The sequence below is a fragment of the Streptomyces sp. NPDC090032 genome (assembly GCF_044748025.1).
In the GTDB taxonomy this organism is placed as follows: domain Bacteria; phylum Actinomycetota; class Actinomycetes; order Streptomycetales; family Streptomycetaceae; genus Streptomyces.
This window is the reverse complement of the sequence record NZ_JBIVFF010000018.1, coordinates 1-56,367: the sequence shown is the minus strand read 5'-3', so window position 1 is coordinate 56,367 and position 56,367 is coordinate 1. Positions and strand designations below refer to the sequence as shown.

At 71.0% G+C, this 56,367-nt stretch carries 51 protein-coding genes; 24 read left to right on the top strand and 27 right to left on the bottom strand.

What is annotated here, in order from left to right:
* Positions 1-26 precede the first annotated feature (26 nt).
* The 3 genes from ACIPWY_RS35065 to mce all read right to left on the bottom strand — a co-directional run bounded on the left by ACIPWY_RS35065 (position 27) and on the right by mce (position 5,961).
* On the bottom strand, positions 27-962 hold the full coding sequence (locus ACIPWY_RS35065; RefSeq protein WP_100595833.1) for a cellulose-binding protein: 936 nt from the start codon (positions 960-962) through the stop codon (positions 27-29).
* Positions 963-1,145: 183 nt separating this feature from the next.
* Positions 1,146-5,234 carry a polarized growth protein Scy gene (scy, locus tag ACIPWY_RS35060; RefSeq protein WP_393704938.1) on the bottom strand — a complete coding sequence of 1,363 codons (4,089 nt, stop codon included), beginning with the start codon at positions 5,232-5,234 and terminating at the stop codon, positions 1,146-1,148.
* Between the two features lie 286 nt (positions 5,235-5,520).
* The gene (mce, locus tag ACIPWY_RS35055; protein WP_362908197.1) at positions 5,521-5,961 is read right to left on the bottom strand and encodes a methylmalonyl-CoA epimerase; all 441 of its coding nucleotides are present in this window, start codon (positions 5,959-5,961) and stop codon (positions 5,521-5,523) included.
* Between the two features lie 137 nt (positions 5,962-6,098).
* On the opposite strand from mce, the gene ACIPWY_RS35050 reads away from it, so the two are divergent.
* From ACIPWY_RS35050 to ACIPWY_RS35040, 3 genes are all read left to right on the top strand, one after another.
* A complete protein-coding gene (locus ACIPWY_RS35050; RefSeq protein WP_362908196.1) occupies positions 6,099-7,301 on the top strand; it encodes an acetyl-CoA C-acetyltransferase in 1,203 nt (400 codons plus the stop codon).
* A gap of 63 nt (positions 7,302-7,364) precedes the next feature.
* The gene (meaB, locus tag ACIPWY_RS35045) at positions 7,365-8,321 is read left to right on the top strand and encodes a methylmalonyl Co-A mutase-associated GTPase MeaB (protein ID WP_116509816.1); all 957 of its coding nucleotides are present in this window, start codon (positions 7,365-7,367) and stop codon (positions 8,319-8,321) included.
* A gap of 181 nt (positions 8,322-8,502) precedes the next feature.
* On the top strand, positions 8,503-9,756 hold the full coding sequence (locus tag ACIPWY_RS35040) for an MFS transporter (RefSeq protein WP_401536499.1): 1,254 nt from the start codon (positions 8,503-8,505) through the stop codon (positions 9,754-9,756).
* A 37-nt stretch (positions 9,757-9,793) separates the two neighbouring features.
* On the opposite strand, the gene ACIPWY_RS35035 is transcribed toward ACIPWY_RS35040, so the two are convergent.
* Positions 9,794-10,648 (bottom strand): PepSY domain-containing protein, encoded by an 855-nt coding sequence (locus ACIPWY_RS35035; RefSeq protein ID WP_401536496.1) that lies wholly within the window; start codon positions 10,646-10,648, stop codon positions 9,794-9,796.
* Positions 10,649-10,787: 139 nt separating this feature from the next.
* Here ACIPWY_RS35035 and ACIPWY_RS35030 point away from each other — a divergent pair, with 139 nt between their 5' ends.
* Entirely contained in the window at positions 10,788-11,507 is a 720-nt protein-coding gene (locus ACIPWY_RS35030) for a response regulator transcription factor (RefSeq protein ID WP_393704945.1), read from the top strand.
* Positions 11,504-12,961, top strand: coding sequence for a sensor histidine kinase (locus ACIPWY_RS35025; protein WP_401536493.1), 1,458 nt, complete (start codon positions 11,504-11,506; stop codon positions 12,959-12,961). The genes ACIPWY_RS35030 and ACIPWY_RS35025 overlap by 4 nt, the downstream gene beginning before the upstream one ends.
* 42 nt (positions 12,962-13,003) lie before the next feature.
* On the opposite strand, the gene ACIPWY_RS35020 is transcribed toward ACIPWY_RS35025, so the two are convergent.
* The 4 genes from ACIPWY_RS35020 to ACIPWY_RS35005 all read right to left on the bottom strand — a co-directional run bounded on the left by ACIPWY_RS35020 (position 13,004) and on the right by ACIPWY_RS35005 (position 15,657).
* Complete coding sequence (locus ACIPWY_RS35020) at positions 13,004-13,480, bottom strand: MarR family transcriptional regulator (RefSeq protein ID WP_362908191.1); 477 nt, start codon at positions 13,478-13,480, stop codon at positions 13,004-13,006.
* A 116-nt stretch (positions 13,481-13,596) separates the two neighbouring features.
* Positions 13,597-14,370: an AIM24 family protein gene (locus ACIPWY_RS35015; protein WP_393704949.1), complete on the bottom strand. Its 774-nt coding sequence runs from the start codon at positions 14,368-14,370 to the stop codon at positions 13,597-13,599.
* Entirely contained in the window at positions 14,367-15,017 is a 651-nt protein-coding gene (locus tag ACIPWY_RS35010; RefSeq protein WP_401536489.1) for an AIM24 family protein, read from the bottom strand. The genes ACIPWY_RS35015 and ACIPWY_RS35010 overlap by 4 nt, the downstream gene beginning before the upstream one ends.
* Position 15,018: 1 nt before the next feature.
* Positions 15,019-15,657, bottom strand: a complete 639-nt coding sequence (locus ACIPWY_RS35005) for an AIM24 family protein (protein WP_362908188.1) — start codon at positions 15,655-15,657, stop codon at positions 15,019-15,021.
* A gap of 165 nt (positions 15,658-15,822) precedes the next feature.
* On the opposite strand from ACIPWY_RS35005, the gene ACIPWY_RS35000 reads away from it, so the two are divergent.
* The 6 genes from ACIPWY_RS35000 to ACIPWY_RS34975 all read left to right on the top strand — a co-directional run bounded on the left by ACIPWY_RS35000 (position 15,823) and on the right by ACIPWY_RS34975 (position 20,464).
* Positions 15,823-16,167: a DUF3817 domain-containing protein gene (locus ACIPWY_RS35000; protein WP_351986573.1), complete on the top strand. Its 345-nt coding sequence runs from the start codon at positions 15,823-15,825 to the stop codon at positions 16,165-16,167.
* Complete coding sequence (locus ACIPWY_RS34995; protein ID WP_351986574.1) at positions 16,164-16,463, top strand: MTH1187 family thiamine-binding protein; 300 nt, start codon at positions 16,164-16,166, stop codon at positions 16,461-16,463. The genes ACIPWY_RS35000 and ACIPWY_RS34995 overlap by 4 nt, the downstream gene beginning before the upstream one ends.
* Before the next feature lie 124 nt (positions 16,464-16,587).
* Entirely contained in the window at positions 16,588-17,097 is a 510-nt protein-coding gene (locus ACIPWY_RS34990) for a MarR family transcriptional regulator (protein WP_362908187.1), read from the top strand.
* A 43-nt stretch (positions 17,098-17,140) separates the two neighbouring features.
* A complete protein-coding gene (locus ACIPWY_RS34985) occupies positions 17,141-17,479 on the top strand; it encodes a DUF3817 domain-containing protein (protein ID WP_362908186.1) in 339 nt (112 codons plus the stop codon).
* A 94-nt stretch (positions 17,480-17,573) separates the two neighbouring features.
* Positions 17,574-19,274, top strand: a complete 1,701-nt coding sequence (locus tag ACIPWY_RS34980; RefSeq protein ID WP_362908280.1) for a methylmalonyl-CoA mutase family protein — start codon at positions 17,574-17,576, stop codon at positions 19,272-19,274.
* A 101-nt stretch (positions 19,275-19,375) separates the two neighbouring features.
* Positions 19,376-20,464 (top strand): alpha/beta hydrolase, encoded by a 1,089-nt coding sequence (locus tag ACIPWY_RS34975; RefSeq protein ID WP_362908185.1) that lies wholly within the window; start codon positions 19,376-19,378, stop codon positions 20,462-20,464.
* A 15-nt stretch (positions 20,465-20,479) separates the two neighbouring features.
* Here ACIPWY_RS34975 and ACIPWY_RS34970 read toward each other — a convergent pair whose 3' ends face one another.
* On the bottom strand, positions 20,480-21,106 hold the full coding sequence (locus ACIPWY_RS34970; RefSeq protein WP_362908184.1) for a TetR/AcrR family transcriptional regulator: 627 nt from the start codon (positions 21,104-21,106) through the stop codon (positions 20,480-20,482).
* A 316-nt stretch (positions 21,107-21,422) separates the two neighbouring features.
* Between ACIPWY_RS34970 and ACIPWY_RS34965 the strand changes: the two genes are divergently transcribed.
* From ACIPWY_RS34965 to ACIPWY_RS34950, 4 genes are all read left to right on the top strand, one after another.
* The gene (locus tag ACIPWY_RS34965; RefSeq protein WP_401536482.1) at positions 21,423-22,391 is read left to right on the top strand and encodes a tetratricopeptide repeat protein; all 969 of its coding nucleotides are present in this window, start codon (positions 21,423-21,425) and stop codon (positions 22,389-22,391) included.
* A 631-nt stretch (positions 22,392-23,022) separates the two neighbouring features.
* Complete coding sequence (locus tag ACIPWY_RS34960; RefSeq protein ID WP_116509787.1) at positions 23,023-23,640, top strand: DUF6230 family protein; 618 nt, start codon at positions 23,023-23,025, stop codon at positions 23,638-23,640.
* Positions 23,641-23,775: 135 nt separating this feature from the next.
* On the top strand, positions 23,776-24,333 hold the full coding sequence (locus tag ACIPWY_RS34955) for a DUF6114 domain-containing protein (protein WP_362908182.1): 558 nt from the start codon (positions 23,776-23,778) through the stop codon (positions 24,331-24,333).
* Positions 24,323-25,597 (top strand): hypothetical protein, encoded by a 1,275-nt coding sequence (locus ACIPWY_RS34950; RefSeq protein ID WP_401536478.1) that lies wholly within the window; start codon positions 24,323-24,325, stop codon positions 25,595-25,597. The genes ACIPWY_RS34955 and ACIPWY_RS34950 overlap by 11 nt, the downstream gene beginning before the upstream one ends.
* A 73-nt stretch (positions 25,598-25,670) precedes the next feature.
* Here ACIPWY_RS34950 and pyk read toward each other — a convergent pair whose 3' ends face one another.
* The 3 genes from pyk to pta form a co-directional block, all read right to left on the bottom strand.
* The gene (gene pyk, locus ACIPWY_RS34945; protein WP_393704958.1) at positions 25,671-27,101 is read right to left on the bottom strand and encodes a pyruvate kinase; all 1,431 of its coding nucleotides are present in this window, start codon (positions 27,099-27,101) and stop codon (positions 25,671-25,673) included.
* A gap of 74 nt (positions 27,102-27,175) precedes the next feature.
* Positions 27,176-28,399: an acetate kinase gene (locus ACIPWY_RS34940; protein ID WP_401536548.1), complete on the bottom strand. Its 1,224-nt coding sequence runs from the start codon at positions 28,397-28,399 to the stop codon at positions 27,176-27,178.
* Between the two features lie 80 nt (positions 28,400-28,479).
* Positions 28,480-30,555: a phosphate acetyltransferase gene (pta, locus tag ACIPWY_RS34935; RefSeq protein ID WP_362908179.1), complete on the bottom strand. Its 2,076-nt coding sequence runs from the start codon at positions 30,553-30,555 to the stop codon at positions 28,480-28,482.
* Between the two features lie 286 nt (positions 30,556-30,841).
* Here pta and ACIPWY_RS34930 point away from each other — a divergent pair, with 286 nt between their 5' ends.
* Positions 30,842-31,867 carry an ATP-dependent 6-phosphofructokinase gene (locus tag ACIPWY_RS34930; protein ID WP_362908178.1) on the top strand — a complete coding sequence of 342 codons (1,026 nt, stop codon included), beginning with the start codon at positions 30,842-30,844 and terminating at the stop codon, positions 31,865-31,867.
* 15 nt (positions 31,868-31,882) lie between these two features.
* Here the strand turns inward: ACIPWY_RS34930 and ACIPWY_RS34925 are convergent, their stop codons facing one another.
* Entirely contained in the window at positions 31,883-32,572 is a 690-nt protein-coding gene (locus ACIPWY_RS34925; protein ID WP_393704962.1) for a helix-turn-helix domain-containing protein, read from the bottom strand.
* Between the two features lie 135 nt (positions 32,573-32,707).
* On the opposite strand from ACIPWY_RS34925, the gene ACIPWY_RS34920 reads away from it, so the two are divergent.
* Positions 32,708-33,334 carry a GntR family transcriptional regulator gene (locus tag ACIPWY_RS34920; protein ID WP_362908176.1) on the top strand — a complete coding sequence of 209 codons (627 nt, stop codon included), beginning with the start codon at positions 32,708-32,710 and terminating at the stop codon, positions 33,332-33,334.
* A 27-nt stretch (positions 33,335-33,361) separates the two neighbouring features.
* Here the strand turns inward: ACIPWY_RS34920 and ACIPWY_RS34915 are convergent, their stop codons facing one another.
* Together ACIPWY_RS34915 and ACIPWY_RS34910 are read right to left on the bottom strand one after the other, a co-directional pair.
* Positions 33,362-34,156, bottom strand: a complete 795-nt coding sequence (locus tag ACIPWY_RS34915) for a carbon-nitrogen hydrolase family protein (protein WP_401536472.1) — start codon at positions 34,154-34,156, stop codon at positions 33,362-33,364.
* A gap of 47 nt (positions 34,157-34,203) precedes the next feature.
* Positions 34,204-35,559 carry an MFS transporter gene (locus ACIPWY_RS34910; RefSeq protein ID WP_401536469.1) on the bottom strand — a complete coding sequence of 452 codons (1,356 nt, stop codon included), beginning with the start codon at positions 35,557-35,559 and terminating at the stop codon, positions 34,204-34,206.
* 135 nt (positions 35,560-35,694) lie between these two features.
* On the opposite strand from ACIPWY_RS34910, the gene ACIPWY_RS34905 reads away from it, so the two are divergent.
* Entirely contained in the window at positions 35,695-36,381 is a 687-nt protein-coding gene (locus tag ACIPWY_RS34905) for a DUF2848 domain-containing protein (RefSeq protein ID WP_362908173.1), read from the top strand.
* 67 nt (positions 36,382-36,448) lie between these two features.
* Here the strand turns inward: ACIPWY_RS34905 and ACIPWY_RS34900 are convergent, their stop codons facing one another.
* The 5 genes from ACIPWY_RS34900 to ACIPWY_RS34880 form a co-directional block, all read right to left on the bottom strand.
* Positions 36,449-37,279, bottom strand: coding sequence for a carbohydrate ABC transporter permease (locus tag ACIPWY_RS34900; protein ID WP_362908172.1), 831 nt, complete (start codon positions 37,277-37,279; stop codon positions 36,449-36,451).
* On the bottom strand, positions 37,280-38,185 hold the full coding sequence (locus ACIPWY_RS34895) for a carbohydrate ABC transporter permease (protein ID WP_393704997.1): 906 nt from the start codon (positions 38,183-38,185) through the stop codon (positions 37,280-37,282). It abuts the gene before it with no gap.
* A gap of 47 nt (positions 38,186-38,232) precedes the next feature.
* Complete coding sequence (locus ACIPWY_RS34890) at positions 38,233-39,606, bottom strand: extracellular solute-binding protein (protein WP_362908171.1); 1,374 nt, start codon at positions 39,604-39,606, stop codon at positions 38,233-38,235.
* Between the two features lie 131 nt (positions 39,607-39,737).
* Positions 39,738-40,436 (bottom strand): response regulator, encoded by a 699-nt coding sequence (locus tag ACIPWY_RS34885; protein ID WP_362908170.1) that lies wholly within the window; start codon positions 40,434-40,436, stop codon positions 39,738-39,740.
* The gene (locus tag ACIPWY_RS34880; RefSeq protein ID WP_362908169.1) at positions 40,433-42,064 is read right to left on the bottom strand and encodes a sensor histidine kinase; all 1,632 of its coding nucleotides are present in this window, start codon (positions 42,062-42,064) and stop codon (positions 40,433-40,435) included. The genes ACIPWY_RS34885 and ACIPWY_RS34880 overlap by 4 nt, the downstream gene beginning before the upstream one ends.
* A 208-nt stretch (positions 42,065-42,272) precedes the next feature.
* Here ACIPWY_RS34880 and ACIPWY_RS34875 point away from each other — a divergent pair, with 208 nt between their 5' ends.
* Positions 42,273-43,646, top strand: a complete 1,374-nt coding sequence (locus ACIPWY_RS34875) for a cation:dicarboxylate symporter family transporter (RefSeq protein WP_362908168.1) — start codon at positions 42,273-42,275, stop codon at positions 43,644-43,646.
* 97 nt (positions 43,647-43,743) lie between these two features.
* Here the strand turns inward: ACIPWY_RS34875 and ACIPWY_RS34870 are convergent, their stop codons facing one another.
* Complete coding sequence (locus tag ACIPWY_RS34870) at positions 43,744-44,340, bottom strand: TetR/AcrR family transcriptional regulator (protein ID WP_362908167.1); 597 nt, start codon at positions 44,338-44,340, stop codon at positions 43,744-43,746.
* Positions 44,341-44,514: 174 nt separating this feature from the next.
* Here ACIPWY_RS34870 and ACIPWY_RS34865 point away from each other — a divergent pair, with 174 nt between their 5' ends.
* Entirely contained in the window at positions 44,515-46,212 is a 1,698-nt protein-coding gene (locus ACIPWY_RS34865) for an MFS transporter (RefSeq protein WP_401536462.1), read from the top strand.
* A 137-nt stretch (positions 46,213-46,349) separates the two neighbouring features.
* On the opposite strand, the gene ACIPWY_RS34860 is transcribed toward ACIPWY_RS34865, so the two are convergent.
* The 3 genes from ACIPWY_RS34860 to ACIPWY_RS34850 all read right to left on the bottom strand — a co-directional run bounded on the left by ACIPWY_RS34860 (position 46,350) and on the right by ACIPWY_RS34850 (position 48,176).
* Positions 46,350-46,808: a MarR family transcriptional regulator gene (locus ACIPWY_RS34860; protein WP_362908165.1), complete on the bottom strand. Its 459-nt coding sequence runs from the start codon at positions 46,806-46,808 to the stop codon at positions 46,350-46,352.
* Positions 46,805-47,299 (bottom strand): MarR family transcriptional regulator, encoded by a 495-nt coding sequence (locus ACIPWY_RS34855; RefSeq protein WP_362908164.1) that lies wholly within the window; start codon positions 47,297-47,299, stop codon positions 46,805-46,807. Before ACIPWY_RS34855 ends, ACIPWY_RS34860 begins: the two co-directional genes overlap by 4 nt.
* Positions 47,300-47,381: 82 nt before the next feature.
* On the bottom strand, positions 47,382-48,176 hold the full coding sequence (locus ACIPWY_RS34850; protein WP_401536458.1) for an MBL fold metallo-hydrolase: 795 nt from the start codon (positions 48,174-48,176) through the stop codon (positions 47,382-47,384).
* An 85-nt stretch (positions 48,177-48,261) separates the two neighbouring features.
* Between ACIPWY_RS34850 and ACIPWY_RS34845 the strand changes: the two genes are divergently transcribed.
* The 4 genes from ACIPWY_RS34845 (at position 48,262) to ACIPWY_RS34830 (ending at position 52,089) form a co-directional block, all read left to right on the top strand.
* Positions 48,262-48,861, top strand: a complete 600-nt coding sequence (locus tag ACIPWY_RS34845) for an ABATE domain-containing protein (RefSeq protein WP_362908162.1) — start codon at positions 48,262-48,264, stop codon at positions 48,859-48,861.
* A gap of 52 nt (positions 48,862-48,913) precedes the next feature.
* Positions 48,914-49,318 (top strand): MerR family transcriptional regulator, encoded by a 405-nt coding sequence (locus ACIPWY_RS34840; RefSeq protein ID WP_401536455.1) that lies wholly within the window; start codon positions 48,914-48,916, stop codon positions 49,316-49,318.
* 1 nt (position 49,319) lies between these two features.
* A complete protein-coding gene (gene trxA / locus ACIPWY_RS34835) occupies positions 49,320-49,646 on the top strand; it encodes a thioredoxin (RefSeq protein ID WP_362908160.1) in 327 nt (108 codons plus the stop codon).
* Positions 49,647-49,845: 199 nt separating this feature from the next.
* Positions 49,846-52,089 carry a HelD family protein gene (locus ACIPWY_RS34830; RefSeq protein WP_401536450.1) on the top strand — a complete coding sequence of 748 codons (2,244 nt, stop codon included), beginning with the start codon at positions 49,846-49,848 and terminating at the stop codon, positions 52,087-52,089.
* Here ACIPWY_RS34830 and glgB read toward each other — a convergent pair.
* The 3 genes from glgB to ACIPWY_RS34815 all read right to left on the bottom strand — a co-directional run.
* Positions 52,076-54,316 (bottom strand): 1,4-alpha-glucan branching enzyme, encoded by a 2,241-nt coding sequence (glgB, locus tag ACIPWY_RS34825; protein ID WP_393704985.1) that lies wholly within the window; start codon positions 54,314-54,316, stop codon positions 52,076-52,078. The genes ACIPWY_RS34830 and glgB overlap by 14 nt on opposite strands.
* Entirely contained in the window at positions 54,313-55,740 is a 1,428-nt protein-coding gene (locus ACIPWY_RS34820) for a maltokinase (RefSeq protein ID WP_401536447.1), read from the bottom strand. The genes glgB and ACIPWY_RS34820 overlap by 4 nt, the downstream gene beginning before the upstream one ends.
* 152 nt (positions 55,741-55,892) lie before the next feature.
* On the bottom strand, positions 55,893-56,367 hold a 475-nt coding region (locus ACIPWY_RS34815; protein ID WP_362908156.1), incomplete at its 5' end, for an alpha-glucosidase C-terminal domain-containing protein.

The window sequence follows — 56,367 nt, the reverse complement described above, 5'->3', positions numbered from 1 at the left end:
GGGCTTCGGTGTCCGACTTCGGGTGCTCAGCGGGTCTGCTGAGCCGGCACCCCACGCGAGATCGGCTCATCCTCGGCCGGGGCCCCAGCGGCAGCGACCGCCGCACCGGTGAGCGTCGCCAGCATCTCGCGCACGTTGGTGAGCTGCGCGTTGATGGAGTCGCGGCGGTTCGTCAGCGCGGCGAGCTCGCGCTCCGATTCCGAGCGGATCCGGTCGGCCTTGGCGTTCGCGTCGGCCACGATGTCCTCGGCCTGGCGCTGCGCGGTCTCCACCGTCTGGCGGGCGCGGCGCTCGGCGTCGGTGCGCAGCTTCTCGGCCTCCAGGCGGAGCTGCTCCGCGCGGTGCTCGATCTCCGCGAGACGCTTCTCGGCCTTCGCCTGACGCGAGGCCAGGTCGCGCTCGGACTGCTCGCGGCGCTTCGCCAGGTTCGTCTCGAAGTCCGCGGCGGCCTGGGCGGCCTTGGCGCGGGTCTCCTCGAAGAGGGCGTCCGCCTCCTCACGCTTCGACTGAGCGTCCTTCTGGGCCTCGGCGCGCAGCGTGCCCGCTTCGCTCTTGGCCTTCTCGACAATCCGGACGCCTTCGTCCTCGGCCTTGGACTTGCGCTCCGCAGCAAACGATTCTGCGTCGTTGCGCACCTGCTGGGCCGCCGACTCGGCGAGCTCGCGGTGCTGCTCGGCGGCGCGACGGGCCTCCTCGCGCAGGTCCTTCGCCTCCTCCTCGGCGAGGCGGAGGATCTTCTCGACGCGCGCGCCGAGGCCGGCGTACGACGGCTCGGCATCGTTCACCTGCGCCTGGGCGTTCTGCGTCTCGAGGTGGAGCTCCTCGATGCGCTTTTCCAGAGCAGTGATACGAGCGAGAGCGCTGTCACGGTCGGAGACGAGCTTGGAAATGCGTTCGTCCACCTGAGCGCGGTCGTACCCACGCCGCACAAGCTCGAAGCCGTAGGGGGAAGTGTCGCTCATGGGGTTCCTGTCGAATGAGACCGGTGAGGTGATAGGGGGAATCCTAGGGGTCAAAGCGGCGTGTCATCGAGCAGATGCCCGTTTGATCTGGAGAATGACACCCCTTTTGAGTGGCTAACCGCAGGATGGCTTGCCAGCGGCGGCGCCGAAGGTCCTTACCAAGCACGCCCGTTGTCGTCCTGGCTACCCTTCCGACCCCTTGCCACCCGATCGGGTAGCGCCCGCGGCGGCTCCCGCCTTGACGGCACCGTCCTTGGTCCCGCCGCCGGCGGACGGGGTCTCGAAGGACTCCAACGCCTCCAGGACGTCCTGGACCCGGGAGATCTCGGCGTTGATGTCCTCGCGCCGGCGCACCAGGACCTCCAGCTCGCGCTTGCCCTCGGCCACCGTGCGCTCCGCCTCCGCCTGCGCCTCGGACAGGACGCGCTCGGCCTCGCGGGTCAGCTCGTTCTTCTTCGCCCCGGCCTCCTTGAGCAGGCCCTCGGCCTTCTTCACGGCGGCGATCCGGACCTTGCTCGCCTCCGAACCCGCCTCCGAGACCATCTCCTTGGCCTTCGCCTGCGCCTCGGCGAGCTGCTCCTCGGCGGCCTTCACCAGCGCGTCGCACCGCTCGCCGGCCGTCTTCATGGCCTCGGCGGACTCGCGCCGCGCCCGCTCGTGCAGCTCGTCGATCTCGCCGGTGATGCGCTCGCGCAGCTCCTCGGCACGCTCCCTGATCGCCGTCGCGTCACGGCGTGCGCCGACGAGCAACTCGTCCGCGTCCGTACGGGACTTCTCCACCAGGGAGTTGCCCTCGACGGTCGCCTCGGAGACCAGCCGGTCGGCCTCCTTGCGGGCCGCGCCGACCATCTTGTCGGCCTGCGACTCGGCGTCCGTGGTCGCCTTCAGCGCGGCCTGCTGCGCCTCGGACGTCAGCTTCTCGGCCTCCGAGCTCGCCTCCGTGATGAGCTTGTCGACCTGCTCGGCGGCCTCCGAGCGGCGCTTGTTGGCGTCCTTGCGGGTCTCGTCGAGGGTCCGCTCGGCCTCGCCGCGCGCAGCGGACGTGAGCCGCTCGGCCTCGGCCGCCGCCTCCGCCTTGACGCGCTCCGACTCGCTGCGGATCCGCTCGGCATGCTGCTGCGCGGACCCGACCGTCTCGGCCGCCTCGGCGCGCAGCCGCTCGGCGTCCCCGGCCGCGTCCGCGATGAGCTTCTCGGCCTTGGCGACCGCCTCGGCGCGCACCCGCTCGGCCTCGGTACGGGTCTCGTTCGCGAGCTGCTCGGCCGCCGCGGTGGACTCCGCGTGCAGCCTGGCGGCCTCGGCGGTGGCGTCGCCGACGAGCTGCTCGGCACGCGCGACGGACTCCGAACGGACGCGCTCCGCCTCCGTGTTCGTCTCGTTCGTCAGGCGCTCGGCGGCCTCCGTGGCGTCGCCGACCCGCTTCTCCGCCGCGGCCGTCGACTCGGAACGGACGCGCTCCGCCTCGGTGTTCGTCTCGCGGGTGAGGCGCTCGGCCTCGCTCGTGGCCTCCGTGATGAGGGTGTCCGCCTGGGTGGCGGCGTCCGAACGGATCCGGTTGGCGTCCTCGCGGGCCTCGGCCCGGCTGCGGGTCGCGTCCTGCTCGGCCGACGCGAGCCGCTCGGAGACCTCCGTACGGACCCGCTGGGCGTGCTCCGACGCCTCGGACCGCATCCGCTCCGACTCGGCGATCGCCTCGGAAACCGTGCGCTCCGCAAGGGACTTGGCGGCCTCCGACTCGGCGGCGGCCTCGCCGCGCACGCGGTTGGCGTCCTCGGTGGCGCGCTCGCGCTCCGCGTAGGCGTCGGCGCGGACCCGGTCGGCCTCCTCCTGCGCCTCGCGCCTGGTGCGCTCGGACGCGTGCTCCGCCGCGCTGCGCAAGCCCGCGATCTCCTCCTGCGCCTGCTCCTGGAGCCCGGACACGGAGTCACGCACCTGCTGCGCGGTCTGCTCGGCGGCGCCGACCATCTCGGTGGAGCGCCGGTCGGCCTCCTCCACGAGACGTACGGCCTCGGCCTGTGCCTCCTCGACACGGGCGCGGGCGACCGCGAGGAGTTCCTCGCTCTGCTCGCGGGCCCGCTCGCGCTCCTGGTCGGCCTCCTGGCGCGCGGAACCGAGGGTCTCCTCGGCCTCGCGGCGCCGCCTGGCGGCCTCCTCCTGGGCGGCGGTGAGCGCCTCGGCCGCCTCCGTGGCGACCCGCTCGGCGGCGGCGGCGGCCTCCGCGCGCACCCGGTCGGCGCTCTCCTGCGCCTCCGACTTGAGCCGCTCGGCCTCGGCCGCGGCCTCGGACCGCAGCCGTACGGCGACGTTCTCCGCCTCGGCGCGGGTCCCGGACGCGTCCGACGCGGCCTCGGTGCGCAGCCGGTCGGCCTCCGTCTCGGCCTGCGCCTGGAGCGTACGGATCCGCTCGGCGGCCTCGGCGCGCAGCCGCTCCGTCTCGTCCGCGGTCTCGCGGCGGATGCGCTCCGACTCGGCTCGCGCGTCGGTGAGCGCGGTCTCGGACGCCGTCAGGCGCTGCTCGGCCTCGGTGTGCAGCCGGGTCAGCTCCTCGGCGGCCTCCGACTGCCGGGCCGCGACGGCGCGCTCGGTGTCCTCGCGCAGCTCCTGCGCGGCCCGCTCGGCCTCCGCCTTGGTGGCCTCGGCCTGCTCGGCGGCCTCCTCGCGGTGCCGCTCGGCCTCGGCGCGGGTGCGCTCCAGGGTCTCCTCGGCCTGCTTGCGCAGGTTCGTGGCGCGCTCGATGGCCTCGGTGCGGACCCGCTCGCTCTCGGTCTGCGCGCCGGCCCGCAGCTCGTCCGCGTCCGCCTTCGCCTTGGCGAGCAGCTCCTCGGCGGTCCTGGCCGCCTCCTCGATCTGCTGGACGGCCTCGCGCCGCGCCTCGCTGCGGATGCGCTCGCCCTCGTCGACCGCCTCCGCCCGCAGCTGCTCGGCCTCGCCGCGCAGCCGCCGCGCCTCCTCCTGGAGCTCGACGGTCTTGGCGCGGTAGTCCTTGGTGTCGTCCTTCGCGGCGCCCTTGAGCTGCTCCGCGATGTCGTGCGCCTCGCCACGCAGCCGGTCCGCCTCGGCCTCGGCCTCGCTGCGCAGCCGCTCGGCCTCCTCGGAGGCGGCCTTCGTGGTGGCCTTCGCGTCCTGGGACGCCTTGGTGAGTACCTCTTCGGCCGTACGGGCGGCCTTGGCGAGCTGGGAGGCGGTCTCCTCGGCCGTGACGTTGCGTGCCTTCTCGCCGGCCTCGGCGAGGATCTTCTCGGCCTGCTCCTTGGCGTCGGTGACGACCTGCTCGGCCTCCGACTTGGTGGCCTCGGCCTCCTTGGTGGCCTCCGAGACGAGCCGGGCTACCTGCTCCTTGGCGGTGCGCGTGCGCTGCTCGTTCGCCGACTCGGCGTTCGCGAGCTGCTTGGCCGCGGCGTCCTTCGCCTCGGTGAGGACCTTCTCCGCCGACGCGCGCGCTTCGCGCAGCGCCGCGTCGGCCTCGGACAGGCGCTGCTCGGCGGCGCGGCTCAGCTCGGCGGACTGGCGGCGGGCCGTGTCCGACTCGGTGGCCGTGGACGAGCGCAGCTGCTCGGCGTGGTCGGTGGCTTCCTGGGCCTGCGTGGACGCGGCGTTCAGGAGGCGTTCGGCGTCGGTGCGGGCGCGGCGCAGCAGGGCCTCGGCCTCGGCGCGGGCCGTCTCGGCCTCCGACGTCAGGCGCTGGCGGGCCTCGGTGGCGACCCGCTCGGCCTCGGCGCGGGCGGCGGCGAGCGCCTGGTCCGCCTCGGCGCGGGACTCGTCGACGAGCCGGCGGGCCTGCTGCTCGCTGCGGGAGCGCAGCTGCTCGGCCCACGCCACGTTCTCGTTGACGTGTGCCTCGACGGTCTGGCGGCGCTCGGCCAGCTCCTGGTCGAGCTGCTGGCGGCGCGAGACGGCCTCGGCGTGCAGCTCGGACTGGAGCCGGGACTGCTGCTCGGCGTGCTCCTGGAGGATGCGCTGCGTCTGGGCGCGGGTGTCGCGCAGCTCGCGCTCGGCGTCGGCGCGCAGCTGGTCGGCCTGGATCTGCGCGTTACGCAGCAGCTGCTCGGCCTGGTACCCGATGTCCCCGCCGTCGTAGGCAGGACGGGACGCGAGGTTGCGACGCGCCTCGTGCAGCTTGGCGCGCAACACCTCGACCTGGTAGCCCAGGTCCTCGGCGTGCTGGACCGCCTTCTCCCGCTCGGTCTTCAGCCGGTCCATCTCGGCCTCGAACCGCGAGAGATGGTCGGTCTCAGCCGGCCGCCGGCTGTCCTGGCTCTCGTAGCCCCGCACTGCGCGGTCCCATCCTTCCCCAAGCTCTCAACTGCGTTCGAGCAGGGGAGACCCCACTCCAAGCTCTCAACTGCGTTCGAGCAAGGGAGACCCCACTCCTGGTCGCAAGTCTCTCCAAGCGGGCACCGTCCATACGCCGAACGGGGCCCCCGGGGAATGGTGTCAGATCAACGGCGGAGCATGGGCTGCTGCCCCGTCGCTCGCCCCCCGAAACCCGGACCCCGGTCCGCGGCCGTCCGTGTGACGGACGGCCGCCCCCAACCCTACCGGCCCAGATATACGGAGGTCAGTGCTCAGGCGACTCAACCGGTGCGGAAGTGACGAGTTCGGTCAGTACGCCGTGGCAGTCCTTGGGGTGCAGGAAGGTGATGCGCGACCCCATCGAACCGGTGCGCGGCTCGTCGTACAGGACGCGTACGCCCTTGCCCCTGATGTCCTCGGAGTCGGCGTCGACGTCCGCGGTGCCGAAGGCGATGTGATGGACGCCCTCACCGTTCTTGGCCAGCCACTTCCCGACCGCGGAGTCCTCGCGGGTGGGTTCGAGGAGCTGGAGGTAGGAGGCCCCGCCGTCGCTCGTCTCGTTGATCTTGAGCATGGCCTCGCGCACGCCTTGCTCCTCGTTCACTTCTGAGTGGAAGACTTCGAAGCCGTAGGTAGCGCGGTAGAACTCAACGGTCTTGTCGAGGTCGAAACAGGCGATTCCGATGTGGTCGATTCGCGTCAGCATGCTGTAAGTGCAGCGCGGTCGGACATGGTTACGCAACGTGCGCGCGATCACACCGTTCGGCCGGTGACGTGCGGGGTACTGCTCAGTACATTCGAGTAAACCCTCGTTCACTCCTCATCTCCAAGGGGCCGTGCCTCATGTCTGGAACGACCGGTACCACCTCCGTCATCGTCGCGGGCGCCCGTACGCCCATGGGCCGACTGCTCGGCTCGCTGAAGTCCTTCTCCGGAGCCGACCTCGGAGGGTTCGCCATCAAGGCGGCGCTCGACCGGGCCGGGATCGGCGGAGACCAGGTGCAGTACGTGATCATGGGCCAGGTGCTCCAGGCGGGGGCAGGGCAGATCCCCGCGCGCCAGGCGGCCGTCAAGGCCGGCATCCCCATGAACGTGCCGGCGCTGACCATCAACAAGGTGTGTCTCTCCGGTCTCGACGCCATCGCGCTCGCCGACCAGCTGATCCGCGCCGGCGAGTTCGACGTCGTCGTCGCGGGCGGCCAGGAGTCCATGACGAACGCGCCCCACCTGCTCCCCAAGTCCCGTGAGGGCTACAAGTACGGCGCCGTCGAGATGCTCGACGCGATGGCGTACGACGGTCTGACCGACTCCTTCGAGAACATCCCGATGGGTGAGTCGACGGAGAAGCACAACGCCCGCCTCGGCATCAAGCGCCCCGAGCAGGACGAGATCGCCGCGCAGTCGCACCAGCGCGCCGCCGCCGCCCAGAAGAACGGCCTCTTCGAGGCCGAGATCACCCCCGTCGAGATCCCGCAGCGCAAGGGTGACCCGGTCCTGTTCAGCAAGGACGAGGGCATCCGCGCCGAGACGACCGCCGAGTCGCTCGGCAAGCTGCGGCCCGCGTTCGCCAAGGACGGCACGATCACGGCCGGCACGTCCTCGCAGATCTCCGACGGCGCCGCCGCGGTCGTCGTCATGAGCAAGGCGAAGGCGCAGGAGCTCGGCCTGGAGTGGATCGCCGAGATCGGCGCCCACGGGAACGTGGCGGGCCCCGACAACTCGCTCCAGTCGCAGCCGTCCAACGCCATCCGGCACGCCCTCAAGAAGGAGGGCCTGGGCGTCGAGGACCTCGACCTCATCGAGATCAACGAGGCCTTCGCGGCCGTCGCCGTGCAGTCAATGAAGGACCTCGGCGTGTCCTCGGAAAAGGTGAACGTCAACGGCGGCGCGATCGCCCTGGGTCACCCGATCGGGATGTCCGGCGCCCGTGTCGTCCTGCACCTCGCGCTGGAGCTGAAGCGTCGCGGCGGCGGCGTCGGCGCGGCCGCGCTGTGCGGCGGCGGCGGTCAGGGTGACGCGCTGATCGTGCGGGTACCCAAGGCGTAGCGCCGCGGCGCGACCCCGCTGCTGTATGTCGGTCGGTACGGAAATTCACTGAACGGAGCTGTGATGCAGGACGTCTCCACCCTGGTGGCCCAGGCCAGGGAAGGCCGGCCCAGGGCCGTGGCCCGGCTGATCTCCCTCGTGGAGGGGGCGTCCCCGCAGCTGCGCGAGGTGATGGCTGCGCTGGCCCCGCTCGCGGGGCACGCGTACGTCGTCGGGCTCACCGGGTCGCCGGGCGTCGGCAAGTCCACGTCCACGTCCGCCCTGGTCAGCGCCTACCGGCGGGCCGGGAAGCGGGTCGGTGTGCTCGCCGTCGACCCGTCGTCGCCGTTCAGCGGCGGTGCCCTGCTCGGTGACCGCGTCCGTATGTCGGAGCACGCGTCCGACCCTGGTGTGTACATCCGTTCCATGGCCACGCGCGGGCACCTGGGCGGCCTGGCGTGGGCCGCGCCGCAGGCGATCCGGGTGCTCGACGCGGCCGGCTGCGACGTGGTCCTCGTGGAGACGGTCGGCGTCGGCCAGTCCGAGGTCGAGATCGCCTCGCAGGCCGATACGTCCGTGGTCCTGCTCGCCCCCGGCATGGGCGACGGGATCCAGGCGGCCAAGGCCGGAATCCTGGAGATCGGCGACGTCTACGTCGTCAACAAGGCCGACCGCGACGGCGCGGACGCGACCGCCCGCGAGCTCAACCACATGCTGGGCCTCGGCGAGTCCAGGGGCGCCGGTGACTGGCGCCCGCCCATCGTGAAGACCGTCGCGGCCCGCGGCGAGGGCATCGACGAGGTCGTCGAGGCGCTCGAGAAGCACCGGGCGTGGATGGAGGAGCACGGTGTCCTCCAGGAGCGCCGCCTCGCCCGCGCCTCCCGCGAGGTCGAGACCATCGCCGTCACGGCCCTGCGCGAGCGCATCGCGGACCTCCACGGCGACCGCCGCCTCAGCTCGCTGGCCGAGCGCATCGTGGCGGGCGAGCTCGATCCGTACCGGGCGGCGGACTCCCTGGTGGAGGGCCTGACGGAGGCCTGACCGGACAGTGGGGCGGGGCTGTGCCGCGGTGTCATCCATGGCCAACTCCCGCTCCCCGCTGTTATGTTGGACGTATGTTCCTTCTCTGTGCGTAGGGCACGACCCGGCCGCGACCACCGTCGAACGGTGATGTCGCGGTCTCCGGCGTCCGTGTGCCCTTCGTTCCGAGGAACTCCCACCCATGTCGTCGTACGCAGCGCTTCTGCGCGTCCCCCATGCCCGCCGTACCTTCGGCGCCGCCCTGCTCGGGCGGCTCTCCTACGGGACCGTGTCCCTGTCCCTGATGCTCGCGGTGAAGTCCGCCACCGGCTCGTACGCCGTCGCGGGCACGGCCATGGCGCTCTTCGGCGCCGCGAGCGTCTTCCTCTCGCCCCTGAGAGCGCTCCTCATCGACCGGTACGGGCCGCGCCGCGCGCTCCCGCCGATGACCGGGGCGTACGCCGTGCTGCTCGGCGTGCTCGCCGCCCTGACCTGGCGGCCGGGGGCCTCCGCCCTCGTGCTCGGCGCCGCCGCCCTCGCCGCGGGCGCGTGCACCCCGCCTCTCGGCCCGACCATGCGGACCGTGTGGAGCGAACTCGCCGGCAAGCGCGAAGGGCTGCTCCAGCGCGCGTACAGCCTCGACGGCGTGGCCGAGGAGGTGCTGTTCGTGTCGGGCCCGCTCATCGTGGGCGTGGTCGTGCAGTTCGCCCCCGCGGCGTTCGGCGTCGCCGTCAGCGCGGTCCTGGTGGCCGTGGGAACCGCCGCGTTCGTGGCGTCCCCGGCCGTACGGGGCATCGCCGGCCGGGACGCGGTCCGGCGCGGGCGGTCCGGTGGGGTCTCGCCGGTGCGCGGCCTCGCGCAGCCGGTGGTCGTCGCGGTGGGTGTCGGCCTCGCCCTCGGCGCACTCGACCTGCTCGTCCTCGCCTTCGCCGACGCCCGGCAGCACGCCGACGCCGTCGCCTGGGTGATGGCCGCGCTCTCGGCGGGCAGCGCGGTCGGCGGCCTCGCGAACGGCGCCGTCACCTGGTCCGCTCCCGCCCGCACCCGGCTGCCGTTCCTCGCCGCGGGGCTCGCCGCCGCGCTGGGGGCGGCGGCGCTCGCGCCGGGTCTGGTGACGCTCGGCGCGGCGGCCGTGATCGCGGGCGTCTTCGTCGCGCCCGCCCTGACGACCGCGTATCTCGTGGCGGACGAGACGGCAGGCCCGGCGTTCCGCACCCAGGCCGGGGCCTGGGTCAACACGGCGGTGAACGCCGGTATCTCCGCCGGCACGGCGGGCGCGGGCCTCCTGGTGGCCCGCCTCCCGCTCGCGGCCTGCTTCGCCGTCGCCGCGGCGGCGCCGGTCGCGGCGGCGGTGTGGGGCGTACGGGGCATGCGCGGCGCCCGTACGACGCCGGAAGCCGCGCCCGGGGACGGTGCCCCGACCGCGGCTCAGGAGACGGGCTCGGCGGCGCGCTGAACTGACCTGCGCCGAGCCGAACTTGCCGGCGCTGACGTCAGTCGTCGTCGCCGTGGTGGCCATGGTCGTCGTCGGAGTCGTGACCGCGGCCGTGACCGCCGTGGTCGTCACCAGCGTCGTGTGTGGCGGTGTCGTCGTTGCTGTGGTCGTCACGGGTGTCGTGCGTGGCGGTGTCGTCGCGGCCGTGGTCGTCACCGGCGTCGTGTGTGGCGGTGTCGTCGCGGCCGTGGTCGTCGCCCGCGTCGTGCGTGGCGCGCGTCGCGTGGTCGTCGCGGCTGTCGTCGTCGCTGTCGTCGTGGGACGAGTGGTCCGGGGTCACCGCGCCGGTCCGGAGGTCGACGCGCCAGTCGGCGTCGGTGCCGTTCGCCGACGTGGTCTCGGCCTCCCAGGCGTGGGCCGTGCCGTCGTCGTCGAGGTCGATCTCGGTGACGGCGTCCTTCGCAGCGGCGGCGCGAGCCGCGTCCTGCGCCGTCGTCCTCGCGCCCTTCAGGATGGCGGTGACGCGGGCGGTGTCGTCGTGCCGTGAGGTGTGCGAACCGGTGACCTTGCCCGTGGCGGGGTCGACGAGGACGTCGTGCCACGTCGTGCCGTTCAGGACCTCGACCTCCCAGACCACCTGGTTGTTCTCGTCGTCGAGCTCGGCGGACACCGCCGTGCCGGGCACCGACTTGAGGGCCGCGGCGATGGCGTCCGAGGCCGTCACCTTCGCGGCCTTCAGCTCGGTGACGTGCTCCGCGCGGTCGTCTTCGTGGCCGCTCGACCCCGTGCCCCGCGACGGGGCCGACGTGCCCGCCGTGCTGTCGTCGCCGCCCGAGACCGCGACGGCGGTCGCGGTGCCGCCGCCGATCAGGGCCACGACGGCGATGGTGGAGATCACGATGTTGCGCTTCATGAGGGATCCTCCCCGAGACGTTCCCGGCCCACCGGACATCCGGTGCGCTTCGACGGGAACCACAGTGGCCGACCGATGCTGAAGCCCCGCTGAAGGACCCTGAAGACTTCTTCAGGTTCCGTTTGCGACCCTGGCCCACATGCGCCCACCCGTCTCCCACCGCCACGTTGTCCGAGACGCTTCGCGTCGCCCCCCTCGATTCTTGATCGTGGAAGACGAAAAGCGTCTCGCCCTCTCCCTCGCCCGGGGCCTGACCGCCGAGGGGTTCGCCGTCGACGTCGTCCACGACGGCCTCGAAGGGCTGCACCGGGCGGCCGAGGGCGCGTACGACCTGGTCGTCCTCGACATCATGCTGCCGGGCATGAACGGCTACCGCGTCTGCGCCGCCCTGCGCGCCGCCGGCCACGACGTGCCGATCCTCATGCTCACGGCCAAGGACGGCGAGTACGACGAGGCGGAGGGGCTCGACACGGGCGCCGACGACTACCTCACCAAGCCGTTCTCGTACGTGGTCCTCGTCGCGCGCGTGAAGGCGCTCCTGCGCCGCCGCGGCGCAGCGGGCGGTTCGTCCGTCCACACGCTCGGCCCGCTGCGCGTCGACACCGCCGCGCGCCGTGTCCTGCGCGACGAGAGCGAAGTGCCGCTCACGGCAAAGGAGTTCGCGGTCCTGGAGCAGCTGGTGGTGCGGACCGGCGAGGTCGTCTCGAAGGCGGAGATCCTGGAGCACGTCTGGGACTTCGCGTACGACGGCGACCCGAACATCGTCGAGGTGTACATCAGCACCCTGCGCAAGAAGCTGGGCGCGGAGCTGATCAGGACGGTGCGCGGGGCGGGCTACCGCCTGGAGGCGCCGCGATGAGGCGCCGGCTGTTCGGTTCCGTACGGGCCAGAGCCACGCTCGGCGCGACCCTCGTCGTCGCCGTCGCGCTCCTCGCCGCCGGCGCCTCCGTGCTGCTCGCGCTGCGGTCCAACCTCACCGACCAGGCGTCGAGCGAGGCGGAGTCCTCGGCCCGCAAGGTCGCCGTGTCGATCGCGACGGGCACCGCGCCCAACGCTCTCGACCTCCCGGGCGGGGACGACACCCCGGTCCAGGTCGTCGACAGCGACGGCCGGCTCCTGGCGGCGAGCGAGGACCTGGAGCGGATCAGCGGGACCGGCTCGTCCGCCGTCAAACCGGTGACCCCGCCGGCCGACGACGGTGGCGATGACGACGACGGGGGGTCCGACCGTCATGGGGGCAAGGGCGGGGACGACGACTCGTACGCCTACGGGGAGATCGCCGACGACGCCGAGCGGAGCGAGGGCTCGGCCACCGTCGACGGGGAGACCCGGGACTACCGGTTCGCCGCCCTGGAGGTGAAGAAGACCCGGCAGGGCGACCTCACCGTGTACGCGGGTGCCTCGCTGTCCGCCGAACAGAGCGCCGTCGGCACCGCGCTGACCGTCATGCTGATCGGCTTCCCGGTGCTGCTCGGTGTCGTCGCCGCGGTCACCTGGCTGGTGACCCGCAGGGCCCTGCGCCCCGTCGAGGGCATCCGGAGCGAGATGTCCGCGATCACGGCGTCGCAGGACCTGGCGCGCCGGGTGCCGGAACCGGGCACGCACGACGAGGTGGCGCGTCTCGCGCGGACCACGAACGAGACGCTCGCGGCGCTGGAGACATCCGTGGAGCGCCAGCGCCGGTTCGTCGCCGACGCCTCGCACGAGCTGCGCAGCCCCATCGCGTCGCTGCGCACCCAGCTGGAAGTGGGAGCCGCCCACCCCGAACTGCTCGACGTGGACGGGGCGGTGGCCGACACGGTGCGGCTCCAGGAGCTCGCCGCGGGACTCCTGCTGCTCGCCAGGCTGGACGCGGGGGAGCGGCCGGGCGGGGCGCGCGTCGATCTGGCGGCCCTGGCCGGCGAGGAGCTGTCGCAGCGCCCGGCGGGCCGTGTCGCGGTGCACCCGCGTCTCGCATCCGTCGAGGTGGCGGGCTCGCGCAGCCAGCTGGCGCGGGTGGTCGGGAATCTGCTGGACAACGCGCAGCGTCACGCCCGGTCCCAGGTGGACATCGCCGTACGGGCCGAGGGGGAGTGGGCGGTCGTCGAGGTCGGCGACGACGGCGCGGGGGTGCCGGAGGCGGAGCGGGAGCGGATCTTCGAAAGGTTCGTGCGCCTGGACGACGCGCGGGCCCGGGACGACGGCGGGGCGGGTCTGGGACTCGCCATCGCCAGGGACGTCGCCGTGCGGCACGGCGGCGCCCTGACGGTCCGCTCGTCGCCCGCGGGCGGAGCGCTCTTCGAACTCAGGCTGCCGGTGGCGCCGAGGGCCTGAGGGCGGCGGACGGGGAAGGCCGGCGTTCCCCGTTCGCAATGGTCACGGTTTGCCGCGCTGCGAACGCAGGTGGTCGGCGATCGGGGTCAGCGCCTTGTGGAGGGCGTCGAGCTCCTCGGTGGAGATCAGATCCACGAAGTGCCGCCGTACGGACGCCACATGGTGAGGGGAGACCTTCTTCATGGTCTCCATGCCGTCCTCGGTCAGGACCGTGTAGAGGCCGCGGCGGTCGGACTCGCAGTTCTCGCGGCGGACGAGTCCGGCGTTCTCCATGCGGGTGATCTGATGGGAGAGCCGGCTCTTGGACTGCAGGGTGGCGGTCGCGAGATCGCTCATGCGCATCCGGTGGTCGTCCGTCTCGGAGAGATGCACGAGGATGTCGTAGTCGTTCATCGTCAGGCCGAACGGCTGGAGGTCCTTCTCGAGCTGGTACGTCAGCATCCTGTTGACCTCTACGTGCGTGCGCCAGGCGCACTGTTCCTCGTCGGTCAGCCAGCGTGTGGCCGTCTCGGTCTCCATGTATTGAGTCTACCTAAGAAGTTGAAATGCGAACGAAAGTGGGGGATGTGACGCCTCCCACCCCTTCGAGGCACAAAGGGGTCACGCGTTCGACGTCACACTCCGCAGATTACCGCTCACAGTCCGAAGCGACGCTGGAGGTCGCCGAGCTGTCCGGGAAGACGCGGTACCCCCGGCTGCTGTCCGGGTGCCCCCTGACCCCCCGGCACACCTGCCTGCCGCGGCACCGCGCCCGTCGCCTGCTCGGCCATCAATGCCTCTGTGGACTGCAGCAATACCGTCCCGGCGCCCACGAACTCGAACTGGTGCTCCTCCCCGGAGACGCCTCCGACGCCCGTCATCGCACGTAGACCGCCGATCACGCCCGTCAGATAGGCGTGGTCGTAGTGGTGGCACGGCGACGGGCAGTCGGCCCAGCCGACCAGCGCCTGTGGATCAACGCGGATCGGCGGCTCCATGAAGACCACCGGGCCGCTCGAGGCCGCCACGAATTTGCCCGTGCCAATGAGTGTCAGAAAGCCGGGAACGATCGACTGCTTCAGCGCGAGAGTTGGCTGAAAAGCGAGCAGGTTGCCCGAGCGGATCGTCAGGTTCCCGTGCTCCAGGTCGTACGAATTCACGTCGAAGGCCCGGTCGGCGAGCAGCATCTTGCCCGAGCCCTCCGCCACGACCCAGTCGCTCGCGTGCAGCGGGGAGTGGAAGGACGTCCGCACGAGGCGGTCGAGGCGGCCGTGGCCGATCCCGTTGAAGTCGATGCGCCCGTAGTAGGCGATCATCTTGCCCTTCTGCAGGAACCAGCTGCTGCCCTTGAGCTCCACACAGAACGTGTACGCGTTCACATTGTCGTCGGCCGGCAGGGTGGCCGGGTCGAAGATCACCGGGGTGCTCACAGCTTCTCCTCCGAGGCCTGGACGTACACCGCGCCGCTGCCGCTGAGCTCCAGCTGGAACGCCTCGCCGGAGCCGCGTCCCACCATGTCGCGCCAGCCGAGGGCCGTGGACAGCTTGTTCCGTACGTCGCCGTGGTGCGCGACGTATGCCTGCGGGTCGACATGGACGGGGCGGCCCGGGGTGATCGGCAGCTCGATGACGCCGCCGTGCGCCATGACGGCGACCGCTCCGTGCCCCTTGAGGGTCGTGGTGAACAGGCCCTGGCCGGTGACCTGGCCGCGCACCATCCCCATGACGCCGCCCTGCGAGCCCATGAACATCGTGCCCTGCTGAAGACTCCCGTCGAAGGCGAGCAGCCGGTCCGCCTCCACGTGGAGGGTGTCTCCGGAGAGGGATATCACCTGCACGTGATGGCCGCCGTGCCCGAAGAGCACGGTGCCGCTGCCGTCCACGGTCATCAGCGGCGTCGCCTCGTTCGCCACGCGGCGCCCGATCATGGACATCACCCCGCCCTGGCCGCCCTGGATGCTGGGCGTGAAGGTCACGTCCCCCTTGTAGGCGAGCATCGCGCCGCGCTGGCTGTAGATCCGCTGCCCGGGGACGACCGTCGCCTCGACCATCTTCGAGTTGATCTCACGGAAGGGCATCTCACACGTCCCCCGCGATCGTGTTGCGCTCACTGGGCTGTACGTAGACCAGGCCGTCGCCCTCGAAGCGGATCTGGAAGGCCTCGCCGCCGCCCTCGCCCAGGAACGTGCGGAACGTGACGCCCGACTGGAAGGTCTGCCGCACATTCCCCTGATGTGCGACGTACGCGCCCGGGTCGACGGTCAGGGGGTGGTCCCGGCTGACGCGGAGCACCACCGCGGGGCCCTCGCTCATGATCGCCGCCTGGCCGTGGCCCTCGACGGTCGTCGTGAACAGGCCGTTGCCCTGGGAGGCGCCCCGCACACCGGTGAAGGACGTGCCGGTGCGCAGGCCCGCGTCCGTGCAGAGCAGATTGCTCGACTCGACGAAGAGCTTGTCGCCCCGCAGGTTCACGACGCTGATCTCGCTCGCCCGGTCCGCGAACCAGCACGTGCCCTGCCCCTTCACCTCCATCACCGTCATCTCCTCGCCGGTGAGGCGGCGGGTCACCATGCCGCGGATGCCCTCGCCGCCGCCCGTCATCTTCTTGAACGCCATCCGGCCGTCGTACGCGACCATCGAGCCGTTCTTCGCCTTGACGCCGTCGCCCGTCATGTCGACGGCGAGCACTCTGCTGCCTTGGAGTCGGAACGTAGCCACGATGTGACGGTAATGGGCGAGATGCCCCCCGGGACAGGGGTCCCGGCCCTGAACGAACCCTGAGCGAACCCCGGGACATCCCCGATGCCACAATGGGCGGCGCTTGTGCTTACGTTCACAAGATCGAACGCCCGCCCCCTCACCGCTTCTGCCGAAGGTGCCCCCGTGGACATCAAGACCGCCTCCGCACTCCGCCGACTCCGCCTGGTCTCCGCTCCGGAGGCCGTCTCCTTCCTCCTGCTCCTCGTCTGCTCGGTGCTGAAGCGGACCACGGAGTTCGACGCCGTCCCGGTGATGGGCATGGTGCACGGCGTCCTGTTCGTCCTCTACGTGCTCTTCTGGCTCGACGCGTGGAACCGTACGAAGTGGGGCGTCAAGACCGCCGCCCTCTACTTCGTCCTCTCCGTCCTGCCGACCGGCGGCTTCTTCGCCGAGCGCAAGCTGAAGCGTGAGGCGGAGGCCGCGGTCATCGCGTCCCGCGCCCGCCAGGAGAAGGCCGTGAGCGCATGATCGTCGCCTTCTCGGTCTCCCCGCTCGGTGTCGGCGAGGACGTCGGCGAGTACGTGGCCGACGCCGTCCGCGTCGTACGCGAATCCGGGCTCCCCAACCACACCGACGCGATGTTCACCACCATCGAGGGCGAGTCGTGGGACGAGGTGATGGACGTCGTGAAGCGCGCCGTCGCCGCCGTCGAGGCGCGGGCCCCGCGTGTGTCCCTCGTCCTCAAGGCGGACATCCGCCCCGGTGTGACGGACGGCATGACGTCGAAGGTCGCGACGGTGGAGCGGCATCTCGCCGCGGAGTGACACCTGATCGGAAACCGTCTTGCGTGTGCAGCCCCGGCCCGGGCGGGCCGGGGCTTTCGCGCGTTCAGGACCGAGGAGCGAGACGGGGCTGACCAGCATATGACCGGCCGGTAAGGTCTTGGGCGTGCCGAAGCCGCTCAGCCTTGCCTTCGATCCCATCGCCCGCGCAGACGAACTCTGGAAGCAGCGCTGGGGGTCCGTGCCGTCCATGGGCGCGATCACCTCGATCATGCGCGCGCACCAGATCCTCCTGGCCGAGGTCGACGCGGTCGTGAAGCCGTACGGGCTGACCTTCGCGCGCTACGAGGCGCTGGTGCTGCTCACCTTCTCGAAGGCCGGCGAGCTGCCGATGTCGAAGATCGGCGAGCGGCTCATGGTGCACCCGACCTCGGTGACGAACACCGTCGACCGCCTCGTGCGGTCCGGGCTCGTCGACAAGAGGCCCAACCCGAACGACGGGCGCGGAACGCTCGCCTCCATCACCGCCAAGGGCCGCGAGGTCTGCGACGCCGCCACCCGCGACCTGATGGCGATGGACTTCGGGCTCGGGGTGTACGACGCCGAGGAGTGCGGCGAGATCTTCGCGATGCTGCGGCCGCTGCGGGTCGCCGCGCACGACTTCGCCGAGGACTGACCCGCGCGAAGATCGCGCAAAACGGGCCGTTACGCTCGTATCCATGAAACGAAGCGTGCTGACCCGGTACCGGGTGATGGCCTTTGTCACGGGCGTCCTGCTGGTCCTGCTGTGCCTCGGCATGATCGCCAAGTACGTGCTCGGCATCGACGGCGCGGCGGATGTCACGCGCGTCGTGGCCATCGCGCACGGCTGGCTGTACGTGGTCTACCTGGTCTTCGCCTTCGACCTGGGCTCCAAGGCGAAGTGGCCGGTCGGCAAGCAGCTGTGGGTCCTGATCGCCGGCACGATCCCGACCGCCGCGTTCTTCGTCGAGCGGAAGATCTCCCGCGAGCTGGACTCCAAGGTCACCGACGACGGCCCGGCCGTCGCCAAGGCCTGACGGACGCCGCCACCCCCACCGCCCGCACGATGTGCGGGCGGTTTGCCATCGACATTTACTAGGACGTCCAAGTAAATTTGAAGGCATGGGAAGCATGGACGCTGACGCCATCGAAGAGGGCCGCCGCCGCTGGCAGGCCCGGTACGACTCCGCCCGCAAGCGGGACGCCGACTTCTCGACGCTCTCGGGGGACCCGGTGGACCCGGTCTACGGGCCGCGCCCCGGGGACACCTATGAGGGCTTCGAGCGGATCGGCTGGCCCGGCGAGTACCCGTACACGCGCGGCCTGTATCCGACCGGATACCGGGGCCGTACGTGGACGATCCGGCAGTTCGCCGGGTTCGGGAACGCCGAGCAGACCAATGAGCGGTACAAGATGATCCTCGCCGCCGGCGGGGGAGGGCTGAGCGTCGCGTTCGACATGCCGACGCTCATGGGGCGCGACTCCGACGACCCGCGCTCGCTCGGTGAGGTCGGGCACTGCGGCGTCGCCATCGACTCCGCCGCCGACATGGAGGTCCTGTTCAAGGACATCCCGCTCGGGGACGTCACGACGTCCATGACGATCTCGGGCCCCGCCGTGCCCGTCTTCTGCATGTACCTCGTGGCCGCCGAGCGCCAGGGCGTCGACCCGGCCGTCCTCAACGGCACGCTCCAGACCGACATCTTCAAGGAGTACATCGCGCAGAAGGAGTGGCTCTTCCAGCCCGAGCCGCATCTGCGCCTGATCGGCGACCTCATGGAGCACTGCGCGGCGGGCATCCCCGCGTACAAGCCGCTCTCGGTCTCCGGGTACCACATCCGCGAGGCCGGCTCCACGGCCGCGCAGGAGCTGGCGTACACGCTCGCCGACGGCTTCGGCTACGTGGAGCTCGGCCTCTCGCGCGGGCTCGACGTGGACGTCTTCGCGCCCGGCCTCTCCTTCTTCTTCGACGCCCACCTCGACTTCTTCGAGGAGATCGCCAAGTTCCGCGCCGCGCGCCGCATCTGGGCCCGCTGGCTGCGGGACGTGTACGGGGCGAAGACCGACAAGGCGCAGTGGCTGCGCTTCCACACGCAGACCGCCGGGGTCTCCCTGACCGCGCAGCAGCCGTACAACAACGTCGTGCGGACCGCCGTCGAGGCGCTCGCGGCCGTGCTCGGCGGCACCAACTCGCTGCACACGAACGCCCTCGACGAGACCCTGGCGCTCCCCTCCGAGCAGGCCGCCGAGATCGCGCTGCGCACGCAGCAGGTCCTCATGGAGGAGACCGGCGTCGCCAACGTCGCGGACCCGCTGGGCGGTTCGTGGTTCGTGGAGCAGCTCACGGACCGCATCGAGGCCGACGCGGAGAAGATCTTCGAGCAGATCAAGGAGCGCGGTCTGCGCGCCCACCCGGACGGGCAGCACCCCATCGGACCGATGACCTCGGGCATCCTGCGCGGCATCGAGGACGGCTGGTTCACCGGCGAGATCGCCGAGTCCGCGTTCCAATACCAGAAGGCGCTGGAGAAGGGTGACAAGCGGGTCGTCGGCGTCAACGCGCACCACGGGTCCGTCACCGGCGACCTGGAGATCCTGCGCGTCAGCCACGAGGTCGAGCGCGAGCAGGTGCGCGAGCTCGGCGTCCGCAAGGCGGCCAGGGACGACGCCCGCGTGCGCGACGCCCTCGACGACATGCTGAAGGCCGCGCGCGACGGCGGCAACATGATCCCGCCCATGCTCGACGCCGTACGCGCCGAGGCCACCCTGGGCGAGATCTGCGGGATCCTGCGCGACGAGTGGGGCGTGTACACCGAACCCCCCGGGTTCTGACGGGAGTTCGCGCCGGTGGCACCTGAGGAGTGACAGGTGTCACCCGGTGCGGCGGGGGGTAGGCGCGGGCACGTCGATCGTCGCCTGCCCCTGGAGTTTCCATGCGTCTGTCCGGACTCAACCGCACCACCACGACCGTCGGATGTGCCGCCCTAGCCCTGCTCGGCGGGATGGTCCTCGGCGGATCCGGGGCGGTGAGCGCGAGTCCGCCGGCCGAGCCGAAGGTGCAGGACACCTTCGACCCCCTCGGCCCCGACGTGCGCGCCGCGAAGCTGCCGTCCGGACGCACGGCCCACTACACCGACTCGGGCCCGCGCGACGGCGTCCCCGTCCTCTACATAGGCGGCACCGGCACCAGCGCGCGTGCCGTCCACATGACCGACTTCTTCCGCACCACGCGCGCGGACCTGGGCCTGCGGCTGATCTCCGTCGAGCGCGACGGCTTCGGCGACACCGCCTACGACCCCGCCCTCGGCAAGGCCGACTTCGCGCGGGACGCCCTCGACGTCCTCGACCGTCTCGGCGTGAAGAAGTTCAGGATCGTCGCGATCTCCGGCGGCGGCCCCTACGCCGCCGAACTCGCCGCCCGCGCGCCCGGCCGCGTCTCCGCCCTGCACCTGGCAGCCGCCCTGCCCCCGTACGGCGACAAGCCCGCGTACTGCTCGATGTCCGACGACGCGCTCGCCGCGGCCCTGAAGGACTCCATCACCGACCCGCGCAAGTGGTGGGCGTTCCCCGACGACAGCCCCGTCAAGTCGATCCCGGGCTTCGCCGACACGGCGTACGAGGACGGCGCCCGCACCTACAACCAGCGCGGCCAGCAGGCGGATCCGGCACCGCAGGTCCACGAGCAGAAACTGTACTGCGAGCGGCCGGGCCCCGATCTGTCGAAGCTGACGGCCCCCGTGTACCTGTACGGCGGCGACAAGGACACCACGGTCCCGCCGGCCACCCTCGCGACCTGGCGCGAGCAGTTCTCCCCGGACCGCGTCACGGTCCGCACGTACGCCGACTCCGCGCACGACGTCCAGTACCGCCACTGGGACCAGATCCTCGTGGACCTCGCGGGACACGGGGACCGCACGGTCGTGTGCCGAAGCTCGCACACCCGCGTCCTGCCCGCGGACGAGGCGGCCCGACTGGTCACCAAGAAGCGTGCCACGCTGGGCAGTTGCGCCTGGAACAAGTGACGGAACCCGGGCGGGCTACGCCTGTACGGAGGCGAGTCCGCCCAGGAGCAGGGCGGTGAACCGGTCCACCCACTCCTCGTCCACCGGCTCCGCGCTCACCAGCGTGCGGTGCACCACGGCTCCCGCGACCACGTCGAAGATGAGGTCGGCGGTGCGGGCCGCGGCGGCCGGGTCGGCTTCGAGGGGGAGTTCGCCGCGCGCGTGGGCGCGGGCGCGGCCCTCCAGGACCAGGCGCTTCTGCCGGTCCACGATCGAGGTGCGGATGCGCTCGCGCAGCGGTTCGTCGCGGGTGGACTCGGCGACGACCGCCATCAGCGCCGTCTTGGTCTCCGGACGGTTCAGGAGCGCCGCGAACTGCAGGACCACGCCCCCGATGTCGGCGGCGAGGCTGCCGTTGTCCGGGAGTTCGAGCTCGTCGAAGAGGACCGCGACCGCGTCCACGACGAGCTCGTTCTTACTCGCCCAGCGCCGGTAGAGCGTCGTCTTGGCGACGCCCGCGCGGGACGCCACGTCCCCCATCGTGAGTTTCGACCAGCCGAGGTCGACCAGCGCCGCACGGGTCGCATCGAGGATCGCCGCGTCGGCGGCGGCGCTTCGGGGGCGGCCCGTTCTCGGGAGAGGTGGGGGGATGCGGCTCTGCATGAAAAGGACCATACCGGCCGGTAGGGATAGCGCCGTGAGGCAGACCACAGCGAAGATCACCGGAACCCCCTCCCCACACGGCTCGCACGAGAGTTACGCTACGACCTGTAGCGAAAGCTCGATCATTCTTGCGACAACCACGAGGCACCGGGTGGGGACCCGGCGCCGCACAGGCCCCTCCGGGCCGCAGAACGGCCCCTCTTGGGGCCGCGGATCACGCCCACGGCCGGATCCCTGACGGTGCCCGCACTCCGGCGGGAGGCCGCGACGGGTGGTCCCGGCCCACAACACACCGCGGAAGGGGGAGGATGTACTCATGCAGCCACGGAACATGTCCATGAGCGGAGTCGTCGACCTCGCCGCGGTGAAGGCGGCCCAGGAGGCCAAGGCGAAGGCGGAGCAGGCGCGCGCCGAGTCCGCACGGCAGGGCGGCGGCGGGGCCGTCTCCCCGTCGAGCCTCGTCATCGACGTCGACGAGGCCGGTTTCGAGCGCGAGGTCCTCCAGCGTTCGGCCGAAGTGCCCGTCGTCATCGACTTCTGGGCCGAGTGGTGCGAGCCGTGCAAGCAGCTGAGCCCGCTGCTCGAAGGCCTCGCGGCCGAGTACAACGGCCGGTTCGTGCTCGCCAAGATCGACGTCGATGCCAATCAGATGCTGATGCAGCAGTTCGGGGTCCAGGGGATCCCGGCGGTCTTCGCGGTGGTGGCCGGACAGGCCCTGCCGCTCTTCCAGGGGGCCGCGCCGGTCGAGCAGATCCGCGGGACGCTCGACCAGTTGATCCAGGTCGCCGAGGAGCGCTTCGGCCTGACCGGCGTCACGGTCGACGCCGATGCGGAGGATGCCGCACCGGTCGTGGAGGCTCCGGTCGGCCCGTACGACGCTCTGCTCGAAGCCGCCGTCCAGGCTCTTGACGCCGGTGACCTCGCGGGCGCCGTCCAGGCGTACAAGAACGTGCTGAGCGACGACCCCGGCAACACCGAGGCCAAGCTGGGCCTGGCGCAGGCCGAGTTGCTCCTGCGCGTGCAGGGTCTCGATCCGCAGAAGGTCCGTCAGGACGCCGCGGACCGGCCCTCCGACGTGGACGCCCAGATCGCCGCCGCCGACCTCGACCTGGTCGGAGGCCATGTCGAGGACGCGTTCGGCCGACTTGTCGACACGGTCAAGGTCACGGCGGGCGATGAACGGAACGCCGCGCGCGTGCGGCTGCTCGAACTCTTCGAGGTCGTCGGCTCCGACGATCCGCGCGTGACTACGGGCCGTGCGGCTCTGGCCCGGGTTCTCTTCTGAGCGGTTTCTGACCTGTTCCTAAACGCCGGGCTATGTGGTGCCCAGGTGAAAGTTCTGTCTCCACGGGTACACAGCGGTCGCGTTTTACCAAAACTTGGTAAAGGCGACCGCTGTTACTTGGAGTAAGTCAAGGGGCATCTTCTGTCCGGTTACGCCCCTTCTTCCTCTGCTTTGGCAACTCGCTTGACACCACCCTGTGTTGTCGGGTGACACCATCGGGTCGTTGTTCGGTTATCCGTCCGTTACTAGCGAGTAACGAACCCCCTTGTGCCCGCGCCGAGAATGCACCACGATCGGCGACGCTCGGTCCTCATCCCGCAGTCCGACAGCCAATCGGGTCGCGGGGTTTCAGGGTCCCCACCGAGCAGGCCGGCAGCAGTGCCGCCGGCCTTGGGCAGGGGGGTCTCTGCTTCCCGGCAGGGCCTGTCCAGCAGGTTGCGCGTGACTGTCAGGTGCGACCAGTGGTGGTTGTCGCTCGGGGGTGATCGCCGGTGATTCGGGTGCCATTGCACGCCCCCGAAACGGGCGCTCTCCTTCCCGAGGACGTAGCACTTCTCCCATCCCTGCCCGGCTGATCGCCCCAAGGGGTGCAGTCAGGGCCGGAGATGTACGTCCGAGAAGGAGGAAAGTCATGGAGTCCGTGGCTCGTGGCGGAACCAGATGGAAGCGGTTCGCCGTAGTCATGGTGCCGAGCGTCGCGGCTACTGCCGCGATAGGCGTCGCCCTCTCGCAGGGTGCGCTTGCGGCATCGTTCAGTGTTTCGGGTCAGTCGTTCAAGGTGACGGCCGACTCGCTCGACGGTACGGGATTCGTCCAGTACGGGGCCCTCGACAGCGGTAAGTCGGGTGCACACCCGGTTGCCGTCGTCGGCCTCAACGAGGCGAAGATCACCAACCTGTGCCAGTCGGTCGTCGTGCCGGTGCCGGTCTTCGGTGACGTGTCGATGAAGCTCAGCGCGGGCGGTGCGGGCGGCCCCCGCGTCGAGGCGAAGAAGCTCTACATCGACGCCGATGACCTGTCGACCAACGCCACGTTCAAGAACATCGACATCGGCGTCGGTATCGACTCGACCACCAAGGGTCCGGGTCCGTCCAAGGGCGACAAGTACGTCCCGGACTCGTTCTCGCAGCAGGCCGACTCGGTGCACTTCGAAGATGTCAAGCAGCGCGCGTGGGCGACCACGGCCGGCACCTTCAAGCTCTCCGGCCTGCACATGCAGGTGCAGAAGGGCGCACACGAGTGCTACTAGGCCCCAGGGTCTAGTTCACTCACAGCGCTGAACGGCCGGGCGCGGGGGCGAACGGAAGCTCCGGGACGTCCCCGTGCCCGAATCCGACACGCACCATCACCACAGAACAACGCCATTCCCGAGGAGCTGTACGACATGAGCGCCGAAGCGCAAGCAGGGCTGGGCGACAGGCTCGGCCGGACGCGCCGATCGTTCCGAGGGTGGCGCGGTCAGCGCCCATTCTGGGGTGGTCTGCTGACGCTGCTGGGCGGCATTCCGATCATGTACTTCCCGTACGCGAATCTCACGCTCGGCTCGATGACCATCCGGATGTCGACGACCGCCGGCGCCGGTTCACTGATCATCGGCGTCCTGCTTGTGGTGCTCGGCCTGACGCTCTGGTTCCAGCCGATGTCCCGCATCTTCGCGGGCGTCGCTGCGATCCTGCTCGCCCTGGTCTCCTTGGTGGTCTCCAACTTCGGTGGCTTCGTCATCGGCTTCCTGCTGGCGCTGCTCGGCGGCGCTCTCGGCATCTCCTGGGGGCCCGCACGGGCCGCGAAGCAGGAGACGGGCGGCGGGAAGTCCGCGGACGACGCGGACGCCCAGAAGGGCGAGACGGCAGCCTTCGACGCCTTCGGCGGTGCGTCGAACGATCTGTCAGGAACGAGCCCGAACGGTAACGACGTGACGAACGGGAGGCACCGTGCCGGCTGACGAGGTGCGTCACGAGAACTCTGCGGCAGAGTTCCGTGAGAGAACCGGGCCGCGGCATGCAGCCCCCAGAAAGCCGATGTTCACCAGGCTGCACATTCCCGCGGGCAAGGCGATAGCCATTGCGGCGATGCCCACCGCCGTGCTCATGGGCATGGGGCTGACCCCCACGCTGGCGCAGGCCAAGGACAATCCCACCAAGTTCTCGGCCGACGACTACAAGGCGTGCGCCGACGCGATCAAGGCGTCCGAGGACGGCAAGGACGCGACCGACGGCAAGGGTGACGAGTCCGCCTCGCCCACCCCGACGCCGTCGCCCTCGGCGTCCGCGGGCAAGGACACGTCGGACGACAAGGCGGACTCGGGCGACAAGGCCGAGCCCACCCCGTCGCCCTCCGCGTCCAAGCCCTCGGACACCTCTGGCGGTTCCTCGGACGGCAGCACGGCCGGCACCAAGACGGCCACGCCCACCCCGGCGCCCTCCGAGACCAAGAACCCGCTCGACCCGCTGGGTGTCGGCGACGCGCTCAAGGACCTGCTGACGCCCAAGGAGAAGGAGTCGGCGACCCCGACCCCCTCGCCGTCGGCATCCGCGTCCAAGTCCACGGACGTGGGCGGCACCGTCAAGGACACCGTCGGCAAGGTCACCAAGCCCGTCACGGACACGGCGGACAAGGCCGGGGACGCGGTCAAGGACACGGTGGACAAGGCCGGCAAGACCGTCGACGACGTCGCGGACAAGGCCACCAAGGTGGTCCCCACGCCGTCGCCGAGCGAGACCGGCGTGCCGGACAACTGCCCGGTCGCCACGGACGCCGAGGGTGACAACGAGCAGACCCCTGCTCAGGTCCCGAACGACTCGTGGCATCTGGAGGCCAGTTCGCTGACCCTCAAGGGTGCGGACTACCAGGGCGTCGTGAACGTGCGCACGCCCAACGGCACGATCAAGAAGGTCCTGAAGTACGTCATCTCGAACGGCACCGACATCGGTGACCTGCACCAGACGGTCGACGGCCCCGACGGCAAGACGTACCACGTCCAGGCCGGCAAGGGCACCACGTCCACCATCCGTGGCGGGACGACCACCATGTACACGGAGTCGATCTCGGGCAACCTCCTGGGGCTGATCCCGATCACGTTCGACGCCGAGCACCCGCCGCCGCTGAACATCCCGCTGATCTACTTCACGAACGTGAAGGTCAAGCAGGCCGGTCAGTTCGGCGGTGACCTGCACGTGCCGGGTCTGCACCAGTACCTCACCGGCTGACCCCGCTGCCGCACAGACGCCGAGGGCGCCCCCTGCAACAGGGGGCGCCCTCGGCGCAGTTCGGGGGGAGACGTCAGTCGCGCTCTCCGCCGCCCAGGTGGTGCACCCGGACCATGTTGGTGGTGCCGGGGACGCCGGGGGGCGAACCGGCCGTGATGATCACGGTGTCGCCGTCGTTGAAGCGGTTCAGCTTCACCATCTCGGCGTCGACCAGGTCGACCATCGCGTCGGTGTTGTCGACGTACGGCACGATGTGCGAATCGACGCCCCAGCTCAGCGTCAGCTGGTTGCGGGTGCCCTCGTCCGTGGTGAAGGCCAGGATCGGCTGGGCCGCGCGGTAGCGGGACAGGCGGCGGGCCGTGTCGCCGGACTGGGTGAAGGCCACGAGGCCCTTGGCGCCCAGGAAGTCGGCGATCTCGCAGGCGGCGCGGGCCACCGAACCGCCCTGCGTGCGCGGCTTCTTGCCGGGCACGAGCGGCTGGAGGCCCTTGGACAGGAGCTCACCCTCGGCCGCGACGACGATCTTCGACATCGTCTTCACGGTCTCGATCGGGTAGGCGCCCACGGAGGACTCGGCGGACAGCATGACCGCGTCCGCGCCGTCCAGGATCGCGTTGGCGACGTCGGACGCCTCGGCGCGCGTGGGGCGGGAGTTGGTGATCATCGACTCCATCATCTGGGTCGCGACGATCACCGGCTTGGCGTTGCGGCGGCACATCTCCACGAGGCGCTTCTGCACCATCGGGACCTTTTCGAGCGGGTACTCGACGGCGAGGTCACCGCGGGCCACCATCACGGCGTCGAACGCCGCGACGACGCCCGCCATGTTGTCGACCGCCTGCGGCTTCTCCACCTTGGCGATGACGGGGACCCGGCGGCCCTCCTCGTCCATCACCTTGTGGACGTCCTTGACGTCGTCGGCGTCGCGCACGAACGAAAGGGCGACCATGTCGCAGCCCATCCGCAGGGCGAAGCGCAGGTCCTCGATGTCCTTCTCGGACAGTGCGGGCACGTTCACGGCCGCGCCGGGCAGGTTGATGCCCTTGTGGTCGGAGATGACACCGCCCTCGACGACGATCGTCTTCACGCGCGGGCCGTCGACCTCGACGACGCGCAGCTCGACGTTGCCGTCGTTGATGAGGATCTGGTCGCCCTTGGAGACATCGCCGGGCAGACCCTTGTAGGTCGTGCCGCAGATCGACTTGTCGCCCGGCACGTCGTCGGTGGTGATGGTGAACTCGTCACCGCGCACCAGCTCGACGGGGCCTTCGGCGAAGGTCTCGAGACGGATCTTGGGGCCCTGGAGGTCCGCGAGGACGCCGACGGCTCGGCCGGTGCTCTCCGCGGCGGCCCGGACACGGTCGTACCGCCCCTGGTGCTCGGCGTGCGTGCCATGGCTGAAGTTGAAGCGGGCCACGTTCATACCGGCTTCGATCAGCGCAACGAGCTGCTCTTCGGAGTCGACGGCGGGGCCCAGCGTGCAGACGATTTTGGAACGGCGCATAGGGGCGATCCTATCGGTTTGTTTCGCTACGGAATATTCCGTCTGGCGGAATCTACAAATGGGCGGTGGTGCGCTCAGTCGTTGCGGGTCGCGGAGTCGTGCACGAGGGCGTAGGTCTGCTGCGCGATCTCCAGTTCCTCGTCGGTCGGGACGACGGCGACAGCCACCCGCGCGTACTCCGGCGAGATCAGCCGCGGTTCGTCGGAACGTACGGAATTGAGCTCGCCGTCGACCGCCAGGCCCAGCTCCTCCAGGCCCGCCACGGCAGCTTCGCGCACCGGCGCCGCGTTCTCGCCGACCCCCGCCGTGAACACCAGCGCATCCACCCGGCCGAGCACCGCGTAGTACGCGCCGATGTACTTCTTCAGACGGTGGATGTAGATGTCGAAGGCGAGTCGCGCCGCCTCGTCGCCCTCGTCGACACGGCGGCGGATCTCCCGCATGTCGTTGTCGCCGCAGAGGCCGACGAGCCCGCTCTTCTGGTTGAGCAGTACGTCGATCTCGTCGGCGGACATGTTGCCCACCCGCATCAAATGGAAGATGACGGCCGGGTCCACATCGCCCGAACGTGTCCCCATCACCAGGCCCTCCAGGGGCGTCAGGCCCATGGAGGTGTCCACGCACCGGCCGCCGCGCACCGCCGACGCCGAGGCGCCGTTGCCCAGGTGCAGCACGATGACGTTGACCTCCTCGGGCGCCTTGCCCAGGAGCTCGGCCGCCTTGCGGGACACGTACGCGTGCGACGTGCCGTGGAAGCCGTAGCGGCGGATGCGGTGCTCGTCGGCGGTCTTCACGTCGATCGCGTAGCGCGCCGCCGACTCCGGCATCGTCGTGTGGAACGCCGTGTCGAAGACGGCGACCTGCGGCAGATCGGGGCGCAGCTCCGTCGCGGTGCGGATGCCCGTGAGGTTGGCCGGGTTGTGCAGCGGCGCGACGGGGATCAGCCGCTCGATCTCCGTGAGGACCGTGTCGTCGATCACGGTCGGCTCGGTGAAGAACATCCCGCCGTGCACCACGCGGTGGCCGATCGCGGCGAGCTCGGGGGAGTCCAGGCCCATCCCGTCGCGGGCCAGTTCCTCGGCGACCGCCTTCAGGGCCGCGTCGTGGTCGGCGATCGGGCCGTTCGCCTCGCGCGCCTCGCCGCCGTCCCCGGCCAGCGGCGAGTGCTTGAGGCGGGACGTCTCCTCACCGATGCGCTCGACCAGGCCCACGGCGAGCCGGGCGCCGCTCTCCATGTCGAGCAGCTGGTACTTCAGCGACGAGGAACCGGAGTTGAGGACGAGAACTCGGCTGGCCAGGGGGGCCGAGCGAAGCGCGTCAGGCAGGGCGGTGGTGGGTGACGGGTGGGAGGTCACAGGTGCTTACCTCTTCGTAGGGGTCAGGAGGCCGGCGTCTGGGCCTGGATCGCCGTGATGGCGACCGTGTTGACGATGTCCTGCACGAGCGCGCCGCGCGACAGGTCGTTGACCGGCTTGCGCAGCCCCTGCAGGACCGGACCGACGGCGATGGCGCCCGCCGAACGCTGTACGGCCTTGTACGTGTTGTTGCCGGTGTTCAGGTCGGGGAAGATCAGCACGCTGGCCTGACCGGCGACCTCCGAGCCGGGCAGCTTGGTCGCCGCCACCGACGGCTCGACCGCCGCGTCGTACTGGATGGGGCCCTCGATCTTCAGGTCGGGCCGCCGCTCGCGCACCAGGTCCGTGGCCCGGCGCACCTTGTCGACGTCCGCGCCCGAACCCGACGTGCCCGTCGAGTACGACAGCATCGCGATCCGCGGGTCCACGCCGAACTGCTCGGCGGTGGCCGCCGCCTGGGCGGCGATGTCGGCGAGCTGCTGGGCGTCCGGGTCCGGGTTCACCGCGCAGTCGCCGTACACGAGGACCTTGTCGGCGAGGCACATGAAGAAGACGGACGACACGATGTCGGCGTCCGGCTTGGTCTTGATGATCTCGAACGCGGGGCGGATCGTCGCGGCCGTCGAGTGCACGGAACCCGACACCATGCCGTCCGCGAGACCGCTCTGCACCATCAGCGTCCCGAAGTAGTTCACGTCCGCCACGACGTCGTACGCGAGCTCGACCGTGACGCCCTTGTGGGCGCGCAGTTGCGCGTACTCGGCGGCGAACCGGTCCCGCAGCTCGGACGTGGCCGGGTCGATGATCTGCGAGTCCACCAGGTCGACGCCCAGATCGGCGGCCTTCTTGCGGATCTGCTCCGCCGGGCCGAGCAGCGTCAGGTCGCACACCCCGCGGCGCAGCAGGACGTCCGCCGCGCGCAGGACGCGCTCCTCGCTGCCCTCGGGCAGCACGACACGGCGCTTGTCGGCGCGGGCCCGCTCCAGGAGCTTGTGCTCGAACATCATCGGCGTGACGCGGTCGCTGCTGGGCGCCGAGACGCGCTCCAGCAGGCCTGCCGTGTCGACCCACCGCTCGAAGAGGCCGAGCGCCGTCTCCGCCTTGCGGGGCGTCGACGCGTTCAACTTGCCCTCCATGGAGAACAGTTCACCCGCGGTGGGGAAGGAGCCGCCCTGCACCGCCACCACCGGCGTGCCGGGCGCGAGGCGGTCGGAGAGCGTCAGGATCTCCTCGCCGGGCCGCTCGTCGAGGGTCAGCAGGACGCCGGCTATCGGCGGGGTGCCGGCGCTGTGCGCGGCCAGGGAACCCACCACCAGGTCCGCGCGGTCCCCGGGCGTCACGACCAGACAGCCCGGCGTCAGCGCCTTGATGAACGCCGGCAGCATCGCACCCCCGAACACGAAGTCCAGTGCGTCGCGCGCGAGCCCCGCCTCGTCGCCGAGCAGCACCTCACCGCCGAGCGCCTGCGCGATCTGGGAGACCGTCGGCGCGGACAGGGCGGGCTCGTCCGGCAGTACGTAGGTGGGCACCGGGAGATGGGCCGCCAGGCTGTCGCGTATCGCCTCGCGGTCCTGCGCCGCCACCCGGTTCACGACCATCGCGAGCACGTCGCAGCCGAGGACCTCGTACGCGCGGTACGCGTTACGGGTCTCGGCGTGCACGGACTCCGGGGTCTGCTTGCGGCCGCCCACCACGGGGATGACGGACGCGCCGAACTCGTTCGCGAGGCGGGCGTTGACGGCCAGTTCGTCGGGGAGCTGCGTGTCGGCGAAGTCCGTGCCGAGGACGAGGACGACCTCGTATTCGCGGGCGACCTCGTGGAAGCGGTCCACGAGGCGCGAGACCAGTTCATCGGTGCCCTGCTCGGCCTGCACGGCCGACGCCTCGTGATAGTCGAGGCCGTAGACCGTCGCCGGGTCCTGGGAGAGGCGGTAGCGCGCCCGCAGCAGTTCGAAGAGCCGGTCGGGACCGTCGTGGACGAGCGGACGGAAGACGCCCACCCGGTCGACCTGCCGGGTCAGGAGCTCCATGACTCCCAGCTCCACGACCTGCCGGCCGTCACCCCGGTCGATCCCGGTCACGTACACGCTGCGCGTCACGCGTGCTCTCCCTTTCGTTGGACGGGCCGCAGAGAAGGGGGCCTCTGCCGCGGAGTTTCGGCCATTGAACCGGCCTCTGATGAAAGTCGTAGCCGTGTCCTCTTGACAATACCTCCGGGGGTGGCTAGGTCGCCCGCCGGACAAAGTCCCTGGTCCGGGGGCCGAAAGGCCCCGGAACGCGCGCCCCGCGGGCCTGTGTGCAGCGCCTGTGAGCCGCGTCGCCCCCACGGCCGTGAAAGAATCGCAACGGCTCACAAGTCTCAACAGCGAGCAGGAGAAACGCACGATGCGTATCGGAGTTCTCACCGCCGGCGGCGACTGTCCTGGCCTGAACGCAGTGATCCGGTCGGTCGTGCACCGCGCCGTCACCCACCACGGCGACGAGGTGATCGGCTTCGAGGACGGGTACGCGGGACTGCTCGACGGCCGCTACCGGACCCTCGACCTGAACGCCGTGAGCGGCATCCTCGCCCGTGGCGGCACCATCCTCGGCTCCTCCCGGCTCGAGCGGGACCGCTTCCGCGCCGCCTGCGAGAACGCCAAGGAACTCGCCACCGAGATCGGCTTCGACGTCCTCATCCCCATCGGCGGTGAGGGCACGCTGACCGCGGCCCGGATGCTCGCCGACGCGGGCCTGCCCGTCGTCGGTGTCCCGAAGACCATCGACAACGACATCTCCGCCACGGACCGCACCTTCGGCTTCGACACCGCCGTCGGCGTCGCCACGGAGGCCATGGACCGGCTGAAGACCACCGCCGAGTCCCACCAGCGCGTCATGGTCGTCGAGGTGATGGGCCGGCACGCCGGCTGGATCGCCCTGGAGTCCGGCATGGCGGGCGGCGCGCACGGCATCTGCCTGCCCGAGCGGCCCTTCGACCCGTCCGACCTGGTCAAGATGGTCGAGGAGCGCTTCGCGCGCGGCAAGAAGTTCGCCGTCATCTGCGTGGCCGAGGGCGCGCATCCCGCCGAGGGCACGATGGACTACCGGACCGGCGCGATCGACCGGTTCGGCCACGAGCGCTTCCAGGGCATCGGCACCGCCCTCGCGTTCGAGCTGGAGCGCCGCCTCGGCAAGGAGGCGAAGCCGGTCATTCTCGGTCACGTCCAGCGCGGCGGCACCCCGACCGCGTACGACAGGGTCCTCGCCACGCGCTTCGGCTGGCACGCCGTCGAGGCGGCGCACCGGGGCGTCTCCGGCCGCATGACGGCGCTGCGCGGCACGGAGATCGAGATGGTCCCGCTCGCCGAGGCCGTCGCCGAACTGAAGACGGTGCCGAAGGACCGTATGGACGAGGCGGAATCGGTGTTCTAGGACACACGGCCGGTCCTACGACGTGTGCATCCTCGACCAGAACTCGTCGAGGATGCCGTCGAGGAACTCCCGCCCGGCCTCGCCCGATTCGCGCCCCGAGCCGCCGCCCCAGCTGAGCGTCGCGGCCATCAGCGCCTGGTACTCGAGCTGCATCTCCTGGAGCGCTTCCTCCAGTTGACCCTTGTGCACCGGGATGAGCTTGGCGACCGGGCGCGTGTACGCCTGCCAGCGCGTGGTCACCGCGCTGCGCAGCAGGTCCGCCAGCTGTTCGTCGCGGCCCGTGACCGTCGCGAAGTCCTGCGGCGCGAGGCCGAGCACCTCGGCGAGCGCGGTCGACTGGCGCTCGTTGCCGTGCCACTCGCCGGTCTCCTCCATCCGCAGATACGAGTGGATCTCCACCCCCACCGTGCGCGCCACGTCCTCCGGCGCCATGCCGCGGGACATCCGGTGCTCACGCAGCGTCCGCGCCGCGCCGATGAGGTCACCCGGCGAACACCACAGGGCACCCGCGAGAGCGGTCAGCTCCGCCGACGTCGGCGAGGTGAGCCCACGCTCCCAGGCGACGATCGTGTCGGGCGTGACGTGATGCTGGCCGTACGAGGCGCGCATGCCGTAAGCGACATGCCCGGGTGCCATGCCCAGGGCCTCTCGGAGGTGTCGGGCGGCCGGAGCGTTGAACGGCGGGGCGGAGTCGCTTGGGTGCACGGGCAAACGGTAGGGGCGGGGGAGGCCGGTGGCTACGGTCTGTTCGCACCGGGTTACGTGTCGTAGGAACCTACGGGGACGGGACTCCCGGTAACCATTTCCGTATACTCCTTGTATGCAACCCTGGGGGCAGTCGTGACGTCGGGACGGGACAAGGCCTACGCGTTTCTCAAGGAGAACGTGCTCGCCGACCCGGACAGGCAAGGGGAGTTCCTCTCCGAGCAGGAACTCGCCGACCGTATCGGCGTCTCCCGCACCCCGATCCGCGAGGCGCTCCTGCTGCTCGCCGCCGAGGACCTCGTGCGGCTGGTCCCCAAGCGCGGTGCGCAGGTCGTACCGCTGTCGGGGCGGGAGATCACCGAGGTGATGGAGCTGCGCGGCATCGTCGAGCGGTACTCGGCGGAGCGGATCATCGCCGAGGGCAAGGCCCCCGTGTCCGAGCTGAGGGCGCTGCTCGTCCGCCAGCGCACCCTCAGCGGGGCCGAGCACGCCAAGGAGTTCATCGCCGTGGATCACCTCTTCCACGCGACGATCGTGGCGGCGGCGGGCAACGCCCTCCTCGACCGCCACTACGACGGGCTCCGCAGTCGGCAGATCCGGGCCGGGGTGGTGGCGCTGTTCAACCAGCACGGCCGTCAGGAGTCGGTGCTCCACGAGCACGAGGCGATCCTCGACGCGATCGCCTCCGGCGACCGGCAGGCCGCGTGCGCCGCGATCGACAGCCACCTGGAGTCGACGCTCAAGGTGCTGCTCGCGGGGTAGCGGCCCGGCCGGTGGTCCGGCTCGCCGTCACAGGCTCCTGCGGTTGGCCAGTACGGGGATGGAACGGCGCACCGAGGCGACCTCGTCGAGGTCCAGGTCCGCGATGAGCAGCCCCGGTCCTTCTTCCAGGCGCTGCCGTACGGTTCCGTCGGGGCCGACGACGGCGCTGTGGCCGATGCCGGTGGGGGCGTTCGACGCGGCGGTGACGCCGGAGGCCGCCGGGTCCGCCTGGTCCACGGCGGCGAGCCAGAGCGTGGCGTCGAGCGCGCGGGCGCGGATCAGCAGCTCCCACTGCTCACGCTTGCCCGGTCCCGCGCCCCACGAGGCGGGCAGTACGGACACCACCGCGCCCGCGTCGGCGTGGGCCCTGAACAGCTCCGGGAAGCGGACGTCGTAGCAGGTCGCGAGGCCGATGCGGGTGCCGTCGACGTCGAAGGTGACGACCTCGGACCCGGGTGCCACGGTGTCGGACTCGGCGAAGCCGAAGGCGTCGTAGAGATGGATCTTGTCGTAGGCCGCCTCGACGCCGGGGCCGGTGGCGAGCAGGGTGTTGGCCACCTTGCCGCCCGGGGCGGGCGTGAACATGCCCGCGACCACGACGAGTCCGGCCTCCTTGGCGATCTGGCGCACCGCCGTGGCCCAGGGACCGTCGAGCGGCTCGGCCAGCGGCGCCAGCGGGGTCCCGAAGCAGGCCATCGCGGCCTCCGGGAAGACGACGACGCGGGCGCCCGCGTCCGCCGCGAGACGGGCCTGTTCGCGCAGGAGAGCGAGGTTCTCCTCGGGGCGGGGGCCGGTGGTGATCTGGCTCAGCGCGATACGCATGAGACGTTCCTCCTCGTGTGGGGGTTCGGGAATGCGTGGTCCGGGGGTCAGGACGCCGTGGACGCGGCGGGGGAGCGGACCGGTTCGCCGCCGAGCAGCTCCTCGTCGCCGCGGTCGCCGTCGCGGCCCAGACACAGTCCGGCGATGGTGACGATCGCGGTGCCCGCGACGTAGAGGGCCAGCGGGATCCACGAGTCGTACGCGTCGAGCAGCGCCGTGAACAGCAGGGGCGCGACGGCGCCGCCGATGACACCGGCCAGCGTGTACGCGAGCGAGGAGCCGGTGTAGCGCAGGCGCGGGGAGAACTGCTCGGCGATGAAGGCCGCCTGCGGCCCGTACATCGCGGAGTGGAAGACCAGGGCCACCACGACACCGAGTGCGAGCAGCGGCCAGCTCCCGCCGCCGATCATGGGGAAGAACAGGAACGGCCACACACCGGCGGCCGCCGCCGAGACCCCGTACAGGACGCGGCGGTTGACGCGGTCGGACAGGGCTCCGGCCAGCGGGATGAGGAAGACCTGGAGCGAGGAGCCGATGAGGACGGCGGCCAGGGCGGAGCCGCGGGACATGCCCAGCTCGCCGGTCGCGTAGGTCAGGACGAAGACGGTGAACAACGCGTACAGGACGTCCGGGGCCACGCGGCTGAGGATCGCGGCCGCCAGGGCGCGCGGGTGCGTCGTGAAGACCTCGCGGATCGGGGCCTCGGGGCGCTGCTGCTCGGCCTCCATCGCCTTGAAGACCGGGGTTTCCTCCAGCTTCGCGCGGATCCACAGGCCGAAGAACACGAGCACCCCGGAGAGCAGGAACGCCACACGCCAGCCCCAGGACGTGAACTGAACCTCCGTCAGGAGGGCGCCGAGGGCCGCGAGTACGCCGTTGGCGAGGAGGTTGCCGACCGGCGGGCCGATCTGCGCGGCCGAGGCGTAGAAGCCGCGCCGGCGCGGATCGCCGAACTCGCTGGACAGCAGCACCGCCCCGCCCCACTCGCCGCCGACGCCGACACCCTGGGCGAAGCGGAGGATGACGAGGGTGATCGGCGCGGCGACGCCGATCGTGGCGTAGGACGGGAGCAGTCCGATCGCGAGGGTCGCGGCCCCGATCAGGACGAGGGTCGCGATCAGGACCTTCTTGCGGCCGAGCTTGTCGCCGAGGCGGCCGAAGACGAAACCGCCGAGCGGGCGTGAGACGTAGCCGACGGCGTACGTGGAGAACGCCAGCAGGGTGCCGGTGGCGGGGTCCTCCGAGGGGAAGAAGACGTCGCCGAAGACCAGCGCCGCCGCGACGGAGTAGATGGCGAAGTCGTACCACTCCAGTGCGGTTCCGGTCAGGCTGGCGAAGAAGGCGCGGCGGACCGCGGACCCGCCGAGCGGGGTCTTTTCCGTGCTCGTGCTGGTGTGGTTCACGACGTCCGTCCCTGAGGTTCCTGGGTTGAGGCTAGCGGTCGACCTTCCGGCATACTTCTTGTATACAGGTCGTATGCGCAAGCCTTCCGCGCAAAGTTAACCTCCCCGATATCGCGAACGATGTGGAGAAACCCCATGGCGCTGCTGACTTTCGAACTGCCCGACGGCACCACCCGCAAGGTCGATGTCGTGCAGGTGCTCAACGCCGGGTACGCCGGACGCAGCCAGGACGACGTGGCCGCCCACGTGGCGGAGCTCGCCGAGCTGGGGGTGCCCGCGCCCTCCGTGACCCCCGCGCTCTACCCCGTCTCCCCCTACCTCGCCCAGCACACCGAGCAGGTCCGCGTCCAGCACGGACGCACCTCGGGCGAGGCCGAGTGGGCACTGGTCGTCGACCAGGACGGCGACCTGCTCCTGACGGCCGCCTGCGACCACACCGACCGCGAGCTGGAGGTGCACGGGGTGGCATGGAGCAAGAACGCGAGCCCCGACGTCCTCGCCCGCCGCGCCTGGCGCCTCGCCGATGTGCAGGAGCGCCTGGACGACCTGACCCTGCGCGCCTGGGTGACCCACGACGGCCAGGAGACCCTCATCCAGGACGGCACCCTGGCCGAGCTGCTCACGCCGGCCTACTGGGCCGACGTCCTGCGGGAGCGCGGCGACCTGGTGCCCGGCACGGTCCTGATCTCCGGCACCATCCCGATGGCCGAGGGCGTCGACCAGTTCGCCTCCCGCTGGCGCGTGGAACTCGACGACCCGGCCACGGGCGACACCATCGACCTGGCGTACGACGTGGTCAGGATGCCGGTGCCGATCGGCTGAGCGGGCGGACGGCGCACCGGTCGGCCGGTTCGCCGATCGATCCAGCTGTGCGCGAGGGTGCGGCCGGTCAGCCCTTGACCGCACCCCCCAGCGCGAACCCTCCGCCGAATTTCCGGGCCACCAGGATGTACAGCAGGATCACCGGCGTCGAGTAGATGATCGAGAAGGCCGCCAGCTGGCCGTAGACGACGGTGCCCCGGTTGCCGAAGAAGTCGTTGATGCTGACCGAGGCCGGCATCTGTTCGGGGGTGAGCAGGAGCATGAAGGGGACGAAGAAGTTTCCCCACATCATGACGAAGGAGAAGACGGTGACCACCGCCACTCCCGGGCCCATCAGGGGGAGCACGATGCGGAGCAGGGACTGGAACGAGGACGCTCCGTCCGTCCAGGCCGCCTCCTCCAGCTCCTTGGGAACTCCGTCCATGAAGTTCTTCATCAGCCAGATGGCGAACGGGAGTTGGGACGCCGCGAAGAAGAAGATCGTGCCCTGCATCGTGTCGATCAGATTGACCTGAACGAACAGCGCGTACACGGGGACCATGATCGCCGTGATGGGCAGGCAGGTCGCGAACAGGACCGTCGCCAGGAACGGGTTGTTGAAGCGGGAGCGGTAGCGGGACAGCGGGTACGCCGCGAGAGCCGCGCTCGCCACCGTCAGGAGGGTCGCGCCGCCGCACAGCAGCAGGCTGTTGAGGAGCGGCGTGAAGGTGATGTCGGGGGTCAGGACCGCGTCGAAGTTGTCCAGGGTGACGCCGTCGGGGATCTTCACCTGGAGGTTCGCGTGCGCGTCGAGGGCGGAGAGGATCACCCACGCCAGCGGCAGGACGAACGCCGCGGCGACGATCAGAAGTCCGGCGTCGGCCGCAAGGCGGTGGCGGACGGTGCGGGGTGAGGACACTCAGGCCTCCGAGCGCAGCAGGCGCATATAGACCAGCGAGAACAGCGAGCCGACGACCAGGAGGAGCAGGGCCACCGCCGTGCCGTAGCCGATCATGCTCTTCTGGAAGGCCTGCTCGTACATGAACAGGGGCAGGGTCTGGCTCCGGTTTCCGGGGCCGCCCCGGGTCATCACCCAGATCAGGCCGAAGACGGACAGCGTCTGCAGGGTGTTCAGCATGAGGTTCGTGGCGATGGAGCGGCGGATCATCGGGAGCGTGATGTGCCACATGCGGCGCCAGCCGCCCGCGCCGTCCATCTCCGCCGCCTCGGTGATCTCCTTGGGTATCTCGCCGAGCGCCGCCGAGTAGACCAGCATGGAGAACGCCGTCCCGCGCCACACGTTCGCGAACGACACCGCGAGGATCGGCAGCGTGAACAGCCAGTTCTGGGTGGGCAGATGGAGCCAGTCCAGGATCGCGTTCAGCGTGCCCTCGCGGCGGAAGAACGCGTAGAGCAGGAAACCGGCGACGACCTCCGGCAGGACCCACGCGCACACCACGACCGCGCCCGTGACCGTGCGGACCGTCTTCGACGCGCGCTGCATCAGCGCGGCCAGGGCGAGGCCCAGCGTGTTCTGGCCGATGAGCGAGGACAGGACCGTGAAGACGAGGGTGAGCCAGACCGCGTTCAGGAACGCGTCGTCCTTGAACGCGGCCGTGAAGTTCTTGAAGCCCACGAACGAGGAGTGGGCCTGGCCCGTCAACTGCAGGTCCGTGAAGGCGATGTACGCGCAGTACGCGATCGGCCCTGCGAGGAAGAGCAGCAGCAGGACCAGGGAAGGGGCCAGGGGCAGGGCGCGGGTCAGGGGGCGTCGTGCTCCGCCCCGCCCCGGCTTCTTCTGGTGATCACCTCGTGGAGGGGGCAGGGGCAGGGGCTGTGTCACGGGGCGGCGGACACCGCTCGGCCCCACCTTCACTTGGTTGTCACCTTGCCGTCCGTCGCCGTCTTGAGCTGCTCGTCATACGTGCTCGCCGCCTTGTCGACCGAGCTGTCGCCCGTCGTGACCGACTCCATCGCCTCCTGGATCGCCGTGGAGACCTTCGGATACGCCGGGTAGGCGGGCCGGTAGTGGGTCGACGCCACCAGGTCCGTGAAGAACTTGATGCCGGGCTGCGCCTTCACGTACTCCGGGTCGGCCGCGACGTCCTTGCGGACCGCGATGCCGGAGTTGGCGATGTACCACTTCTGGGCGTTCGCCTTGGTCTGCATCGTCTTGACGAACTCGAAGGCCAGGTCGGGGTTGGACGCCTTCGACGGGATCGCCCACGTCCAGCCGCCCGACATGCTGACCTTGCCCGGCGCCTGGCCGTTCTGCGTCGGCATGGCTGCGAGGCCCAGCTTCTGCGACCACTCGGGCCACTCGTGGCCGCTGCCCTTCAGCCAGTCCTGCGGGAGCCAGGACCCGTCGAGGTTGATCGCCAGCTTGCTCTGGGGGAGCAGCTCGCCGCGGACCCGGGTGCCGATGTTCGGGTCGAGGGCGTCCGAGACGTCCGGGCCGAGCTTCTCGCCGTAGACCGTCCTCACGAAGTTCAGCGCGTCCTTGAACGGCTTGCCCGCGGTGATCCACTTGTTGGACGACCTGTCGTACAGCGGGTCCGCGGTGCCCGGCCCCGCGCCCGTGCCGTACAGGAGCATCTCGAAGCCCTGCATCGCGGACTGCTCGCCGCCGGGCTTGCCCGTGTAGACGTTGAGCGGGGTGACGGAGGGGACCTTCTTCTTGATCGTGCGGGCCGTGTCGAGGACCTCGTCCCAGGTCTTCGGCTGCCAGGGCGTCTTGATGCCGGCCTTCGCGAAGATGCCCTTGTCGTACCAGAGTCCGCGGGTGTCCGTGCCGTCCGGGACGCCGTACGTCTTGCCGTCCTCGGCCTTGGCCGCGTTCTTCGCCGTGTCGATGAACTGGTTCCAGTCGGGCCACTTGGCGAGATAGGAGTCCAGAGGCTTGAGATAGCCGCTGGTGATGTCCGAGTTGATGAGGAACGTGTCCTCGTAGACCAGGTCGGGTGCTGTCTTCGGGGAGCGCAGCATCTGCTGGAGCTTGGTGTAGTACTCGGAGTCCGGCGCCTTGATCGGCACCAGTTTCACCTTCTTGCCGGGGTGCTCCTTCTCGAACTGCTTCTTCATCGACGCCAGGTACTTGTCCATGACACGTACCTGATTGTCGGTCGACTGCTTGTAGGAGATGCGGACGGTGTCCGGGTCGTCCCCGGAGCCGCTGCTGCAGGCCGTCAGGCCGGTCGCGGCGATGAGCAGAGTGGCGCTGAGGAGCACGGGAGCAGTGGGGCGCACGGGCACGACCTCCTACGGGCCGCCGCCGGCCGGCTTGCCGAGCGGGGCTGCCCGGTGAACGTACGGGCGGGGTCGGACCAAGGTCAATCCCCGTGCAGGGGTGGCTGGTTGACCAATGGTCTAGTCCGTGTCTAGTCCGCGGTGAGCCAGCGGTAGTGGAGTTCCGGACGCCCCACCTGGCCGTACTGGGGGCTGCGGGCGGCGCGGCCCGAGTCGACGAGATGCTCCAGGTAGCGGCGGGCCGTGATGCGCGAGATGCCCACGGACTCGGCGGCCGCCGCGGCGGTCAGACCCTCGGGAGCGGCGCGCAGCGTCCGCGTCACGCGCTCCAGCGTCGGCGCGCTCAGCCCCTTGGGCAGGGCGGCCGGACTCGGTGCGCGCAGCGTGGCCAGGGCGCGGTCGACCTCGTCCTGGCCGCCCGCCTCGCCCGCCGCCGCCCGGAACTCCGCGTAGCGCACGAGCCGGTCGCGCAGCGTCGGGAAGGTGAAGGGCTTCAGTACGTACTGCACCACGCCGAGCGAGACCCCCTCGCGGACCACCGTGAGGTCGCGCGCCGAGGTCACCGCGATCACGTCCGCGTGATGGCCCGCCGCCCGCAGCGAGCGCGCCAGTTGCAGACCGTGGCCGTCCGGGAGGTGCAGGTCGAGGAGGAGCAGGTCGACCTGGGTGCGCTCCAGGGCCCGGTGGGCCTCGGCGGCCGTGTGCGCCTTGCCGATCGCGGTGAAGCCGGGGACCCGGTTCACGTACAGGACGTGGGCGTCGGCGGCCACCGGGTCGTCCTCGACGACCAGGACGCGAATGGTGCCGCCGGCGGTGTCGGGGTCTGTCACGCGGTGCCTCCCGTGGGCGTGGTCGCGCTCGTGCGCTGGAGGGGCAGGACGACGGTGAACTGTGCGCCGCCCGTGGGGGATTCGGCCAGGGTCAGGGTGCCGGAGTTGCGGGCGACGGACTGCTGGACGAGCGCGAGACCGAGGCCGCGCCCGCCGGGACCGGCCGGCTTCGTCGACCAGCCCCGCTCGAAGACCGCGTCCGCGTGTCCGTCGGCGACACCCGGGCCCGTGTCCGTGACCCGGAGCAGCAGGTTGTCGTCCTGTGCGCGGGCCGTGACCGTCACCTTCGCCTGCGGCGAACCCTGGGCCGCGTCGACCGCGTTGTCGAGCAGGTTGCCGAGGATCGTCACGAGGTCGCGGGCCGGCAGGGTGGGCGGCACCAGACCGTCGTCGATGCGGCTGTCCTCGGAGATCTCCAGCTCCACGCCGTGCTCGTTGGCCTGCGCCGTCTTGCCGAGCAGGAGCGCGGCGAGCACCGGCTCGCTCACGGCGGCGACGACCTGGTCGGTGAGGGTCTGCGCCAGTTCCAGCTCGGCCGTCGCGAAGTCGACCGCCTCGCCGGCGCGGTCCAGCTCGATCAGCGAGACGACGGTGTGGAGCCGGTTCGCGGCCTCGTGGGCCTGCGAGCGCAGCGCCTGCGTGAAGCCCCGCTCCGAGTCCAACTCGCCCATCACCGCCTGGAGTTCGGTGTGGTCGCGCAGGGTCACCACGGTGCCGCGCCGGTCGCCGCTGGACACGGGCGAGGTGTTGACGACGACCACGCGGTCGGTGGTCAGGTGCACCTCGTCGACCCGGGGCTCCGCCGCGAGGAGCGCGCCGGTGAGCGGGGTGGGCAGGCCCAGCTCCGCGACGTTGCGCCCGACCGTCTCGTCCCCGACGCCGAGCAGCTCGCGCGCCCCGTCGTTGATGAGCGCGATCCTGCGCTGCCCGTCCAGCATCACCAGACCCTCGCGCACCGCGTGCAGCGCCGCCTGGTGGTAGGCGTGCATGCGGCTCAGCTCGGTGGCGTTCATCCCGTGGGTGTGCCGCCGCAGCCGGGCGTTGATCACGTACGTGCCGATGCCGCCGAGCACGAGGGCGCCCGCCGCGACGCCGGCCAGCGCCAGCACCTGGCCGCGCGCCTGCGCGCTGATCTCCTCGACCGTGATGCCCGCGCTGACGAGCCCGACGATCCGCTGCCCCGACACGATCGGCGTCACCACGCGCACGGACGGGCCGAGCGTGCCCGTGTACGTCTCCGAGAAGGTCCTGCCCCGCAGGGCGGGTCCGGTGTGGCCGAGGAAGCGCTCCCCGATACGCCGCTCGTCGGGGTGCGTCCAGCGGATGCCGTGCGGATCCATGATCGTGACGAAGTCCACGCCGGTGTGGCGCTGGACGTCGCTCGCGTACGGCTGGAGTGTGCGGGTCGGGTCACCGCTTCCGGTGATCGCACCGCGCACGGAGGGCGCGTCCGCGACCGCGCGGGCCGCCGCCGTCGCCTGGCGTGTGGCGGCCTCCTCGGCCTGCCGGCCGTCGCTGATGTACGTGAAGAGCGCGCACCCCGCGACCACGACGGCGACCAGGACGACCTGCATCGCGAAGAGCTGGCCGGCCAGGCTGCGGGCGCGTGGCAGGAGGGGGAAGCGCATGGGCTCAAGTCTGCCTCTCGGTGCAGCGCGAACGTTCAAACGTGAACTACTTGAACGTATAAGCGCGAACTAAATGAACGGAAGGGTGACGGCCCTCACAAGCCGGGAGATAGTCACCGTGATTCGCCAGACGTGAGCCGCACGCATGGCGCGTACGTGCAGGTTTCCCGTACGCAGTAACGCCAGACACCGTCGTCAGGAGGCACCCGTGGCCGAGACTCAGGTGGCAGCCGCCGCCAAGAGAGACCGCACCCACTATCTGTACATCGCCGTCATCGGTGCCGTTCTGCTCGGCATCGCGGTCGGCTTCATCTGGCCGGACTTCGCCAAGGAGCTCAAGCCGGTCGGCACCGGTTTCGTGAACCTGATCAAGATGATGATCTCGCCGATCATCTTCTGCACGATCGTGCTCGGCGTCGGGTCCGTACGCAAGGCCGCCAAGATCGGCAAGGTCGGCGGGCTCGCGCTCGGCTACTTCCTGGTGATGTCCGTGGTCGCGCTCGCCATCGGCCTGGTCGTCGGCAACATCCTGCACCCGGGCGACGGCATGCACCTTACGCAGGCCGTGAAGGACGTCGGCCACACCGCGGCGAAGGACGCCGCCGAGGGCCCCGTCGACTTCGTCCTCGGGATCATCCCGACGACCCTCGTGTCGGCGTTCACCCAGGGCGAGGTGCTTCAGACGCTCCTGGTCGCGCTCCTCGTCGGCTTCGGTCTCCAGGCCATGGGCCGGGCCGGTGAGCCGGTCCTCAAGGGCGTCGAGCACATCCAGAAGCTGGTCTTCCGCGTCCTCGGCATGATCATGTGGGCCGCGCCCGTCGGCGCGTTCGGCGCGATGGCGGCCGTCATCGGCGAGACCGGTGTGGACGCCCTGAAGGCACTGGCCACGATCATGCTCGGCTTCTACGTGACCTGCTTCCTGTTCGTCGTCGTGGTCCTCGGGACCGTGCTGCGCCTGGCCACCGGCTACAACCTGTTCGCGCTCCTGAAGTACCTGGGCCGCGAGTTCCTGCTGATCCTCTCCACCTCGTCCTCCGAGTCCGCGCTGCCGCGGCTCATCGCGAAGATGGAGCACCTGGGCGTCAGCCGCCCCGTCGTCGGCATCACCGTCCCGACCGGGTACTCGTTCAACCTCGACGGCACGATGATCTACCTGACCATGGCCTCGCTCTTCATCGCGGACGCCATGGACCAGCCCCTCGGCATCGGCCAGCAGATCGGCCTGCTCCTGTTCATGATGATCGCGTCGAAGGGCGCCGCCGGTGTCTCGGGCTCCGGCATCGCGGTGCTCGCCAGCGGACTCCAGTCGCACAAGCCCGCGCTCGTCGACGGCGTCGGCCTGATCATCGGCATCGACCGCTTCATGAGCGAGGCCCGCGCCCTGACCAACTTCGCGGGCAACGCCGTCGCGACGCTCCTCATCGGTACGTGGACGGGCGAGGTCGACAAGGACCGCGTCCAGCGCGTGCTCGCCGGTGACCTGCCCTTCGACGAGCGCACGCTTGTGGACGACACGAGTGGCGACGTCGGCGCTGTGCCTGATCAGCGGGGTGAGGGGGAGAAGGAGCTGGCCAAGGCGTGAGCGCTTCGCTGGATTCGCTTTGAACCTGCGGGTCGGTGGGGGGCCGGTCGCGCAGTTCCCCGCGTCCCTGACGGGGCGCGTCCGGCCGGTGGTGCGGCTAGGTGAGGCCGGCCACCAGGTCGGTGGCTCGTGAGGCGGGTACGCCTGCCGCGGTCAGTACGGTGACCGCGGCGGAGCGGCCCGCCTCTTCTGCTGGGATCAGCCCGTCATTGACCGCTTCGAGCAGCCCGAACAGCACCTGCTCATGGACGTACGCGAGGGCCGACGGCGGCAGGGGAGAGGCGAACTCGCCCGTTTCCAGGCCCTGTTGGAGCAGTTCGGCGCAGCTCTCGCGGACCGGGGCCAGTCGGGCGCGGATGCCTTCGACGGTGACGGCCCGCTGCGCGAGGGCGACCAGCAGGCGGTAGCGGTCGGCGACCTCCCACACGGCGAGGAGCGAGCGGGCCACGGCCTCGGTGGGGTCGGTCACTCCCGCGCGCCCTTCGGCCTGCGCGGCCTCGACCGCGGTGACGGCGTCGTCGACGAGCGCCGCGACGAGCGCCTCGCGGCTGGGGAAGTGCCCGTAGACCGTGCGCCGTACGACGCCCGCGGCTCTGGCGATCTGGTCCATGGACGCGTCCGGGTCGCGCAGCAGCTCGGCGAGGGCGACGTCGAGGATGCGGCGGCGGTTGGTGTCGGCTCGTCCTGAAGTCACGCGCCCATTCTGCACCCCGGCCCCTACCCCGTTCACGTGTGGTTTTGCACAGCCCTGTGCAATGACGTAAATTGCACAGCGTTGTGTAATTGCACGCTGCTGTGCAATGTCCGTGACCGCGGACACGTGAACTTGTGGACTGTGGGGCCGAGCGCCCCGAAGGGTGGCAGGGGAATGCGCCTCGTCATGAAGGAACCGGTCGAGGGGATGGACCGGCCGTACGCCCGTCGCTGGTGGGCCCTGCTCGTGCTGTGCCTGAGCCTGCTGATCATCGTGATGGCGAACACCGCCCTCACGGTCGCGGCGCCGGACATGACCAAGGACCTCGGCCTGACCAGCGCCGACCTCCAGTGGGTCATCGACGGCTACACCGTCCCGTACGCGGCACTGATGCTGCTCCTCGGCGCGATCGGCGACAAGTACAGCCGGCGTGGGGCGCTCGTCCTCGGCCTCGTCGTCTTCGGCGGCGGCGCCGTCGCGGGCTCGCTCGTCGACAGCTCCACCGGGGTCATCGCGGCCCGCGCGGTGATGGGCGTCGGCGCGGCCATGATCATGCCTGCCACGCTGTCGCTGCTCGCGGCCACCTTCCCGCGCGCCGAGCGCGCCAAGGCCATCGTGCTGTGGACCGCCACCGCGGGCCTCGCCATCGCGGCCGGACCCCTGGTCGCCGGGGCGCTCCTGCGCGACCACGGCTGGTCGTCCACGTTCCTGATCAACGTGCCCGTGGCCGCCGTCGCCCTCGTCGGCGCCCTCGTCCTCGTACCGCCGTCCAAGGCCGCGCACCAGCACCGCATCGACTACGTCGGAGGCCTGCTCTCCGTCGTCTGGGTCGGCGCGCTCGTCTACATGATCATCGAGGGGCCGCACTTCGGCTGGGGCGCCAAGGCGATCGGCGCCGCGGTCGTCGCGGGCGTCGCCCTCGTGGCGTTCGTCCTGTGGGAGCTGCGCCACCCGCGCCCGGTCCTGGACGTCCGCCGCTTCACGGACCGCCGCTTCTCCGGCGCGAACCTCGCCGTCGCCCTCTTCTTCCTCGCGGTCTTCGGCGCCTTCTACTACCTCACGCAGCACCTCCAGTTCGTCCTCGGCTACGACGCGCTGGCCACCGGAATCCGCATGCTGCCGCTGGCCGGAGCGGTCTTCGTGGGCTCGGCGCTCACCGGGTACCTCACCCCGCGCATCGGCATGAAGATCACGGTGACGGCCGGCATGGTCGGCGGCACGGCGGCCCTCGCGCTCCTCACGCGCGTCGACGCCACGTCGACGTACGGGGACTTCGTGCTGCCCCTCGCCATCCTCGGCCTCGCGATCGGCCTCGCGCTCTCGCCGTGCACCGACGCGATCATGGGCTCGTTCCCCGAGTCGGAGCTGGGCGTCGGCGGCGCGGTCAACGACACGTCGCTCGAACTCGGCGGCTCGCTCGGCATCGCCATCCTCGGCTCGGTCCTGGCCGGTTCGTACGGGTCGCATCTCGCGGACAACGCGGCGGGTACGAAACTGCCGGGCGACGCGCTCGCCACCGCGCAGGACTCCGTGGGCGCGGGCTACGCGGTGGCCCAGGGCATCGGGGACCAGGCACACAAGGCGGCCGAGAAGGCGGCGGCGTCGACGAACCCCGAACAGGCCGCCCAGCTCAAGGCGCAGGCCGAGCAGCTCGCGGGCGGCGCGAAGCAGATGGCCGACGCGGTGGGCTCCGCCTTCTCCGACGCCGTGGCACACACGAGCGTGGTCGGCGCGGTGATCCTGGGCGTCGGGACGGTGCTGGTGGCGGTACTGCTGCCGCGCCGTGCACGGGGAGGGGCGGAGCCGGACACGACGGAGCCGGGCACCGAGGATGCGGCCGACACCGCCGAACTGGTGGGCAGCGAAGGCTAGTCACCCGCGACGGGCCGGGGCCTGATGGCCGTACGTCAACTGGCCCTGGTACTGGACTGGTTCCCGCGCCCGGACCTCGGCAAGAGGGTCCGGGCGCGGACGTTCCTCATGGGTGACGGGCGGAACCCGGGGTGTGGTCAGGCGGTCAGCGCGGCAAGCTCCGCGTTGGCGCGCTCGGTGACCAGGGCGAGGACACGGCCGGCGGCGGCCAGGTCCTCGGCGGGGATCCCGCCCCAGACGCGGGCGGTCAAGGGGGCGGTCTCCGCGCCGATGGCGGCGAGCAGCTCGCGCCCTGCGTCCGTGGGGCGAAGGTGCGCGCCGTCCGCGACGAGCAGCTGCTTGGCCAGCAGCTCGTCGAGGGTGGCGCGGATGCCGGCCGGATCGGCCTTGAGGGAGCCCTGGACCTGGGTGGCGAGGTCCTCCGGCGTCTGCGGGGCGTCGGCTGTGACGGCGGCGCGCAGGGCGATCTGCTGCTGGAACGTGGCGCCGTGCCGGGCGAGGACGTGCTCCAGGACGCCGCGGGCGGCGTAGTGGGCCAGGCCGAGGGCGCGGGCGTCGGCGACGGGTGCGGTGGTGCCGGACGCGGTGGTGGTCATGGTGTTGCCCCCTGAGTGCTCTCGTCGGTCGGTACGGATGGAGCGAAAGGTGCGTCGAGCAGGGTTGTCAGCTCGTCGGTGAACGCGCGCGTCCGAGGGGCGTCGAGGCCGCCCAGCGGCTCCAGCAACTGCTGAAGCAGTTCGTGGACCACCGTGATGGCCTGCCGCGTGACGGCCTGGCCCTGCTCGGTGAGGGCGAGCTGTACGGCGCGCGGGTCGCGGGGATCGCGAGTGCGCTCGATCAGGCCGGCCGACTCCAGGGCACGCGCCAGCTTCGAGACGTACAGCGCCTCCAGGCCGGTGTGGTCGGCGAGTCGGCGCTGACTGGGCCGCTCACCGGCGCGCTGCATGCCGTGCAGCGATGCGACCAGTGAGTACTGCGCGTGGGTGAGCCCCAGCGGAGCCACCCCGCGATCGACCGCGACGCGCCACTTGTTGGCGAGCCGCCATACCAGGAAACCGGGCGTGGGCCCCGGTGAAGCCTTGCTCATGACCGATACCGTACATGGCTACTATGTACATGGCTACTATTTTCAGGGCTGCTGTTTTCAGGGCTGCCGATTCCGGCGAACGTCAGCCCCGGTCACCCAGGTCCAGGCGGTCCAGCAGCCCGGCGTCGGTGAAGGCGGCGACCAGTTCGGTACGGCCCTCGGTGAAGTGCGCCCAGCTGTCGTAGTGGACGGGAACCACCCGGCGGGCACCGAGGGTCTTGGCGGCGTCGGCGGCCTGCGCGCTGTCGAGGACGAGCGGCGCGCCGTCGAAGAGGACGGGGATGCGGGGAGCCCCGGCGAACAGGATGGCGGTGTCCACCGGGCCGAACCGTTCGGCGATCTCCTTGACCAGGTCGAGCGAGGCGTTGTCGCCGCTGACGTAGACCGTGGGCAGGTCCTGCCCGGTCAGGACGAATCCGACGACCTGACCGCTGATCGGTTCGACCTCCTCGCGTGTGCCGGGCCCATGGACGGCGGGCACGCCCGTGACCGTGACGGTGCCGCCATCGGCGCGGTCCAGGTCGATCGACTCCCAGTCGGCCAGCCCCTCGGCCCCCGCTCCGAGGCGCTGTCCGCCCCCGGGTGTGGTCAGGGTCAGCGGGACGTCGGCGAGCAGGGCCCGGCCGGAGTCGTCGAGGTTGTCGGGGTGCTCGTCGTGGGAGAGGAGGACTACGTCGATTCGGCCGAGTCCGGCCGGCGTGGCCGAGGAGGGCGCCGTCTTGGTCAGCTGTCCGCGGGGCAGGGGGTAGTCGCGGGGTGTGTCGAAGGTCGGGTCGGTCAGGAACCGCAGGCCGCCGTATTCGAAGAGGGCGGTCGGGCCGCCCAGGACGCGGACGGGGATCTGCTCGGTGGTCGCGGTCGTACCGGCGTCAGCCATCAAAACCTCACGGATAGAAAGCGAGTGATCCGTGAGAGACGATAGCCCTGTCTCACGGATGAAGGCAAGCCGTACCATGACAGTCATGAGCGAGACCGCGACCGCCGAGTCCATGCCGCCGCCCGCGCCGGGGGCGGAGGACCACCTCGCCCTCGACTTCGTCAACAGCGCCGTCGCGTTGCCCGGAGGTCGCTTCGTCGATTACCTCGGCACCCCTGAGTCCGCGAATCGGTGGCTCACCGGACACGGCCTCGCGCCGGCCGGCGCCGGGGTGCAGGAGATGTGCGCGGCACAGCTGCGCTCCCTGCGGGAACACATCAGGGGGTTGTTCGCCGCCCGTGTCGCCGAACTGCCCGCCCTCCCCGCGTCGTTGTCCGCCGTCAACGACGCGCTGAGCAAAGCCCCCGCGGCCGCCCTGCTCCACTGGGACGAGAAGAAGGGCCCCTACCGCGCGGTGCCCTGTCCCACCGACGGGATCCTCGGCCGCGCTCTCGCGACCCTCGCGGCCGACGCGGCCGACCTCCTCACGGGCCCCGAAGCCGACCGCCTCACCGGCTGCGGTTCCGCCCCCTGCAACCGCTACCTGCTGCGCCACGGACGCCGCCACTGGTGCTCCACCCGCTGTGGCGACCGTGCCCGTGCCGCCCGTGCCTATGCCCGGCGCACCCAGCCGCAAGCAGACTGACGCGAGCCTCGGGGCTGGCCTTTCCGTCGGCGTCAACGTTTACCGTCGAAGCATGCGCATCGGAGAGCTGGCTGAGCGGTCGGGGACGACCACGCGGACGCTGAGGTACTACGAGTCGCGCGGGCTGCTGCCCGCGCGGCGCGGGGGCAACGGCTACCGCACGTACGACGACGCGGACCTGCGGGCCCTGCGGCAGATCAGGACGCTCCAGGACTTCGGGTTCGAGCTCGAGGAGACCCGGCCGTTCGTGGAGTGCCTGCGGGCCGGGCACCCGGAGGGCGACTCGTGCCCCGCCTCGCTCGCGGTGTACCGCCGCAAGCTCGGTGAACTCGATGCGCTGATCGGCGAGTTGACCGCCGTACGGCAGAAGGTCGGCGCGCAGCTGGAGCGCGCCGAGGAGGCCATGGACGCGCTGGCGGGCGAGGACCCGTCGCCGCGCTGCGAACTGGGAGGGTGAAGTGAGTACGGAACTGAGGGACGTCACGGACGCGGACTTCGACGGAGAGGTGCTGGGGGCCGGACGGCCGGTCCTGGTGGAGTTCACCGCCGAGTGGTGCGGGCCGTGCCGGCAGCTCGCGCCGGTGCTGCGCTCCATCGCTGACGAGGAGCGGGAGCGGCTCGACGTCGTGGTGATCGACGTGGATCACAACCCGGAGACCGCGGTGCGCTACGGGGTGCTGTCGATGCCGACGCTCATGGTCTTCAAGGACGGCGAGCCGGTGTGGTCGCGGGTCGGGGCGCGCCCGAAGCGGCGACTGCTGGAGGAGCTGGCGGAGGTCGTCTGATCGCCTCGGTGTGACGGAGGCCGGTGACCGGGCCGAATAGCGGCGGTGATATCCCCGGGGTGCAATTGGACCCTGCCAGGGGGTATATTCGGTGTTTCTGTGTGCCCACAGAAAAGGCCCCTCACGAGGGGCCGAATAAACACACCGTACCTGGCAGGGAGCCGCTTTGTCAACCCGTGAAGCGCGTGAAATCGCTGAATTGCAGAAAGAGCAGGAATTCATCGACCGGCTTTACGCGCGCGTCGATGTACTCCGCGGCGACGCCGCGGAGTCGGTCACGGACGCCCTGACACCGGTCGGCACCGGCCAGCAGGCGCGGCTCGAAAGGGATCTCCTCGTCGTCGAGCGTTCCGGCCTGCTCGCCGCGCTGAACGCGGTCGACGGTTCGCTGTGCTTCGGGCGGATCGATCTCACCGAAAAGGCGGGCGGCACCGCGCATCACATCGGGCGCATCGGAATTCGCGAGGAAGACAGCGAGCACACCCCGATTCTCATCGACTGGCGCGCGCCGGTCGCCCGCCCCTTCTATCTCGCGACCGGGCACACGCCGATGGGCATCAGGCGGCGCCGCCACCTCACCACCGAGGGCCGCACCGTCACCGAGCTGCACGACGAGATCCTCGACCTGGGTGACGAGGAGCGCACCGGGTTCGAGGACCCGACGGGCGACGCCGTGCTGCTCGCCGCCCTGAACTCGGCCCGTACCGGCCGCATGGGCGACATCGTGCAGACCATCCAGGCCGAGCAGGACCGGATCATCCGCCACTCGCACCGCGGCGTGCTCGTGGTGGAGGGCGGCCCGGGCACGGGCAAGACCGCCGTGGCGCTGCACCGCGCGGCGTTCCTGCTGTACGAGCAGCGCGAGCTCCTCGCCAAGCGGGCCGTGCTCATCGTCGGCCCCAACCCCGCGTTCCTCGGCTACATCGGGGAGGTCCTGCCCGCGCTCGGCGAGACCGGTGTGCTGCTCGCCTCGCTGGGTGAACTGTTCCCCGGCGTGCACGCCACCGCCGAGGACGCCCCGCGCGCCGCCGCCGTCAAGGGCTCCGAGGCCATGGTGGACGCCCTCGCGCTCGCCGTGCGCGACCGGCAGCAGCTCCCCGAGCCCGGCGCCCCGATGATCGTCCGGCACGACGACGGTGACCTGATTCTCGACTGGGAGATCGCCTACGAGGCCCGGCAGGCCGCCCGCGACACTCTCCTGCCGCACAACCTCGCCCGCCCCCACTTCGCCTTCCGGATCATCGACGCGCTCACCGCGCAGCTCGCGGAACGCATCGGCGCCGACCCGTACGGCGGCCCCAACTTCCTCGGCCCCGACGACCTCGCCCAGCTCGGCAAGGGAGTCGCGTCAAGCACCGAAGTGCACGCCGCCATCGAGGAGTTGTGGCCGCAGCTCACCCCGGAGGGCCTGGTCGCGGACTTCCTGGCCGAGCCCGTGCAGCTGGCCGGCGAAGACGCGAAGGTGATCCGGCGGGACGTGACGGGGCCGGCGGACTGGACCCCCGCGGACGTTCCGCTTCTCGACGAGGCCGCCGAGCTGATCGGCGTCGACGACAGCGCCGAACGCGCACGGGCCGAAGCGGCGCGGCAGGAGCGGATCGGCTACGCGCAGGGCGTCCTCGAACTCTCGCGTGGCTCCGAGACGTACGAGTTCGAGGACGAGGAGGACTCCGAGGTCCTCGCCGCGCACGACATCGTCGACGCCGAGCGGGTCGCCGACTGGTACGAGGAGGAGGACCACCGCAGTGCCGCCGAGCGCGCGGCGGACGACCGGACCTGGGCGTTCGGGCACATCATCGTCGACGAGGCGCAGGAGCTGTCGCCGATGGCGTGGCGGCTGCTGATGCGGCGCTCGCCGACGCGGTCGATGACGCTGGTCGGCGACCCCGCGCAGACCGCCGAGGAGGCCGGCGTCGGATCGTGGGAGAAGATCCTCGCGCCGTACGTCGAGGACCGCTGGGAGCACACCCGCCTCGGCGTCAACTACCGCACGCCGTCCGAGATCATGGACGTGGCGGCGGCCGTGCTGCGCGCCGAACACCCCGGCTTCGAGCCGCCGTCCTCGGTCCGCTCGACGGGCGTGCGCCCTTGGGCGCGCGAGGCCGACGACGTCGTGCGGGCCGTGGCCGAGGAGGCCGTCGCCGCGACGCCCGAGGAGGGGCGGCTCGCGGTGATCGCCCCCCGCCGGCTGCACGCGGCGCTCGCCGCCGTGCTGCCGGACGTCGTGGCGGGCGGCGAGCCCGACCTCACCAAGCACCTGGTGCTGCTCGACCCCCGGCAGGCCAAGGGGCTCGAGTTCGACCGCGTGCTGGTCGTGGAGCCGGGCGAGTACGGCGTCAGCGACCTCTACGTCGCGCTGACCCGGGCCACCCAGACCCTCGGCGTCGTGCACGGCGGGGAGCTGCCCGAGTCGCTGCGCGGCGCCCTGATCACGCGGGCCTGAGCCAGACCGTCGCGAGCGGCGGCAGCGTGAGCCTGATGCCGGCCGGACGTCCGTGGGCACCTTGGGCGTCCGGCTTGACCGGGTCCGGGTTGCCGACACCGCCGCCGCCGTAACGGGCCGCGTCGGTGTTGAGGACCTCGTGCCAGGCCGGTACGTCGTCGGGGGCGCCGAGCCGGTACTCGTGGCGGACCACCGGCGAGAAGTTGGACACCGAAAGCAGCGGGCTGCCGTCGGCGGCGCGGCGCAGGAACGCGAAGACGTTGTCCTGCGCCGCGTCACCGACGATCCACTCGAAGCCCGCCGGGTCCATGTCCCGCTGCCAGAGCGCGGGTGCGTGGCGGTAGGCGGCGTTCAGATCGCGGGTGAGGTCGCGGACGCCGCGGTGGTCGGGCTCCGCCGGGTACGACGGGTCGAGCAGCCACCAGTCCGGGCCGTGCGCCTCCGACCACTCGGCGCCCTGTGCGAACTCCTGCCCCATGAACACGAGTTGCTTGCCCGGGTGGGACCACATGAAGCCCAGGTAGGCGCGGTGGGTGGCCCGCTGCTGCCACCAGTCGCCGGGCATCTTGGACACCAGGGCCTTCTTGCCGTGGACCACTTCGTCGTGCGAGATCGGCAGGACGTAGTTCTCGCTGTACGCGTACACCATCGAGAACGTCATCTCGTCGTGGTGGTAGCTGCGGTGGACCGGGTCGTGGGACACGTAGCCGAGCGAGTCGTGCATCCAGCCCATGTTCCACTTCAGGCCGAAGCCGAGACCCCCGAAGCCTCCCGGGCCGATGTGGTGGGTCGCCCGGGTCACGCCGTCCCACGCCGTCGACTCCTCGGCGATCGTCACGACGCCGGGGACCCTGCGGTACAGCGTCGCGTTCATCTCCTGGAGGAACTCGACCGCGTCCAGGTTCTCCCGGCCGCCGTACTCGTTCGGGGTCCACTGGCCGTGCTCACGCGAGTAGTCGAGGTAGAGCATCGAGGCGACCGCGTCGACCCGCAGGCCGTCGATGTGGAACTCCTCGCACCAGTACACGGCGTTGGCCACCAGGAAGTTGCGGACCTCCTTGCGGCCGTAGTCGAATTCGAGGGTGCCCCAGTCGGGGTGGGCGGCGCGCAGCGGGTCCTCGTGCTCGTACAGGGTGCGGCCGTCGAACTCGGCGAGAGCCCAGTCGTCGCGCGGGAAGTGGGCCGGCACCCAGTCCATGAGGACGCCGATGCCGGCCTGGTGCAGCGCGTCGACCAGACACCTGAAGTCGTCGGGCGTGCCCATGCGGGCCGTCGGGGCGTAGAAGCCGGTGACCTGGTAGCCCCACGACCCGCCGAAGGGGTGTTCGGCCACGGGCATCAGCTCTACGTGCGTGAATCCCAAGTCGGCGACATAAGCGGGGAGTTGGGTGGCGAGCTGGCGGTACGTGAGCCCCGGGCGCCAGGACGCGAGGTGGACCTCGTAGACCGAGAAGGGGGCCTCGTGCGCCGGCGGCGTGCCGCGGCGGGCCATCCAGGCGTCGTCGTGCCAGGTGTGGTGCGAGGCGTCGATGATCGAGGAGTTGGCGGGCGGGACCTCGGTGCGGCGGGCCAGCGGGTCCGCGCGCATCGTCTTCGAGCCGTCCGGGCGGGTGATCTCGAACTTGTACAGCTCACCCTCGCCGAGGGCCGGGACGAAGAGCTCCCAGATCCCCGTGGAACCGAGCGAGCGCATCGGGAAGCCCGTGCCGTTCCAGTAGTTGAAGTCGCCCACGACGCACACCCCTTGGGCGTTGGGCGCCCAGAGAGTGAAGCGGGTGCCCGTGATGCCCTGGTGCGTCATGGGGCGCGCGCCGAGCGCCTGCCACAGCTGCTCGTGCCGGCCCTCGCCGATCAGGTGCAGGTCGTAATCGCTGAGGGCGGGCAGCAGCGCGTACGGGTCCGGGGACTCGTGCTCGACAGCGCCCTCGTAGGCGGCCAGGAGGCGGTAGTCGTCCGGGGGCGCGGGCAGATCGACGAGACCCGAGAAGAAGCCGTCGCCGTCGTCGTGCAGCCGGACCCTGAGTCCGTCCGCGACGACCGTGACCGCGCGGGCGTACGGGCGCAGCGCCCGGAACGCCGTGCCGGAGGGCGTGGTGTGCGCGCCCAGGGTGGAGTGCGGGTCGTGGTGGGTGCCGGCGAGGAGGCGGTCGCGGTCGGCGGCGGGGGTGGGGGCCGGGGCGGCGGTGACGGCTGCGGGAGGTGTGGAGCGGGAGGGGTCGTGCGTCACGGAGTGGCCTCCTGGCTCGGGGTCGACATGGGGTGCTGCGGTGCCGCGTCCGCGTCTCCTGGGCGGGGGCGCGGCATTCCGGACGCCTCCGTGGCGAGGCGGTCGATCGCGGACAGCGGGATCGACAGCCAGTCCGGGCGGTGATGGGCCTCGTAGACGGCTTCGTAGACCGCCTTGTCCGTCTCGTAGGCGCGCAGCAGGACCGGGTCCGTGCGCGGGTCGTCGCCGGCGTACTGCGCGTAGCCCGCGCAGTACGCGTCCCGGCACCGGCGCGCCCAGTCCGGCGCCCAGGGCCGGTTGGTGCGGGCCGCGTAGTCGAAGGAGCGCAGCATGCCGGCCACGTCGCGGGCGGGCGGGTGCGGCAGCCGGCGTTCGGGCAGCGGGCGGGAGGGTTCGCCCTCGAAGTCGATGACCGACCAGGCGCCGGCGGGCGAACGCAGGCACTGGCCCAGGTGCAGGTCCCCGTGCACGCGCTGGGCGGTGCGGGGGGTCGCGTCGGCCGCGAGGGCGTCGAAGGCGGTGTGCAGCGCGGGCGCGTACGGATGGAGGGCCGGCACGGCCTGGACGGCCTTGTCGAGGCGGTCCTTCATCGACTGCGCCAGTTGTGCCGTGTGGGCGCGGCCCAGGGTGACCGTCGGCAGGGCGTGCGCGAGGGCGAGATGGATCTCCGCTGTCGCGCGGCCCAGTTCGCGGGCCTCGTGGCGGAAGTCCTGCCCCTTGGACAGTTCGCCGAGCGCGAGGTCCCAGCCGTCCGTAGCGCCCGTGAGGTAGGGCTGGAGCAGGCCGAGCGAGAGCGGATCGTCGTCCGTCGTCTCGAACCACGCCACCGGGGCGAGCACGCGCCCGCAGCCCTCCTCGGCCAGCGCGCGCTGGAGTTCCAGGTCCGGGTTGAGGCCCGGCGTCACGCGGCGGAACACCTTGAGGATGAACGTATCTCCGTAGATGACCGACGAGTTGGACTGCTCCGCGTCGAGAGGGCGGGGAGCGAGGTCCGGCGGGATCGGGGTCGCGCCGTCGTGCGCGAAGCGGAGCCCGCCCAGGCGGCCCGGGTGGCGCAGCCGCTCCAGGAGGAGGTCCGTCAGCCGGGGGTCGAGCAGGGCCTCGTAGACCGTGCGTCCGGCGAGGGGTCCCTGCGTGACGTGGCCGATGAGGGCCGGCGCCAGATACGGCGGCAGCGACTCCCTTACGCCCAGCAGGAGTTGGTAGGAGTCCTGGGTGGGCTCGATGCGCACAAGGGCGTGGATCAGGCCCGGCTGGCGTGCCGTGACCGGCAGCAGGTCCGTCGCGGCGAGCAGGGTCATTGTGGGTGCTGTTCTGCCCGCGAACCAGCGTTGCCGGGGCAGCCACGCGCGCAGGAGCGGGTCGAGCGAGGCGAGCAGCTCGGGTCGCGCGGTCGGGCCGGTTCGGGTGACGGCATCCGGCATGGCGTCACGTCCTTTCCCCGGGGCGGGCCGCGACTGGGTGCGGGGCGGCGTCCCGGAAATGCGGCAGAGGCAGTACGAGCGGGACGTGTCGGGGTGTGTGGTGATGGGTGCCCAGGGAGGGGCGGCGGAAACCGACCCTCCCCGGGCGGCGTTCAGGCGTCCTTGCGCAGCCGGAACCAGTAGAAGCCGTGACCTGCGAGGGTGAGGAGATAGGGCAGTTCACCGATGGCCGGAAAGCGCACCCCGCCGATCAGCTCGACCGGGTGGCGGCCGGTGAAGGCCTGGAGGTCGAGTTCCGTGGGCTGGGCGAAGCGCGAGAAGTTGTGCACGCACAGGACGAGGTCGTCCCCGTCCTCCTCTGATGCGGGGGCCTCCCGCAGAAAGGCGAGCACCGCCGGGTTCGTCGACGGCAGTTCGGTGTACGAGCCGAGGCCGAACGCCGGATTCTGCTTGCGGATCTCGATCATCCGCCGGGTCCAGTGCAGCAGCGACGACGGCGAGGTCATGGACGCCTCGACGTTGGTCACCTGGTAGCCGTAGACCGGGTCCATGATCGTGGGGAGTGACAGACGGCCCGGGTCGCAGGAGGAGAAGCCCGCGTTGCGGTCGGGGGTCCACTGCATCGGG

Bases quoted from the DNA above. Each gene is read 5' to 3' on its own strand.
- ACIPWY_RS35010 (WP_401536489.1), bottom strand. From the start codon at position 15,017: ATGCCCTTCCGTGAGATCAACTCGAAGATGGTCGAGGCGACGGTCGTC.
- ACIPWY_RS34840 (WP_401536455.1), top strand. From the start codon at position 48,914: ATGCGCATCGGAGAGCTGGCTGAGCGGTCGGGGACGACCACGCGGACG.
- ACIPWY_RS34965 (WP_401536482.1), top strand. From the start codon at position 21,423: ATGCAGCCACGGAACATGTCCATGAGCGGAGTCGTCGACCTCGCCGCG.
- ACIPWY_RS34880 (WP_362908169.1), bottom strand. From the start codon at position 42,064: ATGCGCTTCCCCCTCCTGCCACGCGCCCGCAGCCTGGCCGGCCAGCTC.
- pyk (WP_393704958.1), bottom strand. From the start codon at position 27,101: ATGCGCCGTTCCAAAATCGTCTGCACGCTGGGCCCCGCCGTCGACTCC.
- ACIPWY_RS34865 (WP_401536462.1), top strand. From the start codon at position 44,515: ATGCGCCTCGTCATGAAGGAACCGGTCGAGGGGATGGACCGGCCGTAC.
- ACIPWY_RS35035 (WP_401536496.1), bottom strand. From the start codon at position 10,648: ATGAAGCGCAACATCGTGATCTCCACCATCGCCGTCGTGGCCCTGATC.
- ACIPWY_RS35065 (WP_100595833.1), bottom strand. From the start codon at position 962: ATGAGCGACACTTCCCCCTACGGCTTCGAGCTTGTGCGGCGTGGGTAC.
- ACIPWY_RS35040 (WP_401536499.1), top strand. From the start codon at position 8,503: ATGTCGTCGTACGCAGCGCTTCTGCGCGTCCCCCATGCCCGCCGTACC.
- ACIPWY_RS35025 (WP_401536493.1), top strand. From the start codon at position 11,504: ATGAGGCGCCGGCTGTTCGGTTCCGTACGGGCCAGAGCCACGCTCGGC.
- ACIPWY_RS34970 (WP_362908184.1), bottom strand. From the start codon at position 21,106: ATGCAGAGCCGCATCCCCCCACCTCTCCCGAGAACGGGCCGCCCCCGA.
- meaB (WP_116509816.1), top strand. From the start codon at position 7,365: ATGCAGGACGTCTCCACCCTGGTGGCCCAGGCCAGGGAAGGCCGGCCC.
- ACIPWY_RS34855 (WP_362908164.1), bottom strand. From the start codon at position 47,299: ATGAGCAAGGCTTCACCGGGGCCCACGCCCGGTTTCCTGGTATGGCGG.
- ACIPWY_RS34975 (WP_362908185.1), top strand. From the start codon at position 19,376: ATGCGTCTGTCCGGACTCAACCGCACCACCACGACCGTCGGATGTGCC.
- ACIPWY_RS34980 (WP_362908280.1), top strand. From the start codon at position 17,574: ATGGACGCTGACGCCATCGAAGAGGGCCGCCGCCGCTGGCAGGCCCGG.
- ACIPWY_RS34930 (WP_362908178.1), top strand. From the start codon at position 30,842: ATGCGTATCGGAGTTCTCACCGCCGGCGGCGACTGTCCTGGCCTGAAC.
- ACIPWY_RS34850 (WP_401536458.1), bottom strand. From the start codon at position 48,176: ATGGCTGACGCCGGTACGACCGCGACCACCGAGCAGATCCCCGTCCGC.
- ACIPWY_RS34905 (WP_362908173.1), top strand. From the start codon at position 35,695: ATGGCGCTGCTGACTTTCGAACTGCCCGACGGCACCACCCGCAAGGTC.
- ACIPWY_RS34960 (WP_116509787.1), top strand. From the start codon at position 23,023: ATGGAGTCCGTGGCTCGTGGCGGAACCAGATGGAAGCGGTTCGCCGTA.
- ACIPWY_RS34985 (WP_362908186.1), top strand. From the start codon at position 17,141: ATGAAACGAAGCGTGCTGACCCGGTACCGGGTGATGGCCTTTGTCACG.
- ACIPWY_RS34820 (WP_401536447.1), bottom strand. From the start codon at position 55,740: ATGCCGGATGCCGTCACCCGAACCGGCCCGACCGCGCGACCCGAGCTG.
- ACIPWY_RS35030 (WP_393704945.1), top strand. From the start codon at position 10,788: ATGCGCCCACCCGTCTCCCACCGCCACGTTGTCCGAGACGCTTCGCGT.
- ACIPWY_RS34860 (WP_362908165.1), bottom strand. From the start codon at position 46,808: ATGACCACCACCGCGTCCGGCACCACCGCACCCGTCGCCGACGCCCGC.
- ACIPWY_RS35050 (WP_362908196.1), top strand. From the start codon at position 6,099: ATGTCTGGAACGACCGGTACCACCTCCGTCATCGTCGCGGGCGCCCGT.
- mce (WP_362908197.1), bottom strand. From the start codon at position 5,961: ATGCTGACGCGAATCGACCACATCGGAATCGCCTGTTTCGACCTCGAC.
- ACIPWY_RS34845 (WP_362908162.1), top strand. From the start codon at position 48,262: ATGAGCGAGACCGCGACCGCCGAGTCCATGCCGCCGCCCGCGCCGGGG.
- ACIPWY_RS34955 (WP_362908182.1), top strand. From the start codon at position 23,776: ATGAGCGCCGAAGCGCAAGCAGGGCTGGGCGACAGGCTCGGCCGGACG.
- ACIPWY_RS34995 (WP_351986574.1), top strand. From the start codon at position 16,164: ATGATCGTCGCCTTCTCGGTCTCCCCGCTCGGTGTCGGCGAGGACGTC.
- ACIPWY_RS34915 (WP_401536472.1), bottom strand. From the start codon at position 34,156: ATGCGTATCGCGCTGAGCCAGATCACCACCGGCCCCCGCCCCGAGGAG.
- ACIPWY_RS35020 (WP_362908191.1), bottom strand. From the start codon at position 13,480: ATGGAGACCGAGACGGCCACACGCTGGCTGACCGACGAGGAACAGTGC.